The sequence below is a fragment of the Polaromonas sp. genome (assembly GCF_016185115.1).
Classification (GTDB): domain Bacteria; phylum Pseudomonadota; class Gammaproteobacteria; order Burkholderiales; family Burkholderiaceae_C; genus Polaromonas.
In genome coordinates, this window is sequence record NZ_JACPOF010000008.1 from 1 (window position 1) to 56716 (window position 56716).

A 56716-nucleotide genomic window follows, 5' to 3' on the forward strand; every position below is an offset into this window, starting at 1 on the left:
GCGGGCACGGTGGGCGCCAGCAGCGCGCTGGGCGCCCTGACGGTGGCGGGCAACGACATCAGTGTGGCGGCCATAGGCGCTGCCTCCGCCGGTGCTGCGGCCACCTCCCTGACCGCCACCACTGCCGGCGCAGATACCGGCGACATTGCGCTTAACGGCGCCATCAACGTCACCGGGCTGACGCTGGTTGCCGGCTCGTCCATTTCCCCGGCCGACACGATCAAGGCCTCCACGCTGGCAGCCACACTGACGGGCGCCAGCAGTGCGCTCAACCTGGGCGCTGCGGCCAACGAGATCACGACGCTCAATGCCATCACCACACCGGGCGGTTTCACGCTCAACAACGGCAACAACAGCCTGACGGTGGCGGCCAATATAACGGCCACCAACAACGCGGTGTCCATCGACACGGGCACCGGCACCTACACCCAGTCGAACAATGTTGACGTGATTGCCGGCACTGGCGCGATCACCGTGGTGGCCGATGTCGTCACGATCGGAACGACCAACGCCGGCAACAACGCCTTCAGCACATCCGGGACGCTGACACTCAAACCCAAGACTGCCGGTCAGGCGATGTCGCTGGCGGGCGCTTCTGCCTTTGACATCTCTGCGCTTGAGATGGCACGGTTTGCCACGGGCGCTACCGGCCCGCTGGTGATCGGCGATACGGGCAGCACCGGGGTGCTGACCATAGGTGCAGCACTCAACATGGCGGGCAAGACGCTGGTGCTGAACGGCGGTTCCATAACGGATGGCGCGGGCGTCAAGACCATTACTGCGCAGGACGTCACGCTCAATGCCAATGGTCAGATCGGCACCAGCACCAGCGAAGGCATAGACATAGCGGCCACCAACCTCAGCGTCAACACCACTGGCGACGCCAGTGCCTTTGTGCGCACGGGGGCCATCAACCTGGGTGTCGGCACTGCAGCCGGTGCGAATGTGGGCGCTGGCACGCTGGACCTCGCCGCCACCGGCGCCGTGACGCAAACGGCCGCTACCGGCAACATCACCGCCGGCACGCTCAACGTCAGGACCCTGAACAATGCCGGCGCCGCCATCACGCTGGCCAACAGCGGCAATGATGCCGGTACGGTCGACCTGCAGGTACGCAACGCCGCCGGCACCGCCAATGCGCCGGCTGCCATCCAGTACGCCGATGCAAACGCCTTCGCCATTTCAGGCATCAACACGGGGACTGGCGCGGCTGGTGCGGTGACCCTCGCTGCAGGGGGCACGGTATCGCAGACCGGTGTTGTGAACGCTTCGACGCTGGCAGCCAGCCTGAGCGGCGCCGGCAGTGCACTTAATCTCGGTACGCAAAGCAACAACATCGTCCAGCTCAATGCCATCACGTCGCCAGGCGGCTTTGCGCTGAACAACGGCAACAACGCCGTGCTGCTCAACGCCGCAGTTGCGACCACAGACGGCGCCGTCGCCATCACGACGGGCAGCGCCGCCACCACCTTTGCGGCCGGCGGCTCCATCGCCAGCGGCGGCGGCAACGTGACGCTGACCAACAGCAATGCGGTCAAGGTGCTGGGCAATATCGACACCACAGGCGGCAGTGGCGCAGGTGACCTGACGGTGACGGGCGCCGGCGTGGTCTCGCAACTCGCGGGCTCTTCACTCAAGGTCAAGGGCGCAACAGCCATAGGCGCAGGTGCGGGCAACAACGTGACCCTGGCCAATGCGGGCAACGACTTCACCGGCGCCGTTGCCATCGCCAGCGGCAACAACGTCAGCCTTGCCGATGACAACGCACTGGTGCTGGGCGCTTCGACCATATCCGGTACGCTGGGTGTTGCTGCATCTGGCGCAGTCACGCAGTCCGGTGCCGTGGCTGTGGCCGGGTTGACGACGCTGGCGGCAGGCGCGGCCAACAACATCACGCTGGGCGACACCGGCAACAATTTCTCGACGGTGGTCATCACCAGCGGCAACAACGTCAGCATCGCCGACAGCAACGCACTGGTGCTCGGTGCCTCCACAGTGTCTGGCAGCCTGGGCGTCAATACCGCAGGTGCGATCACCCAGTCCGGTGTCCTGAATGTCACGGGCGCCACCACACTGGCGGCAGGCGCGGCCAACAACATCACACTGAACAACGCCAGCAATAACTTCTCGACGGTGGCCATCACCAGCGGCAACAACGTCAGCATCACTGATGCGAATGCACTGGTGCTCGGTGCATCCACAGTCTCGGGAACCCTGGGCGTGAATACGGCAGGCGCCGTCACCCAGTCTGGCGCCGTGGCTGTGGCCGGGTTGACGACGCTGGCGGCAGGCGCGGCCAACAACATCACGCTGGGCGACACCGCCAACAATTTCTCGACGGTGGTCATCACCAGCGGCAACAACGTCAGCATCGCCGACAGCAATGCGCTGGTGCTGGGTGCATCCACGGTGTCAGGCAGCCTGGGCGTCAACACGGCAGGTGCGATCACCCAGTCGGGTGCGCTGTCTGTGGCGGGCGCTGCGAGCCTCGCAGCCGGCAGCGCCAACGACATCACCCTGACCAGCGCCGCCAATGATTTCTCAAGCGTCGCTGTCAGCAGCGGCAACAACGTCTCGCTGCGTGATGCGAACGCGTTGGTGCTGGGCGCTTCAACAGTCAACACCAGCCTTGATGTCGTGGCCGCCGGCGCCGTCACCCAGAGTGGCGCCATCGTTGCGCCCGCGCTCAGCGTCAAGACACTGGCCAATACCGGCGCCGCCATCACCCTGGCTAACGCGGGCAACAACGTCGGCACGCTCTCGCTGCGCTCGCGTGATGCGGCCGATGGCGCCAATGCCGCAGGCGCCCTGCAATTTACAGACAGCAACGGTTTTGATATCGCATCGCTCGCCACCACGGTCAACGCCACACTGGGGGCCGGTGGCGTCGTCACGCAATCGGGCGCCATCGCCGCTTCAGGCCTGGCGCTCACTGGCGCAGGCGGCGCGTACACGCTGGGCAACGCCGGCAATGCCGTCACGACGCTGGCTGCCAATACCGGCAGCATTGACTACAGGCAGGCCGGTGCGCTGGCTGTTGGCACTGTGGGCGTGGCGGGTGTCACCACCACCGGCGCGGCGAAAATCGAAACCACAGGCGCGGCCTCCAGCCTGACGCTGAACAACGCCGTCGCCTCGTCCGGTACGGGCGATGCCATCGTGCTCAAGGCGGCCAGCTCCAATGCGGCCGGGGTCAGCGGCGGTGGCCAGCTGATCAACAACGTCGGCGCCAATGGCATTGTGGCCAGCGCAGGCCGCTATCTGGTTTACAGCGGCGACCCTGCCGCCACCACTGAGGGCGTCGCCGGTTACAGCAAGCGCTACAACAGCGATGCCAGTTACGTTCCCGCCGGGGCGGCCAGCACCTTCCTCTACCGCATTGCCCCAACCCTGACGGCGAGTGCCGACAGCACCAGTCGTGGTTATGGCGACAGCAACCCCGTGTTTACCGGCACCTCCAGCGGCTATATCGACGGCGACACGGCAGCCAGTGTGGGCGTCTCGTTTGTCAGTGCGGCGACTCCCCGCACGGCAGTGGCTGCCGGCCCTGTGGCCATCACGCTGGCGGCAACCAATAACGAGAACTACACCCTGGCCTCCACCAATGGCGCGCTGACCATCACGAAGCGCGACCTGGCCGTCACGGCCACCGGCGTTGACCGCATGTATGACGCCACAACGGCTGCATCGGTAGTGCTGTCGGACAACCGTGTAGCCGGCGACACCCTGGCCCTGACCAGCGCAGCCGCCACCTTTACCGACGGCGCCATCGGCAGCGACAGAACCATCAATGTGAACGGCATCAGCCTGGGCGGCGCAGATGCGGGCAATTACCGGCTGGCCAACACCGAGGCAGTGACAAGGGCGAACATTCTCAGGCCGCCCACCGGCACGTTTGCAGATGCGAAACTCGTCCGGACCATGGCGGCGCCTATGCTGGAAGCCATCAAGGCCGGTTGTGGCGCTGGCGTGGCCGGTGGCGGAAGTGACGCGCAAGCCCAGGCTTCTTCGCGGCGGGACGCCCTGGCTGATGGGGGTGCGGGCGACTCTTCAGGCCGCGGTGCTGGCCGCGCAGGCGCTGGCGGCGGCGCCTGTTAACCGGTGCAGTTAATGCGTCAAAAATGGCGCATTAAATGGTTAATGCATTATTCATGATGCATTACTGGCCCCGAGAAGCCTGAACCCCCGCCGAAGCGGCGCAAAACGCCAAAAACAGCCGATTTGAGGCTTGTTTCAGGTGCCAAATCGGCCTTCAGGCCAATAAACACGTGCGTGAGCAGCTACTAATTCAATAGCATTCAGAGCGAAATCAGCTTTCCGCCAGGCGCTGCATCTGCCGGTCATGCCAGCGCGCCAGCAACACGACGGCAACGGTGGCACCGATCAGGGCAAAAAACATGTCCGACTGCGTGTCCCAAGGGTCGCCCTGGGTGCCCAGGAACTCTGTCGCACCGCCACCGGCAGCCAGGGCCGTCCACCACTCGATCAGTTCATACACGGCGCTGATGGCCATGGCCACGCAGGCCGACAAAAACGCCGCCATGGGCTTGCTGGCGAGGTAGGCGCGCCGCAGCAAAATCTCGCGTGCCAGCATGGCCGGCACAAGCCCCTGCATGAAGTGGCCGATCTTGTCGTAGGGGTTGCGGCTTAAATGCATCAGCTCCTGCAACCAGAAACCGAAAGGCACGCGTGCATAGGTCCAGGCACCGCCAAAGATCAGCACCAGTGCATGTACGGCAATCAGCACATACAGCAGCGTGGTCAGGGGAAAGCGCTTGCGTGTCAAAAACAGAATGGGCAGGGCGATGACGGCGGGCAGGACTTCAAGCACCCATGTGCCGCGGTCATAGGGCGCAATGCCCGACCAGGCCAGCGCCGCCACAACGAAGAGGCCCAGCGAAGCCAGCATGCGCGAATCAGCCATGTGCCGCCGCGATCACGGGCTCGCAGCGCACCTCGGTTTTCACCGAGTTGGCAATGAAGCATTCCTCGTGCGCCTCGTGGTGCAGGGCGACAATTTCGGCGCGCGTCGGCAACTTCGCGCCGTAAAACACGACTTCAGGGCGCAGCGTCACCACCGTCATGGCGAGTTTGCCTTCTGCATTCTTGGTCATCACGCCGCTGGCCCTGTCGGTGTAGCTGTCAATGCAGAACTTGCGCTTGCCTGCCAGCGACAGAAACCACAGCATGTGGCAGCTCGACAGCGACGCGACAAATGCTTCCTCGGGGTCTACCGCCGAGGCATCAGACCAGGGCAGGGGCACGACATGCGGCGACGATGAGCCCGGCACCTCAACGCCGCCGTCAAAACGCAGCAGGTGGCGACGGCTGTAGCGGCCTGCTGCAAAGTCGGCGTCGCCACGCGTCCAGACAACTTCAGCGGTGTAGACAGACATGTGACATGCGTTCGAGGGTCAACGGAAAAACCGTAGCAGCGCGTCGGCTGTTGCCTGCGGCTGCTCTTCCGGGATGAAATGGCCAGATGCCATCGCGTGACCTAGCACCACGCCGCTGCACTGCGCCTGCCAGAGCGCCATCGGGTCGAACAGGCGGTTGACCACGCCGCGCTCGCCCCACAGCACCAGCATGCCGCAGCGCACCTTCTCGCCGCGTGCGCGGCTCTCGCGGTCATGGTCAAGGTCAATGCTGGCCGCAGCGCGGTAGTCTTCGCAGGCCGCGTGCAATGCCTCCGGGTTGCAGAAGCAGCGCTCGTATTCAGTCAATGCCTCGGCTTCGATATAACCCAGGCCCTCGCTGCCCCAACCGCCCAGTTTCGCGTGCAGGTAGGCCTTTGCGGTTTCGGGGTGGTTGGCGCCCATCATGATCTCGGGCAGCGGAGAGGGCTGCAGCATGTGAAACCAGTGGTAGTAGGCGCGCGCAAACTGCATGTAGGGTGCGGTCATGCTGGTGCCGTCATACATGTCGAGTGTGGGCGCGATGTCCAGCACGCAGAGTTTTTTCACACGCGCCGGGTGGTCCAGCGCCAGCCGGTGCGCCACACGGCCGCCGCGGTCATGGCCGCACAAAAAGAAAGTGCCCACGCCCAGCGCATCCATCAGCGCTGTCATGTCGTGCGCCATGTTGCGTTTGCTGTAGTTGCTGTGGTCGGGCAGGCCGGCGGTCTTGGACGAGTCGCCATAACCGCGCAGGTCTGGCATGACCAGAAAGAAGTGCGGCGCCAGCAGCTTCGCCACGCGGTGCCACATCACATGCGACTCGGGAAACCCGTGAAGCAGAAGCAGCGCCGGACGCAGGGGGTCGCCGGGAATGACTTTTGAAAAACGCGCAGCAATCGATGCGCCGTTGACCTCAAAGCTGCGTGTCTCGAACCCTTCAAACCAGCTCATATGGTCAACTCCTTGTGCGTGATGTTCAGGCGGGGCGGGAGGCCAGATACTTTTTCAGGTTGCCGGCAGCGGTGGCCTTGACCTTGTTGTGCAGATAGGGCGTCCAGCCCAGCAGCAGGCCTGGTGCGCCCAGTGCCTGGCGCGACCAGGTCCAGAAATCAAAGCTGTCGCGGTGCCGCGTGATCAGCCCCTGCTCATTGAAGGTGAACACGCCGTCAATCACGTTGTGCACCATGCGGCCGGTGGCGCTGAAGCGGTAGTCCGCCTCCCAGTGCGCCTTGCCGCTGGTGGCATCGGCTTCGATGCCACTGAATTTCAGCTTCCACACATCTGCGCCTTTGGCCCTGGTGGCGTCGGCCAGCATGCGCCACATGCCGGTCACCTCGCGGTGGCCCTTCAGTGAAAACACGGCATCCTCAAACACCGCATCAGGCGCGTAGCATGCGGCCATGGTGTCGGCATCCAGGCGCGCGAAGGCGGTGTAGAAATTATTCAGTGTGGTCGCGTTGGCGTGCATGCGGGTGTCTCCCTGGGGCCAAAACCCACACTCTACACCGCGCGGATGATTGCGCTGCTGGTTTAAATGGCTCAGGTCAGCAGTGCGATCAGCCGATTCAGCGCGTGCTTCACTGTGGCGGCGCGCACCGCAGCGCGGTCGCCGGCAAACAGCATGCACTCTGCGCTGGTCTGGCCATTGACCGACCAGCCAAACCAGACGGTGCCGACCGGCCTGCTGCGGCTGCCGCCCGTGGGGCCGGCCACGCCGGTCACGGCGACCGCCACCTGCGCTTTGGAGTGCGCGATGGCGCCTTCGACCATGGCGCGCGCGGTTTCTTCGCTGACCGCGCCGTGTTGGCTGATCACGCCGGCATCGACACCCAGCAATTCAATCTTGGCGTCGTTGGAATAGGTGACGAAGCCGCGCTCAAACCACGCGCTAGAACCCGCGAGCTCCGTGCAGGCGGCAGAGATCAGGCCGCCTGTGCAGCTTTCAGCGGTAGCGACAAACAGTTTTTTCTGCAGCAGCAGGTCGGCAAGCTGCACGACCTGTGAAGCAACGGAGTCATTGGGGTGTGTCATGTCGCTGCCTGTCTTTTTAAACGAAGTTCCAGATGGCGATCACCAGCAGCGTGCAGAAGGCGGCCACCAGGTCGTCAAACATGATGCCGAAGCCGCCGCGCGCGCCTGTGCCCTTGAAGGCCTTGTCAGCCCAGGCCACCGGGCCGGGTTTGACGGCATCAAAAAAGCGGAAGAGCACAAAGGCGGCGAGCTGCGCGTAAAACCCTGCAGGCATCACCAGCCAGAGAATCAGCCAGAAGGCGACGACTTCGTCCCAGACAATGCTGCCCGGGTCGGCCACGCGCATGTGGGTCGCCGCCACCGTGCAGGCCCACCAGCCGACCACCAGCGAGGCCGCAATCAGCCAGCCCATGCCTGCTGGCGAGAGCCAGTTTTCCAGTACGAGCCAGGCCAGCCAGGCCCAGAGTGTGCCGGCGGTGCCGGGCGCAACCGGGCTCAGGCCGGAGCCAAAACCCAGGGCGATGAAGTGGGCGGGGTGCGAGAGCAGGAATTTCGAATCCGGCTTGCGGGGCGACAGTTGGGGGGCCGCGGCCCTGGACTGGATCGCGGCTTCATCTGTCACAGCATCTGGCAGCAGGTCGGGAAGAGCGTCAGGAAGGGGTGGGGTCATGCTTGCGGGGGGTGTGGAGGTCTTGATTCTGTCATTTCTCCTAATTTAACGTGTACGGCAAAAAATTGAAACTTGCGTTAAATTTTTGTCGTATACGTTAAAACGTGTTGAAGAGGTGTCTGGAGATGCTGGCCGAGGCTTCAAAAAGCGTCCTCAAAGCCCTTTTTGGGGCATCAAATCGGCCTTCAGACCAATAAATACGCACGTGAGCAGCTATCAAAAACAGAGCAATTTTGCCGCTAGTCGCTGTTCTTGAGCTTGAGCGCCGCCTCGTACAGGTCGTTGCGCGGCGCGCCGGTGATGTCGGCGGCCAGCTTGACGGCGGTTTTCAGCGGCAGTTGCGCCAGCAGCAGGCCCAGCACGCGCTGGCCATCGTCCTGCGGCAAGGCCTGCGGCGCAGGGTGCAGCACCAGCGCAAACTCGCCGCGCGTACGCTGCGGGCTGCCGGCCAGCCAGGCGGCGAACTGGTCTGCAGCCACGGTGGCAATCTCTTCAAACTGTTTGGTGAGCTCGCGGCCCACGGTCAGCAACCGCGCGCCCAGCGGCGCCATGGCCTGCGCCAGCGCCTCGATGCGGTGCGGCGCTTCAAGAATCACCACGGCGCGGGCTTCGGATTGCAGCTGCACGACAGCCTGGTCGCGCTCGCCGGCCTTGCTCGGCAAAAAGCCGGCAAACACAAAACCCGAACCGCCTGCAATGCCAGCCGCACTCAGCGCCGTAGTCACGCTGCTGGCGCCGGGCAGGGGCATCACGCCGAGGCCGGCGGCGCGCACCGCAGCCACCAGCCGCGCGCCGGGGTCGCTCACGGCGGGTGTGCCGGCATCGCTGACATAGGCCACACGTTCGCCGCGCTGCAGGCGCTCGATGATGCCGACGGCGGCTTCAGACTCGTTGTGTTCGTGCACCGCCAGAAGGGTCTTTTCAATGCCGAACTGGCGCAGCAGGCCCTGTGTGTGGCGGGTGTCTTCACAGGCAATGACGCTGGCCAGCTGCAGCACATGCAGGGCGCGCAGGCTGATGTCGGCCAGGTTGCCTATGGGCGTCGCCACCACATACAGCATGCCTTCCGGATAATGCTGTATGCCCGCAGCGGCTTTAGCTGCGCCCAGAGCCAGGTCGAAAGAAGCGTTCAATGTGGTTTTCCAGGAAGCAGATGGTGAAGTCTTCAGGCGACAAGCCCGCAGAGCCAGGCCAGATTACCACCAAGCGCCTCGGCGACGAGGCCGAGAGTGCTGCACAGGCGTATCTGGCAAAAGCAGGCCTCAAGCTGGTGGAGCGCAATTATCGGACACCGGGCCGCGGCGGCGGCGAGATAGACCTCATCATGCACGACGCCGACGGCACGCTGGTGTTTGTCGAGGTCAGGCGGCGCGCCGGCCCCTCGCACGGCGGTGCGGCTGCCAGCATAGGCAGCGTCAAGCAGCAGCGCATCATCTTCGCGGCGCGCAGCTACCTCACGCGCTTTGCCAGCCCGCCGCCCTGCCGCTTTGATGTGGTGCTGGTCGAAGGCGCGGCCATCGAATGGCTGCGTGCGGCGTTTGATGCGTCATGAATTTGTCGCGATTTGCCCCGGCAACCTTGTAACCAGACGTGATGCCCGCAGCTGGGTGGGACCATCTTCAACAGCTATCATTGTCGCATGCTCGAACAACGTATTGAACAGCACTTCATCGACAGTGCCGACCTGAAATACCAGGCGGCGCAGGTCTTGTCCAAGCCCATCGTGGCGGCCGTGCAGGCCATACTCGCCAGTGTGACCAGCGGCGGCAAGGTACTGGCCTGCGGCAATGGCGGCTCAGCTGCTGATGCGCAGCACTTCGCTGCAGAATTTGTCGGCCGCTATGAACGTGAGCGGCCCGAACTGGCCGCGATTGCGCTGACGGTGGACACCTCCATCATCACGGCGATTGCCAACGACTACAACTTCGACCTTATTTTTTCCAAACAGGTCCGTGCGCTTGGCGGTGCTGGCGATGTGCTGCTCGCCCTGAGCACCAGCGGCAATTCTGCCAACGTGCTGGCGGCGATTGAAGCCGCTCACGAACGCGAGATGACGGTGGTGGCCCTGACCGGCCGCAGCGGCGGAAAAATCGCCAGCGTGCTGCGCGAGACCGATGTGCACATCTGTGTGCCGCACGAGCGCACAGCCCGCATCCAGGAGGTTCACCTTCTGGTGCTGCACTGCATCTGCGACGGTGTGGACGCGCAGCTGCTGGGCGATCCGGATTCTTCAGCCTGAACATGAACATCAAACAGGGAATACATATGAAAAAACTGGTTTTGGCGACAGCGACAGCTGCCCTGCTCACAGGTGCATTGACCGCCTGCGTGCCACTGGTCATAGGCGGCGCGGCAGCGGGGGGGTCGCTGGTTGCGACCGACCGCCGCACCTCGGGCGCACAACTTGAAGACGAGGGCATAGAGCTGCGCGCATCCAGCCGCCTGCGCACCGCGCTGGGCGAACGTGCCCACGTGAACCTGACCAGCTACAACCGCCAGGTGCTGCTGACCGGCGAAGTGCCCACCGCGCAGGACAAACAGCTGGTAGAGCAAATTGTGACGCGCGTCGAGAACGTTTCGTCCGTGGTCAATGAGCTGGCCGTGATGGGTAACACCTCACTGACCAACCGCTCGTCCGACGTGCTGGTCACCGGCCGCATCAAGGCCATGCTGATTGATGCGCGCGACCTGTTTGCCAATTCATTCAAGGTCGTGACCGAGCGCGGCACCACCTATCTGATGGGCCGCGTGACCCAGCGCGAAGCAGACCGCGCTACGGCCATCGTCCGTTCAACGCCGGGTGTGCAGAAGGTCGTTCGCGTTCTCGACATCATCAGTGAAGAAGAACTGGCACGTCTCCTGCCGGCCCCCACAAAACCACCACCACCCGGCGCCAAGCCGCAGTCGAACTAAGCTGCCGTAAAAGAGACTGACTAAACGGAGAGATCTGTGCAAGCAGGGTCCGCGGAACCGGCTTTGCCGGGCCGCAGGAGCAACGCCCCCTCGGGGGGCAGCGCAGTACACGAAGTGACAAGCGTGGGGGCCTATGTTTCAAGCAGGGTCCGCGGAACCGGCTTTGCCGGGCCGCAGGAGCAACGCCCCCTCGGGGGGCAGCGCAGTACGCGAAGCGACAAGCGTGGGGCTACACCAGTCTCTTGATGAGGCTCGACGTATCCCAGCGCTGGCCGCCCATGGCCTGGACATCGGCATAGAACTGGTCCACCAGCGCCGTCACCGGCAGGCGCGCACCGTTGCGTTTGGCTTCGTCAAGCACCAGCCCCAGGTCCTTGCGCATCCAGTCCACCGCAAAACCGAAATCGAACTTGCCTTCAACCATGGTCTTGCCGCGGTTGTCGAGCTGCCAGCTTTGCGCCGCGCCCTTGCCGATCACGTCCAGCACCTGGTTCATGTCCAGCCCGGCTTTCTGGCCGAAGGCCACGGCCTCGCTCAGGCCCTGCACCAGCCCGGCAATGCAGATCTGGTTGACCATCTTGGTGAGCTGGCCGGCGCCGCTCTCGCCCATGAGCGTGAAGGCTTTTGAAAACGCCATGCCGACTGGTTTGACGACATCAAAGGCGGCCGCATCGCCACCACACATCACGGTCAGCGCGCCGTTCTGCGCACCGGCCTGGCCGCCGGACACGGGCGCATCCACAAACTGCAGGCCGGCCTTTTTGGCAGCGGCATAAAGCTCGCGCGCCACATCTGCCGAAGCCGTGGTGTGGTCAACAAGGATCGCAGCCGGCTTCATGCCGGCCAGCGCGCCGTCTGCACCGAGCACCACGCTGCGCAGGTCATCATCGTTGCCGACGCAGCAGAAAACAATGTCTGCATCAGCCACAGCGGCTTTGGGTGTGAGGCCGTGGGTGGAACCCTTGAACTCTTCACGGAATGCGACGGATTTTGCGGCAGTGCGGTTATAGACGCTGACCGTATGGCCGGCGAGTGACAGGTGGCCGGCCATCGGGTAGCCCATCACGCCAAGCCCGAGGAAGGCTACTTGGCGTGAAGGGGCAGGCTCGTAGGTTTTTGCGTTGGTGCTGGGCATGGTGTGTGTCCTGTTCTCTGGATGAATATGAAGCTCTCAATGGAAAACGGGCAGCTCTCGCCGCCCGCTGCTGCGCGTGCCGTGGTGGTCAGACGATGGCAAAACCTTCGGTGCCGGCGGCCAGGTCAAGCGACTTGGCGCGCTGCGAGTTGAGCTTGATCTGCAGGCGCAGGTCATTGACCGAGTCGGCGTTGCGCAGGGCGTCTTCGTAAGTGATCATGTTGGTTTCAAACGCGTCGAACAGCGCCTGGTCGAAGGTCTGCATGCCGAGGTTGCGGCTCTTTTTCATGATCTCCTTGATCTCGGACACTTCGCCCTTGAAGATCAGGTCGGAAATCAGCGGTGTGTTGAGCATGACCTCGACCATGGCCGCACGGCCCTTGCCGTCCTGCTTGGGCACCAGCCGTTGCGAGATCATGGCCTTGAGATTGAGCGACAGGTCCATCAGCAGCTGGGTGCGGCGCTCCTCAGGAAAGAAGTTGATGACGCGGTCGAGTGCCTGGTTGGCGCTGTTGGCGTGCAGCGTACACAGGCAGAGGTGGCCGGTTTCGGCGAACGCGATGGCGTGTTCCATGGTCTCGCGGTCACGCACCTCACCCATCAGGATGACATCGGGCGCCTGGCGCAATGTGTTTTTCAGGGCGGCTTCCCAGCTGTCTGTATCCAGGCCGACTTCGCGTTGCGTGACGACACAGTTTTTATGCATGTGCACAAATTCAACCGGGTCTTCAATCGTGATGATGTGGCCGTAGGACTGCTCGTTGCGCCAGTCGACCATGGCCGCCAGGGTGGTGGATTTGCCGGAGCCCGTCGCGCCCACCAGGATGGTCAGGCCCCGTTTGGCCATGACCACTTCCTTGAGCACCTGCGGCACACCGAGACCATCGATGGTCGGCAGGGTGGCGGGAATGACCCGCATGACCATGCCGACCTTGCCCTGCTGGATAAAGGCGTTGACGCGAAAGCGCCCCACGCCGGGCGGCGAGATGGCGAAATTGCATTCCTTGGTGCGCTCGAATTCCGAGGCCTGCTTGTCGTTCATGATGGCCCGGGCCAACGCCAGCGTGTGACCGGCATTGAGCGGCTGGGGCGACACCTTGGTGACCTTGCCATCGACCTTCATGGCCGGCGGAAAGTCGCCCGTGATGAACAAGTCACTGCCATTGCGGCTGATCATCAGCTTCAGAAGGTCGTTAATGAATTTACTGGCCTGGTCGCGTTCCATTTGCGACTCCCTTTCAAACAGCTAGCCGGTAAAGGCGGGTATTAATTAAAGATGTTCCGGTGCCAGAAGGGCAAAAGCGAAGGCGCAAGGCAGCCGGCCGCAGCGCAGGGCCGCCCCAAGCAAGGCCAGCCCCCTCGGGGGGCAGCGCAGTACACGAAGTGACAAGCGTGGGGGCCATATCTAGCCAGGGAAGTTCTCGGGGATCTTCGCCTTGCCGCGTGCTTCGGCCGCGGAGATGACGTTGCGCTTGACCAGGTCGGTGAGGTTCTGGTCCAGCGTCTGCATGCCGACGCTGTTGCCGGTCTGGATGGAGGAATACATCTGCGCGACCTTGGCTTCGCGGATCAGGTTGCGGATGGCGCTTGTGCCGAGCATGATTTCATGGGCTGCCACGCGGCCCGCGCCATCCTTGGTTTTGCAGAGCGTCTGCGAGATCACCGCCTGAAGTGATTCCGACAGCATGGCGCGGATCATTTCCTTTTCTTCCGCAGGGAAGACGTCAATGATCCGGTCCACCGTCTTGGCTGCGCTGGAGGTGTGCAGCGTGCCAAACACCAGGTGACCGGTTTCAGCGGCCGACATGGCCAGGCGGATGGTTTCGAGGTCGCGCATTTCGCCGACCAGGATGGCGTCCGGGTCTTCACGCAATGCAGATTTCAGGGCGGCGTTGAAGCTCAGTGTGTGCGGGCCGACTTCACGCTGGTTGATCAGGCACTTTTTGGATTCGTGCACGAACTCGATGGGGTCTTCCACCGTCAGGATATGGCCGTATTCGGTTTCGTTCAAAAAGTTGACCATGGCGGCTAGCGTGGTCGACTTGCCCGAGCCCGTGGGGCCTGTGACCAGCACCATGCCGCGCGGCTTGAGCGCCAGCTCGCCGAAAATTTTCGGCGCGTTGAGCTGCTCCAGCGTCAGGATCTTGGAGGGAATGGTCCGCAACACGGCGCCGGCGCCGCGGTTGTGATTGAAGGCATTGACACGGAAACGCGCCAGACCGTCAATCTCGAAGGAGAAATCGACCTCCAGGAACTCTTCGTAATTCTTGCGCTGGGTGTCGTTCATGATGTCGTACACCATGGAGTGGACCTGTTTGTGGTCCAGCGGGTCGACATTGATGCGGCGAACGTCACCGTGCACGCGGATCATCGGGGGCAGCCCTGCGGACAGGTGCAGGTCAGAGGCCTTGTTCTTGACGCTGAAGGCCAGAAGCTGGGTAATGTCCATCCCGGGAAATCCTTAAAAACAGTGCTGAAACCGGATGCCGCGTGATGGGCCGGGTTTACATGAGTTTACAGTTGGATTATGACCATGATTGTGCGCAACCTCCAGCAGGTCCGTGACCGGATTACCACGGCATGCATGGCCGCGGGCCGCCTTCCCGACAGCGTCCGGCTGCTCGCGGTGTCCAAAACCTTTGGGGCCGCTGCGGTCGCTGAAGCGGCCAGCGATGGGCAGCAGGCTTTCGGGGAAAACTATATCGCTGAAGGCGTTGAAAAAATACGCGCCCTGCGCGATCTGCAAGCGTCGCGGCAGGGCGTGCCCGTCGGCGCGCTGCAATGGCACTGCATAGGCCCGGTGCAGAGCAACAAGACCCGGCTGGTGGCCGAACACTTCGACTGGGTGCAGTCTGTAGACCGGCTGAAAATTGCGCAGCGCCTGAGCGAGCAGCGACCCGCGGGATTGCCGCCGCTGCAGATCTGCATACAGGTCAATACCGACGGCGGGGGCAACAAGTCGGGTGTGGCGCCGGAAGAGGCGCATGCACTTGCCCGCGACGTCGCGCAACTGCCGGGGCTCACCCTGCGGGGCATCATGTCCATCCCCGAACCTGCTGATGACTTTGTGAGCGCCTGTGCAGTTCATGCCCGGGCCAAAGCGCTGTTTGACGAAATCAATGCGAGGGGCGACCTGCCTGCACTGCTTGATACGCTGTCCATGGGTATGACGGCCGACCTCGAAGCCGCAATTCATTCAGGCAGCACCATGGTCCGCGTCGGAACCGCCATCTTCGGCAAGAGATAGGACCTCACGGGTTGCTCCTTCTTCAAGGGGCTGTGCTGGCAGCCAACGAAGCAGGGCTTTAGCAAGCAGGGTCCGCGGAACTGGCTTTGCCAGGCCGCAGGAGCAGCGGCCCCCTCGGGGGGCAGGGCGCTACACGCAGTGAGCAACCGTGGGGGCCCGGCCGCAGCGCAGGGCCGCCCCAAGCAAGGCCAGCCCCCTCGGGGGGCAGCGCAGTACACGAAGTGACAAGCGTGGGGGCTTTATTTACCGGCCCCCTCGGGGGGCAGCGCAGTACACGAAGTGACAAGCGTGGGGGCCCGGCCGCAGCGCAGGGCCGCCCCAAGCAAGGCCAGCCCCCTCGGGGGGCAGCGCAGTACACGAAGTGACAAGCGTGGGGGCTTTATTTAGGCATCACCATCGGCTTGATGGCGCCGCAGTCCCCGCCCAGCCATTTTGCGTTAGTGTCTATGGTCGTGGTCCTGGGGGCGCCCTGTGCGGTGCTGTTGACCTTCATTTTCATGGTGTAGGCCGTATCGCCTGCGAAAGTGAACTGCCCCTCACCTTTGGATGGCGGGTTGGTGCAGGTGAAGTTGATCTTCATGCCAGTGCGGCTTTTTTCCGAGGTCGTGGTGATGCAACTGCCCTGCTGCTGAACCGGAAGCTGGTTGCGCTCAACCATCTCTTTGGTGATGCACATCTTCAGCACCATGCCATTGGCGTTAGCGCTTCCCATGCCCACGCCCTGTTTGGCCAGCATGTCTTCCATGGCCTTGCGCTGTGCGGGCGGCATGGCTGCCATCTGCTGCTGCATCCGCGCCATGGCCTGTTCGTTTTCAGGGCTGCCGCCTATTTTGTTGGTAGCTTCCCAGAGGCCGGGCTTCATGGTTTGAGCGCAAGCCGACAGGCCGAGGGTGGTGATCACCGCCGCTGCTGCGGTCTGGCAAAAAATGCGGATGCTCATCGTGACTCCTCATCTGTGTGAATACTGGGGTGAATTATTGACCGTGATCCTGACGCACGCAATTTTTGAAAAGTGACAGCCTGTGGGTTACGTCCCCAGCGCCAGATGTGTGGTGTTCTTGACTTCTTCCATCACCGCATAGGTACGCGTTTCGCGCACACCGGGCAGTTGCCAGAGCACGGTGCCGGCAAAGGCGCGGTAGGCTGCCATGTCGTTCATGCGTGTTTTAAGCAGGTAGTCAAAACCGCCGGCCACCATGTGGCATTCCATGATTTCAGGGCAGACCTGTACCGCAGCCTTGAATGCCTCAAATACGTTTGGAGTGGTGCGGTCCAGCAGAACCTCGACAAACACCATCATGCCGGCGCCCAGTTTGAGCGGGTTCAGCCGGGCCTCGTAGCCCAGGATGTAGCCATCACGGCTCAGGCGTTGAACACGCGCCAGCACAGCAGTAGGCGACAGGGCCACACCCTCCGCCAGCCTGAGATTGGAGATGCGTCCGTCCTGCTGGAGCAATGTGAGTATTTTCAGATCAAGGCGATCCAGATTGTTCATGGCCTCTCATCGTGCTAGTGAATTATTTTGAATATCGCTGAAATTTAGCGGGAAATTCATCATTCTTCAAGTCAATATGGTGTAACTCACATACGCCGGATTCCTCATGAAAACACAGCTGACTGACAGGCCTGAAGCGCGGCACCAGCGTCTGCCTTCTCCCTATCGTTCTGAAGAAGACATCACTACCGCGCTGTTGTCCGGTCTTCAGGGCGCACTTGACTGGCCGGCCGTCATCCAGGCCGCCAAGCCCTGGGTGCTGGCGGTTCGCAGCAATCCCCCGCCCTTCTGGGCCATGGAAAGTTTGCTCAAGGAATACCCGATTGCCAGCAGCGAGGGCATGGCGCTGATGCGGCTCGCAGAAGCGCTGCTGCGTGTACCGGATGTTGAGACCGCGATTGCCCTGACCGCTGACCAGCTGGGCAGGGCTGATTTCGCAGGTGAGGCAGACAAGGCCATGGCGCGCCTGTCGTCGAGTGCGATCGCCCTGTCAAAAAACTTTCTGCCGCACTCTGGGCCCACAGGCACTGCGGAGTCAGGCCTTCTTGGCAGGCTGGGCGCACGCACAGTCGTGGCGGCCACAGTACGCGCCGTCCAGCTGCTGGGACGTCAATTCGTGCTGGGTCAGACGATTGCCGAGGCCATGGACGAGGCGCGGGCCGCCCGGCAAAAAACAGCCGGGCTGCGCTTCAGTTACGACATGCTCGGTGAGGGTGCGCGCACGCAGGCAGATGCCATGAAATACCTGGCGAGCTACCAGCATGCCATGGTGTCCATCGCAGCATCTGCAAACCCGAGTGGTGTCACTGAAAGCAACGACGGCATTTCCATCAAGCTCAGCGCACTTCACCCGCGTTATGAAGATGCACAGCATGAGCGCGTGATGGCCGAACTGGTGCCCCGCGTCTGGGGCCTGTGTGAGGTGGCTGCGTCCGCCAACATCAGCCTGACGATTGATGCGGAAGAGGTGGACCGCCTCGAACTCTCGCTTGATGTGTTTGAGGCGCTCGCCGCTCTGGTGGCACGGCACCATCCAGAGTGGCGGGGTTTTGGCATGGCGCTACAGGCCTACCAGACCCGTTCGCTGGACCTTGTACATCACGTCATTGCCATTGCACGCAAATACCACCTGCGCCTGATGTGCCGCCTGGTCAAGGGCGCCTACTGGGATTCTGAAATCAAGCGGGCGCAGGAGATGGGGCTGCCGCATTACCCGGTTTTCACCCACAAGCACCACACCGATGTCTCATACCTGGCTTGCGCCAAAGCCCTGCTCGATGCGCCCGATGCCATCTACCCGCAGTTTGCCGGCCACAACGCCGGCACGATTGCCGCCATTGTTCAACTGGCCGGCAACACTGGCGGTGCGTTTGAACTGCAGCGACTGCACGGCATGGGGGAAGGTGTTTTTCGCGAAGTGCTCAGCAACCCCAACCTCCGTTGCCGTGTTTACGCACCGGTCGGATCGCACCGTGAGCTGCTGGCCTACCTGGTGCGGCGCCTGCTTGAAAACGGTGCCAACTCCTCGTTTGTGCACCAGCTCGCCGACGAGTCGGTAGGCATGGATGATCTGCTGGTCTCACCGCTGAGGCTTGACCTGGCGCGGCCATTTCCCCTGCCGCCTGAGCTGTACGGTATCGGCAGAAAAAACAGCAGGGGTCTGGACCTGACGGTCGGCAGTATGCGTTCACCGCTGCTTGATGCTTTTGCGCATGTTGAGGTGCCCCATGTGCCTGTCTTCGATGTCAGCCTGGTTGCAGAAGCGCTGAAAGCCGCGGCAGATGCGCAACGCGCATGGGCCAGGGTACCGACAGGCGAGCGTGCAGGCACATTGAGAAAAGCCGCTGACGCACTGGAAGAGCAGATGCCGCGGTTCTGTGCGCTGCTGGTCAGCGAGGCATTTAAAACCTGGGGTGACGCGGTTTCCGAAGTGCGCGAGGCGGTGGATTTCTTGCGCTATTACGCGAGTGAGGCCGAGCGCATCATGCAGCCGCTTGCCATGCCGGGGCCTACCGGCGAAACCAACGAATTGCGCTTTAGGCCGCGCGGCGTGTGGGCGTGCATCAGCCCCTGGAATTTCCCGCTGGCGATTTTTACCGGGCAGGCCGCGGCGGCGCTGGTCACAGGTAACTCTGTACTGGCCAAACCCGCCGAGCAGACGCCGGGTGTGGCATTTGAGGCAGTGAAGCTGCTGCACCAGGCAGGCATTCCTGCAAGCGTCCTTCAACTGCTGCACGGGCCCGGCGAAACAGTGGGTGCGGCGCTGGTGGCCTCGGCCGGCGTTGCGGGCGTCGTGTTTACCGGCTCGACGAACGTGGCACAGATCATCAACCGCGCGCTTGCAGCAAAAGACGGCCCCATCACCCCGCTGATCGCAGAGACCGGCGGCATCAATGCCATGCTGGTCGATTCAAGCGCCTTGCCCGAGCAGGTTGTTGACGCCGTGCTTCAAAGCGCTTTTCGTTCCGCAGGCCAGCGCTGCTCGGCGCTGCGCCTGCTGTGTGTTCATGACAGCATGGCAGACCGCATCGTGAAGATGATCAGGGGTGCTGTGTGCGAGCTTGTGTCGGGTGAGCCGGCCAATCTGAAAACTGATGTGGGCCCGCTGATCGATCGCGAGGCTTATGAAGGCGTCATCAGGCATGTGCGAGACCTGGGTTCGCAGGTCGATGCGGTCACCACTGAATCTGGCACTCTGAATCTGCTCGCACCCTGCGTTCTCGAAGTTGCGAAGCTCTCGGGCGTGAAGCAGGAAATTTTTGGCCCCGTATTGCAGATTGTGCGCTGGGGCAGCGGTGAACTGAAAACCGCAGAGGCCACTATCGATGCCATCAATGCGCTGGGCTACGGCCTGACCCTGGGCCTGCAGACCCGCATCGACTCGCGTGCGTACGCGCTGGTACGCAGGGCCCATGTCGGCAACGTCTATATCAACCGCAACATGACGGGCGCTGTTGTGGGTGTCCAGCCCTTTGGCGGTGAAGGGTTGAGCGGCACCGGCCCCAAGGCTGGCGGGCCGCATTACCTGTACCGCTTTTGCAGCGAACAGACAGTAACAGTCAACACCGCTGCCGCGGGCGGCAATGTCCAGCTTATGGCATGAAACGGCAGCGAAGCGACCGGGTCATGCAGACAATGCGTGCATGAATGTTTCCAGTTCATCAATGGGCAGTGCCGGACAGAAGAGATGGCCCTGGTAATTCTCGCAGCCAAACCACTCCAGCCAGGCACGCTGCGCTTCCGTCTCCACGCCTTCGGCCACCACATTGAGCCCCAGGCTCTGGGCCAGGCCGATGATGGTGCGGGCAATGGCGGCATCGTTGGGGTCGGTTAGCACATCCTTGACAAAGGTGCGGTCAATTTTCAGCTGGTCCAGCGGCAGGTACTTGAGATACGACAGGGCTGAATAGCCCATGCCAAAGTCATCAATCGACAAGGTCAGGCCTGCCTTTTTGAGGTCAACCATTTTGGCTACGGTGACCCCGACGTCGCTGGCCAGCAGGCTTTCTGTCAACTCCAGTTTCAGCCGGCTTGCCTGAATGCCGGTGTGGCTGATCAGGGACATGACCTCATCGACAAAATCCGGATGACGGAACTGGCGGGCGCTGACGTTAACCGCAATGCTCAGTTCTGCGGTGGCCGGCGACAGTGCCCAGCGTGCCAGTTGTGCACAGGCGGTTTCCAGTACCCATTTCCCCAGCGGCATGATCAATCCGTTTTCCTCGGCCTGGGGGATGAAGGCATCAGGAAAAACGAGGCCGCGCCGGGGGTGTTTCCAGCGCACCAGTGCCTCCACGCCGAACATGCCCTTATGGCCCACCTGTGGCTGGTAGTGCAGTACAAAATCCTGCTGCCGCAGGCTTTGTCTGAGCTCCGCGGCAAGCGTGGCGTTTGCGGTGGCTGCTGCCTGCATTTCGGGGTCAAAGAAGCACAGGCCGTTGCGTCCCGCCGCCTTGGCCTGATACATCGCGAGGTCGGCCTGCTTGAGCAGGTCGCCAATGCTTTGCTCGTGTTTGCTGAAAAGCGTGATGCCAATGCTGCAGGTGCTGTGGTGCTGGTGACCGGCCAGTTCATAGGGCTCGCTCAACGCCGCAAGAATTTTTTCTCCGACGTTGCGGGTTTGCGCCAGTGCCGAAGCCATGCTGTCACCAAGATCCTCCAGCATCACCACAAATTCGTCGCCGCCCAGCCGCGCGACAGTGTCTTCGGGGCGTGAGCATGCGGTCAGCCGCAACCCGGCCTGGATCAGCAACAGGTCACCCCTGGAATGCCCCAGGGTGTCGTTGAGACCCTTGAAGTTGTCGAGGTCGATGAACATCAGGGCGCCAACCGTGTTGCTGTCTTCGCACTGCGACAGGGTTTTTTTCAGGCGGTCCATCAGCAGCTGGCGATTGGGCAGCTGGGTCAGTGCGTCGAAAAAAGCCAGGTGCTCGATCTTGTCTTCTGCGGCCTTGCGCTCGGTGATGTCCCGCGCAATCGACACCCAGTGCGTCAACCCGCGATTGAAATAATCCACGGGCGCAATTTCAAGTTCCATCCAGAAAAGCTCGCCGTTCTTGCGATAGTTGATGAGTTCCGCACGCACCGGTTGGGAATATTTCATTGCTGTGCGTATGCGGTTGAGTTGCGTACGTTGCGTTGCAGGGCCCTGCAGCAGGCGCGGCGTTTTGCCCAGTGCCTCTTCGCGGCTGTAGCCGGTGTGGCGCTCAAAGGCATCATTGACAAACACAATGCGCGGGCCTGGTTCGCTGGCAGGCCCGGCCTCGGTGATGATGACGATATCGTTCAGGCGCGAGATGCTGGTTTCCAGCAGCAGCAACTGTTCCTGTGAGCGGCGCGAACTGCTGACATCACGAAAATACACTGCCACGCCCTCTTCAAATGCGTAGGTACGCAGCGCCAGCCATTTGTCTATTGATACGCAGTAGTGTTCAAACTCCCTGCCTGAACCTTCTGCCACCATTGCATTGAACTCCTGACTGAGCAGGCCGGTGTCCTGCGCATCCAGCTCGTTCCAGAGCGTCCGGCCCAGCAACTCGTCGCTTCGCCGTTTGAAGAGGTTTTCACTTTCACGGTTTACATAAGTGAATCGGCCGTGCGGGTCAACCGTGACAAAAGCTTCCCGGATGCTCGCCAGTGTTGTGCTCAGTCGCACGGTGATGCCCATGGCCTCGTTTTGTGCGCGTTTTTCTCCTGTAATGTCTCGCAGCACTCCGTGCATGCCAGCAATGCCGCCGGTGTTGTCGGGCAGGGACTGTCCGACCGCGCGCACCCACAGGCGCTTGCCTGAGGTGGTGTCGAGCTGAAACTCTTCGTCGAAGGCCTGGCCGGTAGTCATGCAGGTGTCCACGCGGGCTGCCATCAACGTCCGCGAATCATCCGCGAAGAAGTCCAGCATGTCGCACAGGCGCATCTGATGGGTAGCGCCGTCTTCAACGGGAGTGTCCATGCCGAGCAGCTCTGCAAGCGTGGCGCTGGCTGTCACATGTGCGGCGCCCGCTTCAAGTGTCCACACACCGGAGCTGCTGGTGCGCTCAAGAAGACGTTGCAGTGCGGGGGGGAATGGCTCTTTTGCCGATGGACTTGCCATATTGCGAAATGCTGGACGTGGAAGATGGCGACGCCCCTGGTCTGGTTTCCAGCCATATGGGACTCCGCAGCCTGGGATTGAGCTTAAGCGGGCGCCATCGCATGAATCCGCATGTTCGGCCATGTCCTACATGACACATGGCAATTGGCCCCGGAGTTGGAAGTTTTTCCTAACGCTAAATCTGTCATCAACCCTGAGCCAGACAGTCGAGATGCGAAAAGCACGAGCTGGCGAGATGGATAACCGACCCACCCCAAGCTATGTGAGGATGCATGAACAAACTACTTGAAACCCTTGAGGGATGCGATGACATTGACACACTGCATCCGGCCCTGCACTCGCTATGTTCACGTTTCGGCTCGATTGCGCGTCTTGACATATTGCCCGCCAGCCATCTGGGCAAGCGCCAGGCACTGTGTTTTCTCCGGATGGATACCGAGGAACAGGAAGAAAAAATAGTTCAGGAACTGGGTGTCGGGCGTTTCGGCGGTGACCTGATTCTTGTTGTTGATCTCCTGCCGCTTGAAGCAGCCAATGCAGAGCAGATGTTTTCAGGAAGTTCAACATCCCGCTGGGGCGACGAGCGCCGGCGAACAGCAATGTAGTTTTTTGCTTGACCCCGGAAAACCGGGGCAAGGTTGATTTCCGGTCATCCAATGACTCTTTCACGACGTCTGTCGTGCGGCTTCCCTATCACCCCCACTCATGAACAACATACTCCTTGTGTCCGGCACCCGGCCGGAAATCATCAAACTGGCCCCTGTCTATCACGCTCTCAAAACGGCTGGCTGGGCAGATGTCCAGTGGCTTCACACCGGCCAGCACGACGACATGGCAACGCAGATCCTGGACTGCTTTGACATCTCTCCGGACATCACGCTGGAGCGCGGCGGCAGCAGCCTGCTGGATTTCAGTACGGCTTGCCGGCAACAGCTGGACGCCGTGATGACTTCGCGGAAATGGTCGCTGGTGCTGGTGCAGGGTGATACGGAAAGCGCATTTCAGGGCGCGCTGGCTGCGTTCTATCATCGCGTGCCCTTGGCGCACGTCGAGGCAGGGCTTCGCACCGGTAATCTTGACCGGCCTTTTCCAGAGGAAGGGCTGAGGCAAATGATCAGCCGGATCACGCGATTCCATTTCCCGCCCACGGAACGGGCCCGGGTCGCATTGCAAACGGAAGGCATTGCGGATGAACACATTTACCTGACCGGCAACACCGTCATTGATGCCCAGCACTGGACCTGTGAGCGCCTGGGTGTCAAGCGCCGGATTGACGGTCAGGGCCATCTTCTGGTCACCGTCCACCGGCGCGAAAACTGGGGCCGTGACGTGGATGAAATCTGTCATGCGATTGCAGACATTGCACGGAAGCAACCCACGCTTCAAATTCTTTTTCCGGTCCACCTGAATCCCGTGGTTCAGGGGCCTGTACATGCCGTGCTTGGCAACATCGCCAACGTTCGCCTGACGGCGCCGCTTGACTACACACAGATGCAACAGGCGCTGGCTGATGCCTGGCTGGTACTGACAGACTCTGGTGGACTGCAGGAAGAGGCGCCTACCTTCGGCGTGCCGGTACTGGTTCTGCGTGAAGAAACCGAGCGCCCGGAAGCCGTCGAAGCCGGGTGTGCCCTGCTGATAGGCGCAACACGCTCCGCCATCGTCAATGAGGTCGGGCGACTTACAAATGATCACGCCGCCTGGGAAAAGATGTCCCGGGCCGGCAATCCTTTCGGTGATGGCAAGGCATCGCAGCGCATCGTTGGTGTGCTGGCCGGCTATCTTGGCATCACCCGTGAAGCAGAGCCGGCCCTCGCGGTACCGGTCTGACGTCGGCAACCAGAAGGCGGGACGCATGAAATTCGATCTGCAAACACGACAACAGGGGCAGGATCCATCCTGCACCCGGCTATTGCCCCGCAGGGCGGCAGCCCGGCTCATGGCGCAACTGGGAAGCATCGCATCCCTGCCGATGATGCTGGCATTCTGGGCGGCAAGCGCCTTGCCGGCACTGGCCCAGCCTGCCCGCATCGGTGATCCGAACGATCCGCTTGCGCCTGTCATGCCGGTCTCTCTGGTGCCCACCTTCAAGGACTATCCGGTTGCGGCGGTAATGGCCTCCCTGCTTTGCCTGGTGGTGGTCATCATGGCCTTGTACGGCATCAGGCATTTCATGTTCACCATGAATCGCCTGACCGGGGTCCAGCGCCACCCCTATATCGATATTTCCGTCGCCAGCTGGCCCATGATTACAGTGTTCATCGCGGCGCATAACGAGGAAAAGGTTGTTGCAGGCTGTATTGAAGCTTTATTGAATACAGACTATCCGGCGGACCGCCTGAAGATCATCCCCGTCAATGACCGTTCGACAGACCGTACGGCACAGATCATCGATGGCTATGTGAGCAGATTTCCTTCGCGTATCTCGCCTTTTCACCGAAAGGACGGCAAGGCTGGAAAATCTGCAGCGCTCAAGGATGCCCTGCAATTTGCCGAGGGCGACATCGCCATCATCTTTGATGCCGACTACGTTCCGGGTCGCGGCCTGCTCAAGCAATTGGTCGCTCCGTTTTTTGACCCCGAAGTGGGCTCCGTCATGGGCCGGGTTGTACCTGTCAACAGCGGCGCCAATCTGCTCACACGCATGCTTGATCTTGAACGTTCTGCGGGTTACCAGGTTGACCAGCAGGCGCGCATGAACATGAACCTCATGCCGCAGTACGGCGGCACGGTCGGCGGTGTGCGCCTGTCCGCTGTTGAGGCCGTGGGCGGCTGGCATGACGATACGCTGGCCGAAGACACCGACATCACCTTCAGGCTCATGTTCAATGGCTGGAAAACGGTCTATACCAACCGTTCCGAGTGCTATGAGGAGGTGCCCGAAGAATGGAGCGTGCGCATCAAGCAGGTGACGCGCTGGGCCAAGGGGCATAACCAGGTGATGGCGCGTTACCTCTGGAAGTTCGCGACCAGCCCATACCTCACGCTCGGTCAGCGGGTTGACGGATTGCTGCTGCTGTTTGTTTTTGTGATTCCGCTTGTCATGCTGCTCGGATGGGGCCTGGCCCTGGGGCTTTATTTCCTGAACGCGGGTTCTCTGTTGTCGCAGGTCATCCCTATTTTTGCATTGATGGTTTATGGCACGCTGGGCAACTTCGCCGCCTTTTTCGAGATTGTGGTGGCCGTGCTGATTGACGGAAACCGCAAGCGCCTGCGTCTGCTGCCGTTCAACCTTTTGGGCTTTTTTGTCAGCCTGTTCGCCATTTCCGGTGCGGTCTGGAGCCTTGTGCTTGACGGCCTTCTCAAGCGCGAGATGGTCTGGGACAAGACGATTCGTTATCGCGAAGGAGAAGTCAAATGATGACGCCCGGCTACCTCACATATTTTACTTTTGCCCTGATCTGCCTGCTGTTGCTGACGCTGCCTTTTGTGCCGGCGTTCAAGGAGTGGCTGTACCCGACCGACTCTGGCGCACTCCCGATCTCCGCCGCGTACACCAGTGACATTGACCACTTTGCCCGCCGCCTCGACGCCGATGCGCGGGCCAGGCTGGGCACCGGATCGCCGACCGGCTTCGAGGACTTTGAACTGATGGCTCACCCGGCCGGCGTCGCGGACCTTCGTGACGCGCGCAAACGCATGATTTCTCCGGACATTCAGAGTGTGGAAGCCCTTCATTCTGCGCAGCCGCTGTATGTGAACGGAAGCATTCATGCCGGAGCGGGCTCTGTCTTTTCGGCCCTCTATGCCACCGGCAGTGTTGCACTTGGCGCGCAGAGCGAGATCAGGGATTGGGGACACGCTGACGGCGTGCTTGTTCTCAACAACAACAGCGTGGCCATGCGGCGCATTTCGGCGGGGATGGCGGTCGAGCTGGGTAATGAAACATGGTTTGAACGTGTGCAGGCGCCCGTCGTGCATTTCGGATCAGGCAGGAGTCCTGCTGCTTCGTACAGTCAGGAAGAACTTGAAGAATCCGGGTATGGCGATCTGCCCGATGCGGTGATGCAGACACCGCTGCTTTACATCGTCCGGGGAAATTGCTCTTTGCCGCCCACGCGGATTTACAGAGGCTCTCTGGTGGTGACCGGCTTTCTCATCATCGGGCCGGGCACGACGGTGATTGGCGATGTCAAGGCGCGCGAAGGTATCAGCATTGCGAGGGGTGCCCAGGTGCTGGGTGCCGTGACGTGTGAAAAGCGTGTGTACATGTTCAACGACTCCTCGGTGTCCGGCCCCCTTGTGTCGGAAACCGACATTCTCATCGGCGCCAACGCGGTGATTGGCCGCCCCGATGCGCCCACCACCATCAGCGCGCGAAACATCATTGTGGAAGATGGTGTTGTGGCGCATGGTGCGGTCTGGGCGCACGAGATCGGAATGGTCAAGGCCGCATGAAGCGTTTTTACATCTCCCTCGCGTTCGTCATGGGTCTGCTTGCGGCTGCGGGTTCCGCCATGGCTGCGCCCAAGCTGGATCTTTCTTCCTATTCGGATGCCGATGGCGCCATCACCGTGCTTTATCGTGGTGAATCTGCGGACCCGTACTTCGCAATGCAGGCACTGCTGCTTGCACATGAAAACGGGCTGGACATTTCTGCGCCGGCGCAAAAATTTGCCCAGTGGCTGGCGCCCAGGCAAAAACCGGACGGCACTTTCGACAGGTTCTGCCGGACAGGCAATGCGCCGTGGGTATCGTGCAAAACAGCCGATGCTGATGACTCATTGCTGGCCATCTGGATGAAGCTCCTGGAAACCATGCCGGCCTACGTCAAGACAAACCCGGCACTGGCCAGAAGTTACGCCATCAGCAAGAACGCGCTGGAGCACCTGTTCCAGCCGTCGCGCGGCATTTACATGGTGTCCCCGGTTTATCTGCATGGCCTGTTCATGGACAACCTGGAGGTCTGGTCACTGAAGAGTCATCTGAAGCAGCCCGGTGAGAGGGCTGAAGCCGACAGGCTGGCGGGGGCGATCAAGGCCACTTTCTGGGAGCCGGTCAACAAGCGGTTTCTGGTGTCAACCCAGCTTGAGCAGCGTTCTGAAAAGGCGGCGTTTTACCCGGACCATGTGGCGCAAATCTTTCCAATGCTGGTTGACTTTCCGCTGTTGCCGCAGGACGCAGCTGCCTACTACGGTAACTGGATGCGACAGCACCGCGCCGAGTGGCTTGCCCAAGGCAAGACAGATTACCCGTGGGGTCTGCTCGCTGTGCTCGCGCTGCGTCAGGGCGATAAGGCAAGCGCCGGTTGCTGGCTGCGTGAATCAAAGTCACTGCGGCACTCCGCACGATGGGCTGTGACGGATGAAACAGCCTATCAAATTCTGATGGCCCGGGGTATCACGCCAGCTGCGCCTGCGGCTGGGTGCCTGTGAGCGCTACCGCACCTACTGACTTCCTGGAAAGGTTTAAAAACAATATGAAATTACATGCTCGGGGGATTTCAATGCATAAAAAGATTGCGGTGCTGGCTTTAATCACCCTGTCAGGCGCCGGATCAGCGCTGGCGCAAGATTCCAGTACAGGGCAGGACGTGACGGTCGCTGCACAGGCCCAACAAACAACCGACGCCGCCAGGCGCAGCCTGGAGCTCAGTTCCAGCGCCCAAAATCTCAGCGCCGGTTATGGCAACTGGCGGGACGTGACATTGCGGGGAACCTACGGGACAGGGCCCCATGTATTGCAGGGCGAGTTGTCGGCGCAGCACCGCTTCAACAAAGACGGTGCTTTTGTGGGCATTAGTGACACCTACACCTTTGACGAGGACTGGTACGGCTCGCTGGCGGTGGGTGCGGGTGACGGTGCGTTCTATTTGCCGCGTTACCGCGTGGATGCCACGCTGTACCGGAAACTATTAGCTGATCGCCGCCTTGTAGGCTCTGTGGGCGTGGGTTACTACAGCGCCCCGGACGGACATACCGACCGCAGCGTATCGCTGGGCCTGGCGTATTACTTTGACTCGCCATGGATTGCAGAAGGCGGTGTGCGTGTGAACAGCAGTGACCCTGGTGGCATACGGACCCAGCAGCAGTTCGTGGCGCTGACATACTCGCGCAGCAAGCAGGATCAGGTGAGCGCCCGTTATGGCTGGGGTGGTGAGGGCTATCTTTCAGTCGCGGCGAATACGCAGCTCGTCAATTTCAGGAGCAACGAAGCCAGCCTTACCTGGCGACACTGGGTCAACCCCAGCTCGGGCGTCCTGGTCGGTGTAAATCGCTATTCAAACCCGCTGTATCGCCGCACCGGCATCACGGTTGGCCTGTTTCACGATTTTTGATCGCCCACCATGAGCTTTAAAAAATTATCAGTGTCGCAAGAAGCCCGTGACCATGACCGCAGTTTTCATGCGGCGTTTTCTGCGGTCCGTGAGGCACGCGCCAAGCATGTGCGCGTCAGACCGCACCGGGCCATCACCCCGCTGAAGGTCACACCTTGGCTGCTGGCCCAGGCCATTGTCCTGCCGATACTGCTCTGCGGCTTGTTGGTATGGGCCCGGCCGTTCTTGCTGGATTTCTGGCGCAATTGCATTTTGTTCTGGTCGGGCGCACTGGATGTGCCGTTCTTTCGTTCGACGCAGCTCAATGAAGCCGGTGAATATGCCCTGCTGTTGTCCGGTGCGGGAGAGGCTACGCCACTTCCCACACCCACCATCATGCTGGTGACTGCCGCCGTGACGGTGGTCGCCTTTGTGCTTTCGCTGCGCATGAAGAAAGAGACGCTTCCGCTTAAATATCCCGTGCGGATTGTGTGTGCCGTCCAGTTTGTGGCGCTGCTTTATTTCTGGCTGACACCTGGAGTTTTCCCGTACACCATTGCGCGCCACAGCGAAGAGCTCCTGACCATCGGTTATGTGGTGATACTCGCCACCCCCGTGATGCTTGCCATGGGCTACTACATCCTCAACCAGAGTCTGCTGGCCAAGCTGGGCTACACGCTGCTCATCCTGGGCTTTCTCGTCATCATGGTCCCCCACCAGGTGCTGGTGCAGGCATTGATCATGCAGCACCTTTCAGTGCTCTTCATGCCCGTTCTCTACATCTGTTTTGGAGCAGTCTTTGATGCGCTGGTGTTCGTGGCGCTTTATTCCTGGGCGGCCAGTAATGCGCCCGCTGACGCAACGCTCTGAGGGACGGCCCTGTGCGGGTGTCAGTACCGCACGCTGCAGACTTCCAGCGCATTCAGGCCAAGGTCAGTGATAGTGAAGCCGCCTTCTGCCTGTGCCTGCAGAAAACCGTGCTTCGACAACGACGCAACGGTTTTCAGCCCATGCGCCCGGGTTTTATGAGGCTGCGGCAAATCCCGCTCTGTCGGTGGTAAGCCGACGACGCGAAATCCGTAGCGCGCGTCTTCCAGGCATTCATACTGTTTGTAGGTCAGGGTCTTGACCGGCAAGGCGCCCGTGCTGTTGCCACTCCATTCAAACTCGGGTGGTGCGTAACTGACCTGGTACTCCGGGTCATCGGGGGTCCGGGCTGCCGGGCTGGGCACGGCAGCCTTGGTGAAGACCCCGGGGGGTGTCACGACTGCCTTGCGGCGGGAAAACAGGAATATACCCAGGACGCCCAGACCCAAAATACCCATGCCCATCGACAAATAAACGAATAATTCCACCTGCAAAATCCTGTCCCTTTGGCTTGTTGGGACAATTATCCGGAAAATGCTGGTTTTTCCCTTACCCCAAATGGACTACCTGTGCCCGGGGGTGACCATTTAGCAACGGTTTCATGTGGTATGACGCGGTAAACCTTCCGGGTTTTCGTCGTGTGGCGATATTTCGAACTCTGCATCCCCCATGTAGCGGTCTGCCCCAAATGCAGATTGCGTTGCGGCCAGTTCTGCGGCCTCCCATTGATCGGCCAGCAATTGTTCCTCGGGGCTCAGGGGCCAGGGGCGTTGATGGTCTCCGTAAATCCGCAGAAGCCGGAGATAGGCCTGGTAGACAGGCCACACCAGAGCGCTGTCTCCCAGCGTGATTTCAAGCGCGGTACGAAAGCGGTGTTCTGCCCCTGCCCGTTCTGCAGCACTGACGTCGTCGGCGGTAAAAATTTTCAGCGTGTAGGCCATCAGACCGGACTATATCGACAAGTAGTTTTGACCCGACTGAAAGCCGCGATGTAAGAATTAATTTCGTTACCTTTCTTGCATTGCTCGGACGTTTTGATCGGCGCGCAGACGTACCATGCGCTCTCTTTTTTAAGGAAGTCACATGGCAACACCCTTTTTCGGCAAACGCGATAACGAACCTCTGGGCGGACCCGGTACACTACGCCAGCATGGCAGCACCCCCAATGGTTACAACGTCAATGGCAACGCTGCCAACATCAATGGGTCTGCTTCAAGTGCCAAGGGTGCCACCACCCTGCCGGAGAACCCTGTAACGCAGTCTGTCGCAGCCCCGTCCAGCCCGGCAGAAGGCGGCAGCAAGCTGACGGTAGGCCCCAACATCAAGCTCAAGGGCGTTGAAATTACGGATTGCGATACCCTGGTGGTCGAGGGCACCGTTGAAGCCACCATGGATTCGCGCGTGATCCAGATTTCAGAGCAGGGTGCCTTCAAGGGTTCCGCTGAAATCGATGTGGCCGAAATACGCGGGGAATTCAACGGCAACCTCACGGTTCGGCAAAAGCTGGTGATTTACTCCACCGGCAAGGTGACGGGCACGATACGTTATGGCAAGCTGGTTATCGAAGAAGGCGGGCAACTGGCCGGGGAGATCCTGTTCGGTGCCATCGCCAAGGTGCCAGCCATAACAAAAGCCGTCCAGCCGGTTTAAAACAAGCGGAAAACCAGCGGCATCGGCAGCGACGCCCGCACGACCTGCAGGCCTGGTGCCAGCCCGGCGCAGGCGCCGGTGCTGTCGGTCGGAATCCGCAGGGCAGCAAGCAGGTATTTGCCTGGAAGCGCTCCCACAATCTCCGTGATCATGGGCAACTGCGGTCACAAGTGCCGGTATGCCGCCTGTCTTTTCGGCAATGCCCATGGCCACAGATGCGGTGAAGGGCCAGGGCGCAGTGACAACGTAACGTCTGGCGGCAGTCCCGCCGAGCAAGGCCGCCTGCAGCAAACGGTTCCAGCGCCTGCCTAACTCTTCATCTTCACGCCGCTGCCACAGCTGTCAGCGAGTGCCATGACTGCTGGGCCTGGCAGAAAATGTATGAACTGCGCCCCCGCAAAATAGCCGGGGTAAGGCGCGCCTGTGGTCAGCAAACCGCGGTGTAACTGAAACATGCACCCAGAACTGCATGACGTCCGACATTCAGTGGTCGCCTTCAGGTCGTTTGAACCATTTGCAGGCTCAAACAGTGAAGGTCAAACCGGCCAGTGTGGACAACACAATCACGACAGGAGTACGCGAACCGTACTGGCCGACCAGTGCCAGATGACCATGACACCTGCGCCGACCGGCACAAAGAGTAACGAAAGGTGCGAGACCATGAAGTCTGCGCACACATTCACGGGCTCGCGCACCCGCTGCCAGCGAAGTGCGGGCAACAGCAAATCATGCCGATGACCGCGCCCGAAAATAACAGATCAAACCCCGGGCGAGCGGCTCGCCTGCTGATTGAAATGCCCTAAAACCGGGGCAGATCGGGGTGCGCAATTTTCCCGGCGCGCACCAGCATTTTTCCGTACTCTGCACAGCGGTTAAGGGTGGGTATCACCTTGCCGGGGTTCAGCAATCCTCTGGCATCAAACGCGCGTTTGACGCCAAACATCTGCTCGTTCTCCTCAGCAGAAAACTGCACACACATCGAGTTGAGTTTTTCTACCCCGACGCCGTGTTCACCAGTCACGGTGCCGCCCATGGCGACACTGGTTTCCAGGATGTCCGCGCCAAAGAGTTCGCAGCGCTGCAGCTGGTCTGCATCGTTTGCATCAAACAGGATCAAGGGGTGGAGATTGCCGTCGCCGGCATGAAAAACATTCGCGCAGCGCAGCTGGTATTTTTTCTCCATTTCTGCAATCGCCAGCAGGATGTCTGCGAGGCGCTTGCGTGGAATGGTGGAGTCCATGCACATGTAGTCGGGGCTGATGCGGCCCGACGCGGGGAATGCATTCTTGCGGCCGCTCCAGAAACGCAGGCGCTCGGTTTCGTTCTGGCTGACGGCAATCGCCGTCGCACCGCAGCGTGTCAGCACCTCGCTCATGCGGCCAATTTCCTCCTCGACTTCTTCGGCTGTGCCATCGCTCTCGCACAGCAGAATGGCTTCGGCGCTCAGGTCATAACCTGCATGCACAAAGTCCTCGACCGCGATGGTCATGGGTTTGTCCATCATCTCCAGGCCGGCCGGGATGATGCCGGCCGCAATCACCGATGCCACTGCGTCACCGGCCTTGCGCAGGTCGTCAAAGCTCGCCATGATGCAGCGCGCCAGCTGGGGCCTGGGTATCAGCCTGACAGTGACTTCGGTGGTGACGGCCAGCATGCCTTCACTGCCGACGATGATGCTCATCAGGTCGTAGCCTGCTGCGTCCAGCGCATCGCCGCCGAATTCAACTTCGTCGCCTTCAATCGTGAAGCCGCGCACCTTGAGCACGTTGTGTACGGTGAGCCCATACTTCAGGCAGTGCACACCGCCCGAGTTTTCAGCCACATTGCCACCTATCGTGCAGGCAATCTGGCTGGAAGGGTCGGGCGCGTAATAAAGCCCGTGGGGCGCTGCAGCTTCCGAGATGGCAAGGTTGCGTACGCCGCCCTGCACGACAGCTGTGCGGCTCACCGGGTCCAGTTTCAGGATTTTGTTGAACTTGGCCAGAGACAGCGTCACGCCCAGCCTGTGCGGCATCGCACCACCGCTCAAGCCCGTGCCTGCGCCACGCGCGACGACGGGAATGTCCATCGCATGGCAAGTCTTGAGCACGGCCTGTATTTCTTGATAGGTTTCAGGCAATGCAACAACCAGCGGCCGCTCGCGATAGGCGGTCAACCCATCACACTCATACGGCGTGGTGTCTTCGTTGTTCCAGAGCAGTGCATGCGCCGGCAAAACCTTCTGCAGCGCCTGCACGGCCTGCAACTGCCGCTGGGCTCGTTGAGGAATGTCGCCTTGCAGGGTGGAGGTGGGTGCGTTCAAGTCGTTCTCCTGTGCTGACTTGAACTATAGGGCGGGTTTGTTGCTTTCGGGTTGAAGAAAATTAAACGCCGCCATGAAAAGGTGTGCCACCCTGTGTCGTGTGGCACGGCACGCCGCACCAATTCACAGTGAGAACGGCAGCGAGGTGGTCTTGATGCGAAGCGGGACCGGGGTGTGCTGGTATGGCGTGGCGGCATCGCCGACCATGTGCGCAGCCATAGCTTTGGCCTGACGGCCTATCGGTTCTATAAACCGGCTCACCTGGCCATTGACGGAAATGCAGTCACCCAATGCGTAGATGTGGGCCTGGCTGGTGGCCAGAGTGCCGGCATCCACTGCTATGCCGTTGTTCCAGACCAGTCCTGCGCCACTGGCCAGACGGTTGGGTGTTTGCAGCCCGGCCGCCACCACGATGTGGTCCACCGTGAAGATCTGGCCGCATTGTGTGATCAGCTGTTTGCTGCCTGCATCGTCCGCCGATCTGATCGCCCTGACCTGAACGCCGCCGATAAAAACAATAGGCAGCGGTGCCCACGCTTCAAGCAGTTGCCGTGATTGCGCTTCGCTCAGGCTGGCTGCCAGCGGCCTTGTGGCAATGTCGATCAAGGTCACGGCGTGCCCCGCCAGCGCCAGGTCATTGGCCAGTTCGCAGCCAATCAGACCTGCACCCACCACAGCGATACGCTGTGGCGTGTTGCCGAGCAGGCTGCGGAATTTTGTATATGCCTGCAGGTGATTGATACGCCAGCACAGCGAGGGTGGAAACTGCTGCGGCAACCGTGATTCCGCACCATGCGCCAGCACCAGCTGCCTATAGCGAAGCGTTCCGCGTGTGGTTCGCAGCTGGCGGTTTGCCGGGGTAATGCGCACGGCCTGTGTATTTTCAAGCAGCCTGACATTGAGCCGGCTTGCCGCTGCCGATCCGGTTTCGCGCGCCAGCTTTCCGGGTGTCACGCCTCTGGCCATCGCGACTGACAGCATGGGTTTGTCGTAGACATCGCCGTTGCATGAAGTGACCATGGTGATCGGCATGCTGGCATCCCGCGCACGCAGGGCCTCTGCCATTTGCCAGCCCGCACGGCCGGCACCCACAATCACCGTGCCTGCGTCACGGCGACCTGCTGCCTTGCGCACCTGACCGTTGCGGCCACTGCTGCGCGCCGACGCTTCCATGACGTAAGGCTCAAAGTCAGACTTGGTCACGCCGCAAAGCGGGCAGGCCCAGTCATCGGGAATATCTGCAAAGCGGGTACCAGCTGCCAGCCCGCTGTCTGCATCGCCTTTGCGCTCGTCGTAGATCAGGCCACAGGCGCGGCAGATATACAACTCCCATGGCGACTGGCCAGGGTCCGAAGCGTCCGGCATCTCCAGCCGCGAGGCCGGCTTTGCCGGATCGCAGGCGACGGCCCCCGCGGGGGGCAGTGCAGCACACGCAGTGGCAAGCGTGGGGGCGACATTCAGCCGCGAGGCCGGCTTTGCCGGATCGCAGGCGACGGCCCCCGCGGGGGGCAGCGCAGCACACGTAGTGGCAAGCGTGGGGGCTCCAGTCATGCAGGTTGCTCCGTTGCGCTGAGTCGTGCGATTTCTTTGCGCAGGTGTTTGATGGCGGGCGTCACGATCGCCACGAAATGCGATTCGCGCACGCGCCGCTGCACGTCAGACGTCATCAAGTAACCTCGCGCGCCCTGGTGCAGCAGGGCCGATTGCGCGGCGCGCAAGGCCAGCTCTGACGCATGGGCCCGGGCATCCAGCACGTCGATCAGGAACTCCTTCTCCTGGCTGAATGGTGTCCGGGCCAGCACCATGATGCGTGCGGTCAATTCGTCCAGTTCGGCCTGCAACTCGTCGGGCCTGTCTTCGAGGAACTCATTCACATGGCCGAGCTGGCGCTCGACCTTCCACATCGAATCGATGGCACCTTGCACAACACCCAGCCCCATGCCTGTCTGCAGCAGGATGAACGCAGCGCGTATCCGGCCAATAAATGGGCGCACTGGGTGGGCAATCAGGTCCTTTGCGCCAACAAAATAATCTGTCAGCCTTACAGCCCAGGTATTGGTGCCTTCCATCGCAGAAAAAGAAGGGCAGTTGCGCAACTCGACGCCAGGCGCATCGCAATGCACGATGAACATGACCTCCGATTTTGGAGCACCATCTGCGGCGCCATCCTCCACATCGGCGACCGCGCCAAAGTAGTGGTCAGGCCCCAGGTTGCTGACCCAGGGCAGGGTACCGTTCACCAGCCAGCCGCCTTGCACCTCGCGTGCATGCAGCAAAAAGGTTTCTATGCCTGCAAATGTTTTCATGGGGTTGGACATGCCGGTGGCGCCCAGGGTCAGTCCGCTGTTGTGTGCGGACAGCCTGTCGCCCTGCAGGGCGGCGTTGCCTGACTGTTCCATGTAGGTGCCGCAGACTTCATGGCACCAGACCATGAAGCCGGTGGCGCCGCAGACGCGTGACACCTCAGTCATGACCCTGATTGCAAGTCCGTAGTCAGCAGGCTTGTTGGCCTGGGCGATATGGGCACTGAGCGCACCCAGCTCACCCAGCCGTTGCAGGATGGACTTCGGATAAATGCCGCGGCGATCTATATCGTCGGCCAGCTCTGCCAGCGGGCCATCGGCCAGAGCGCGTACCGCCTGCAGCAGCGCAGCCCCATGGCTCTCGCCGAAAGGTGTTTGGGTAGCGCGTTCTAGGACTTCCATAAATATTCCGGTATGGTTCGTGAGCCAGACATAAACCAGGGAGATGATCCCTTCAAGCAGGGGCCGCGGGACTGGCTTTGCCAGACCGCAGGTGCAGCGGCCCCCTCGGGGGGCAGGGCGCTACACGAAGTGAGCAACCGTGGGGGCACATCAAGCCAGGGCGATTTCAAAAGGAATCGGGTTGCGCATGCTGTTGGCAACCGGCGAATAGAAGTTGGCATGCTGAACGATCTCGTCCAGCACCTCGCGGCTGGCGTCGCCTTCAATCACCACCTTCACACGAATGGCCTGAAAGCCCATGTCTTTGGCTTCTTTCAGTGCCCCACCTGCGCCCCAGGCGGCGGGGTTGCCGATATCGCCTTCCATGAAGATCTCCAGCTTGCTTAAGCGGACCTGTTTCCATGTTGCCACTGCAGTGATGCCCACGGCCAGGCAACCGCCCAGTCCCGACAGCACGATTTCGCCAGGCGCCGGTGCCGTGTTCTCGCCGAACAGGTGCAGGGGCTCATCGACGACCACGGGCTGGTGATCGCCGACATAACTGAGCGAGCGGTACATGCCCTGCATCACGGTGTGGACCTTGTTGGTCCCGCGTGAAGCCGGGTTGGCCTTGCCCTTGGCCGCAAACGCCGACAGGCCTTCGGCGTCAATGGGTTTGAGGTAAGCCTTCACCGTGGTCGGTTCGGCTGCGATCGGGGTGTCAACGGACATGAAGAGGTTCCTTGTGTAGAAAGTGGGTATCCGTATCAGGCTGCGAGAGCCAGTGCAGGCGGTCTGGATTTCATGATGGGTGCGTCGCTTTCAATCGGCAGCGAGTCGTCGCGCGACCATTCGTTCCATGAGCCGAAGTACATGCGAACGTCGCTGAACCCGGCCTGCTTGAGTGCCAGGAAAGTGTTGGATGCGCGCGCGCCCTTGAAGCAGTACAGGTACACGGTGTCGTCGGTGGCTATGCCTGCGGTGGCGCACTCGGCCTGCACTTCCAGCGGCGACTTGAAAACCGGGCCCTGTGGAGAAGGCTTCATGAACCGGTACCACTCTATCCATTTGGCGCCAGGCAGCCGGCCCTTGCGCGGGGCAAAGTCCTTGCCATAAGGGGACGAGCTTTCGCCGGTCCATTCGTCGATGTCGCGTACATCGAGAAGCGCCACATCGCTGCCCAGCGCTGCGACCATGTCGTCCTTGGTCAGCATGACATCAGCTGTTGCAAGAGTGCTCGGGAAGCTGGTTGCTTTTGGCGCTACGGATTCGGTGCTGACCGGCAGGCCCAGCGCCTTCCATGCAGAGAAGCCGCCGTTGAGTACCTTGACCTTGGGGTAGCCCAGCCAGGTCAGCAGGTAATAGCCGCGGCAGGACTGGCCGTAGCCGCTGTTCAACGCGTCTTCATAGAACACGGCGGTCTCCAGACCGGACAGGCCGGCCATGCCAAAGTGCTCTGCAAATGTTGATTTGAGGGCGGTGAGGCCTTCAGCGGTCGAGGTGGCGAGAAAGGTGAATATCTCGCGCATGTTCACGGCACCGGGCAGGTGGCCGGCAGCATAGGTGTCGGCGTCGCGGGTGTCGATGATGACCACCGGTTCGGTGCCCATCATGCTTGAAAGTTGTTCGGGGGAAACAAGAACGCTGGTCGTCATGGCAATCTCCACTGAGGTCACGGCACATGCCGTTCCTGCCTTGATTGCAACGCTTGTGCCAAGCAGCATGGTCGTGGCGACTTGTTTTAAAAAATGCCGAAAACGCCCAATGTAAGACGCCTTGTTGCTATGAATTAAATAGCAATTATGCTATCCTGGCCACAGGTGGGGCTGACACAATGTCTACAAATTGTCGGCATTGTGTTGGCCGAGTTTTTTCAATCGATAGCCAAATTGCCGCACTGTCAAACCCAGGGCCTGCGCAGCACGTGACTGGTTGCCGCCATGGGCCGCCAGCGACTCCTGCAGTTGTGCTGCCGAGTGCGATTGCGCCGCCTGGTAGTCGCGTACCAGTGGCGCTGGTGTCACGGTGGTCGCAGGCGCTATGGCCGGTTTGAGGGCGGGCTTTGCGCCGCTCTCCTGGGGCAAAAAGCGCTCCAGTTCACGGCTTGAGACCATGGTGCTGTCCGTCAGAAGCACCAGCCGCTCTATCACGTTGCCGAGTTCACGGATATTGCCGGGCCATGGGTGCTGTTCCAGTCGCGCCAGCGCATCAGACGACAGGCTGACATTACGCTGGTTGTCCTGGTTCACACGGCTCAGGAAGTGAATCGCCAGCGCGCGTATATCCTGCTGGCGTTCCCTCAGGGATGGCAGGCGGATGGGAATGACATTGAGGCGGTAGAACAGGTCGCGCCGGAAGCTGCCCGCCTGCACGTCTGTTTCCAGGTTGCGGTTGGTGGCCGCCACTACACGCACGGACACCTTGACCTCACGTTTGCCACCCAGACGCACAATGGTGCCTTCCTGAAGTGTGCGCAGCAGTTTGGTCTGCATGGCCAGGGGCATCTCGCCAATCTCGTCCAGAAATATGGTGCCCCGGTCAGCCTGCTCAAACCATCCGGCGCGCGCTGTTTGCGCCCCCGTGAAAGCGCCCCGCTCGTAGCCGAACAGTTCCGATTCAAACAGCGTATCGGGAATCGCCGCGCAATTGACCTTGATGAAGGGCTGATCGCGGCGCTGGCTTGAGAGATGTACCGCGCGCGCAAACAGCTCCTTGCCGGTGCCTGATTCGCCCAGAAGCAGCACACTGGCGGTGGCTTCCGAGACGCGCTCAAGCTCGCCCAGCGCCTGCAGCAGTGCAGGGGAGGTGCCGATGATGCCGTAGCGGACAGCAGCGGTTTCAAGCGCGCGCTCGAGCAACAGGTTTTTCGCCTGCAGGGCCCGCGTTTTTTCGGCCACCAGCGCCTGCAGTTGCAGCAACTGCCCGGCCAATGTGGCCAGGATCTTCAGCACCGCCACATCGTCATTCAATTGCCGGTCCCGGCTGCGTATGCGGTGGCAGGCCAGCACGCCTATGACTTCGCGGTTGACTTCAATCGGCAAGGCGATAAAGGCCACCACCTCCTGCGGCAGCTGGGCGCGTTTAACGGATCGCGCCAGGAACTGCGACTCGGCATCAATGTCCTGCACGATGATGGGTTGCGCCGTTGCCAGCACCCGTCCGGTGATGCCCTCGCCCGGCCCGTAGCGGCCGCGTGCCATTTCTGTTTTGGTGAGGCCGTAGGCGTAGCGGATGCTTGAAGCGGTGCCTGCATGACCGGGCGAGCGCGCCCCGGGCTTGCGATCTGCAAGGCCTTCAAGGGCGATGTCTCCCACAAAGTCGGCCAGCACAATGCGGCCGCGGTTGAGCCCCAGCAGTTCAGAAATGAGGTGCAGCATTTCCCTGAGCACAACTTCCGGCGCCAGGCTCTTGCCGACCAGGCGCATCACCTCGCTCATCAGCAGGAGTTCCTGGGCGCGCCATTGCGGATTGGGCGCAGGATGGGTCGTAGCTGTGCGGGCGGCTGTAGCGAAAGGCATGCAGCAGACTAGCAATAAACCGGCCTGAAACGCGTTGGTCGCGTTTCAGGCCGGTTTATGCGTGTGACGGAACTGGCCGGATGCGCCAGAAGCCGGCGCGCCGGCCTGCGGGGTTCTAGCCGCCGAGAAGGCCCTGAATGATGTCCACGATGATGTTGTTCTGCTGCTGGACCAGCACGACATCACCGCCCAGGCGTGCGTAGCGATAACCATAGGGTGCTGGGGGCAGCATGCGGACAACTGGCGGGGCCACTGTATACAAGGTGACGCCGCGCGGGACGGGCTGGCCTACCACCCAGTTCCGGGCCTGACCTGGGGGCAGGCAGCCGTTGTTCTTCTTTGCCAGGCCGGGAGGGCAGCGTTTTGCGCCACCGTAATTCGTGGTGTAGTACTCCCGTGCGTAGGTCCGCTGCTGCTCATTGAAGTAGGCGCCCTGCTTGATTTCTTCACGCTGGCGTTTGTCCGCGTGCTTTTGTTCCTTGTCGGCGCGCTTGTCTTCCTTGTTTTCGTGCTTCTGGCCGTGCTTGCCTTTGCCGTTGCCATGATCATCGCCATGGTCTTTGGCAAGAACCGGACCTGCGATGAACAGCGAGGTGATCGCGATGGCGACCAGGCGGCGGGATGTGAGTGAGAGTGTCATGGCAGGTTTGTCCTTGTGGTTGTGGGGGTTACACAAGCTCAACGTGCGGCTTCGCGTCGCTGTTGACCCCGCCGCGTAGGACAGCGCCGCGACCCTCGCCCCGGCCCAGGGTAATCCAGAACGTTTTACCCGCGCATCAAGGCTTCAATCTCATCCCCATCCACAGGCACCCCACGGGTCATCAGTTCGCACCCGTCTTTTGTCACCAGCGCATCATCCTCAATGCGTATGCCTATATTCCAGAACTCTTTCGGCACGCCCCTGGCCGGCCGCACATAAATGCCCGGCTCTATCGTGAGCACCATGCCGGGCCGCAAAATGCGTGAGGGCTTTTTCATCACCAGCTGGCCGAGCATGTCTTTTTCTTCACGGGGCTTGCTGCCGGGCTCGGTGTAATCGCCGCAGTCATGCACGTCCATGCCCATCCAGTGGCTGGTGCGGTGCATGTAGAACTGGCGGTAAGCGCCCGAGGCCAGCACGTCATCAACCTTGCCGTGTTTCTTCTTGTCAAGCAGGCCGGTGTCCAGCATGCCCTGGGCCAGCACGCGGGTGGCGGCGTCATGCGGGTCGTTGAAGCGCTTGCCGGGGCGGGTGACTTTCACGGCGGCATATTGCGCTTCAAGCACGATGTCATAAAGCGTGCGCTGTGCGGGCGTGAATTTGCCATCGGCCGGGAAGGTGCGCGTGATGTCGCTGGCGTAACCGTCAAGTTCGCAGCCGGCGTCAATCAGGCACAACTCGCCTGGCTTGAGCTCGGCCGTGTCGGCGCGGTAATGCAATATGCAGGCGTTGGCGCCGGCGGCCACGATGCTGGTGTAGGCCGGAAACTGCGAGCCATGACGGCGGAACTCATGCAGCAGTTCCGCTTCAAGGTGGTACTCGCGTGCGCCGCCCTTGATGGGCTGGCGCAGCATGGCGGCTGAAGTCTTCATGGCGCGCACATGCGCTGCAGCCGAGATTTTTCCGGCCTGGCGCAGGATGGCGATTTCATGCGCATCTTTCGTCAGGCGCATCTCGTCCAGCACGCTGCACAAATCATGCTGGCTCTGCGGGCATTCCGCGCCCATGCGTGCACGCGCGCGCACGCTGTTCAGCCAGCCGTCCACCTGCGTCTCCAGCCCCTTGTGCGTTGCAAACGGAAACCATACTGCCTTCTGGTTGGTGAGCAATGCGGGCATGTTCCCGGCCAGTGCTTCAACGCTGAAGGCCGCGTCAACACCCAGTGCCGCAGGTGCCGCCTTCGGGCCCAGACGAATGCCATCCCAGATTTCGCGTTCCAGGTCCTTGGGTCGGCAAAACAGGGTGGTCTTGCCGCTCGCCTCAATCACCAGCCAGCTGCCAGGCTCGGTAAAACCCGTGAGGTAATAAAAGTAGCTGTCGTGCCGGTACGGGAAGTCGCTGTCGCGGTTGCGTGGCAATTCCGGGGCTGTGGGCAGCAATGCCACGCCGCCGCCTGCGGCCTTGAGGGCGCGTGCAACGGCAGCGCGCCTTTTTTCGTAAACCTTGGTGCTCATCATGATGTCTGGCTCGCAGTAGCGAGTGTTGGGTTATTCAGTTCCTGCAGGCGCGCTGGTGTGCCGACGTCGGTCCAGGCTTTTTCATACAGCTCGGCGCTCACCTGCTGATTGTCCATGGCCTGCCGCAGCAGGGGTGCGAGTGGGGCCTTGATGCCATCGGGGTTGCCATAGGGCAGTGCATCAAACAGCGCCTTGCGGTAAAGCCCAATTGTGCTGAAGGTGAAACGCGGCCCGGGTGCGCCGGCGGGCAGGTTCAGTGCCAGACCGTCTTTGCCCAGGCCGAAATCGCCCTTGGTGTTGTGCGGCGGGTTGGGCACCAGCCATAGGTGGGCCAGTTTGCCGCTGGCCATAAACCGGTCAACTGCGGCCTGCGTGAATTCAAAGTCCGGCACAAACACATCACCGGCCAGTACCCAGAACACATCACCCAGCAGGGGCAGCGCTCGGGCAATGCCGCCTGCAGTTTCGAGTGCACCGCCAAAATCAGCGCCCTCATGTGACCAGGCGAGCGACAGCGCACTGCCTTCAAAATGCGCCGGAATCTGCTCGCCCAGCCACGCGGTATTGATCACCAGTTGCCTGAACCCGCCCTTGGCGAGCGCATCTGTATGCCATTCAATCAGAGGTTTGCCCTGAACCTGCAGCAGCGGCTTGGGCGTGCTGTCTGTCAGCGGTCGCATGCGTTCGCCACGCCCGGCGGCCAGAATCATGGCTGTGGCGCCGCTGCTCAAGACTCGTCCCCGCGGTCGAGTGAGCGCTGTTCCGTCCATTCGGGGGCAAATCGGTCTACCAGCGTCTGCATCAAGGGTTGTGCCAGGGCTGTATGCTGGCCAGAGATAAACACATCGATCGTGGCCGTTTTCCCGACTGGCCAGGCGTGTATGCAGACATGCGAGCCGGCAAGCAGCAGGGTGACGGTGATGCCGTCGCCGGTGGCGGGGGCTGAAAAGCTGTCAAAAAGCTGCTTGCGCGCTTGCAGGCCCATCGTCTCCACGGCGTTCAGGCACCAGGCCCCCAGTTTCCCGGCATCCAGCAGCCATTCCCGCTCGCAGCGGCAGTTGTGGAGGTCGGCAGTCAGGTGTAGCCCATGCATGCCCCCACTTTAGACCATGCCGCTGCAACATTGGCCTGCCCGCCCCGCCAGAACGCCCTAAACCCGACCAAAAGGGCCGCCACGCCCGGCCCGTTAAAATAATGGGCTTTCCCCCGATTCCCCGATCTTTTCCCTCTGGAGCAGCCTGCATGGCAAACACGCAATTGATGGCGAGCGCGATACGCGCCCTCGCGATGGACGCCGTACAACAAGCCAACTCCGGACACCCCGGCGCCCCCATGGGCATGGCCGACATGGCCGTCGCCCTCTGGGGCAGCCACCTCAAGCACAGCCCGCACAACCCCAACTGGTTTGACCGCGACCGATTTGTGCTGTCCAACGGCCACGGCTCCATGCTCATCTATGCCGTGCTGCATCTGACGGGGTATGCACTGCCGATAAAGGAGTTGAAGAACTTCCGCCAGCTGCACAGCAAGACCCCCGGCCACCCTGAATACGGCTACACCCCCGGCGTTGAAACCACCACCGGCCCCCTCGGCCAGGGCCTGACCAACGCGGTCGGCATGGCGCTGGCTGAAAAGCTGATGGCCAAGGAGTTCAACCGCGACGGACACAAGGTGGTGGATCACAACACCTATGTCTTCATGGGCGACGGCTGCCTGATGGAAGGCATCAGCCACGAAGCCGCTGCACTGGCAGGCGCCTGGAAGCTGAACAAGCTGATCGCGCTGTACGACGACAACGGCATTTCGATTGACGGCCAGGTCGCGCCCTGGTTCATAGACAACACTGCCGTGCGCTTTGCCGCCTACGGCTGGAACGTGATCGGCCCGGTTGACGGCCACGACGCCGCGCTGGTCGCCACGTCCATTGCCGATGCGAAGAAGTCCGCCGACAAGCCCACGCTCATCATCTGCAAGACCCACATCGGCAAAGGCTCGCCCAACCGCGCCAATACCTCCAAAGCCCACGGCGAGCCGCTGGGTGCTGATGAAATCAAGCTGACCCGTGACGCCATCAACTGGCCGCATGCCCCGTTTGAAATCCCGAAAGAAGTGCACGACGACTGGGATGCCAAGGCCAAGGGTCTGGCGCTTGAGGCCGACTGGGACGCGAAATTCGCCGCCTATAAAACCGCACACCCCGATCTGGCTGCCGAATTCACACGCCGCATGAAGGGCGACCTGCCCAAGGGCTTCTCGCAGCTGGCTGTCGATACCGTCATCGGTTCGCACACCAAGGCCGAAACCGTGGCCTCGCGCAAGGCCTCGCAGCTCGCACTCGAATCCTTCACCGCAGGCCTGCCTGAACTGCTGGGCGGCTCTGCCGATCTGACCGGCTCCAACCTGACCAACACCAAGGCCACACCGGCCCTGCGTTTTGACCTGAACGGCGATGTCGTGCAGACCGAGGGCGCAAATGGTGCGAAGGTCGGCGGCCGTCACATCAACTACGGCGTGCGTGAATTCGGCATGGCTGCCATCATGAACGGCATTGCGCTGCATGGCGGCTTCATCCCCTACGGCGGCACCTTCCTGACTTTCAGCGACTACTCACGCAACGCCATCCGCATGGCCGCGCTGATGAAGATTCGTGTCATTCACGTCTTCACGCACGACTCTATAGGCCTGGGTGAAGACGGCCCAACCCACCAGTCCATCGAGCACGCCGCCAGCCTGCGCCTGATCCCCAACCTCGACGTCTGGCGTCCGGGCGATACCGCTGAAACGGCGGTGGCCTGGGCCGTTGCGCTCGAGAACAAAAACAAGCCGACGGCCTTGCTGCTCAGCCGCCAGAACCTGCCTTACGCTCCGAAGAACGACCTCGGTGAAATCAGCAAGGGCGCTTACGTGCTGGCCGAGCCGGCAGAAGTCGGCCTGAACAAGAAGGCCCAGGCCGTCATCATCGCCACCGGCTCCGAAGTGCAACTGGCACTGAAGGCTCAGGAACTGCTGGCCTTTCATAAGATCGCCGTGCGCGTGGTCTCCATGCCCAGCAACACGACCTTCGACAAACAGAAGACCGCCTACAAATCCGAAGTGCTGCCTGAGGGCATTCCCCGCATCGCGGTCGAGATGGGTGTGACCGACGGCTGGTGGAAATACGGCTGCGCAGCAGTGGTCGGCATCGACAGCTACGGCGAGTCCGCACCCGCACCGGTGCTGTTCAAACACTTTGGCTTCACGCCTGAAAACGTGGCTGATACGGTTCGCAAGGTTTTGAAGAAATAAGTACCGCCGTCATCCCGGGCTTGACCCGGGATCCATGCCCCCGAATCATGGATTGCGGATCATGTCCGCAATGACAACCCCAGAAATCTCAACTTCCAGGAGCAACAAGAAAATGGCTATCAAACTAGGTATCAACGGCTTCGGCCGCATCGGCCGCAACGTTTTCCGTTCGGCGATCAAGAGCTTTAACGACATCGAAATCGTCGGCATCAACGACCTGCTTGAGCCTGATTACCTGGCTTACATGCTCAAGTACGACTCGGTGCACGGCCGCTTTGACGGCGAGGTGTCCGTAGACGGCAACACCCTGATCGTCAACGGCAAGAAGATCCGCCTGACCCAGGAGCGCGACCCCGCCAACCTCAAGTGGGGCGACATCGGCGCCGACGTGGTGCTGGAATCCACCGGCCTCTTCCTCGACAAGGCCTCCGGTGAAAAACACCTGGCTGCCGGCGCAAAGAAGGTCATCTTCTCGGCACCGTCGAAAGACGACACCCCGATGTTTGTCTTCGGCGTCAACGACAAGACGTACAAGGGCGAAGCCATCATCTCCAACGCCTCCTGCACCACCAACTGCCTGGCGCCTGTTGCCAAGGTGCTCAACGACAAGTGGGGCATCAAGCGCGGCCTGATGACGACTGTGCATGCAGCCACTGCCACGCAAAAAACCGTCGACGGCCCGAGCAACAAGGACTGGCGCGGCGGCCGCGGCATTCTTGAAAACATCATTCCATCGAGCACCGGCGCAGCCAAGGCTGTCGGTGTGGTCATCCCCGAGCTGAACAAGAAGCTCACCGGCATGTCTTTCCGCGTGCCGACCTCTGATGTGTCCGTGGTCGACCTGACCTGCGAACTCAACAAGGAAGCCACGCTGAAAGAGATCTGCGCCGAAATGAAGGCGCAGAGCGAAGGCGCGCTCAAGGGCATCCTCGGCTACACCGAAGACAAGGTCGTCGCCACCGACTTCCGCGGCGACACCCGCACCTCCATCTTCGACGCCGATGCGTCGATTGCCCTCGACGGCACCTTCATCAAGGTGGTCGCCTGGTACGACAACGAATGGGGCTACTCCAACAAGTGCCTTGAAATGGTTCGTGTTGTTTCGAAATAAGCGATTCAGCCAGCCCAAAAAAAGCGCCGTGAGGCGCTTTTTTTATGGGTCAGCCCACGGACATCAGCGCATCAGCAAAAGCGTCAGGCTGGCAATCGCGATGACCGCCACGACAACAGTCGCCGCAGCCAGCATGACCAGCCGTGCGCGGTTGACCTCTATGCGCTTGACCAGCTGGGTGTTCTGCTCGGCCAGCGTCCTGATGAGGTCGGCCGACGCCAGCATTTGTTCGTGCAGTTCGCTGGCGGCAGTTTCCATCGCCTGAAGGCGCTGCTCCAGCGCCGCCATGCCCGATGGGCGGTCGTCTACGGCCAGCGGTGCTACATCCTCCAGGGGCGGTTTTTTGCCCACCGTGCTCCAGAGTTTTTTGGCGCCCTCGGCAATCTTCGGTGCGTTGCTGATCACGTCAGACCAGGGAACCAGCTGCAGTACAGCCATCCAGCCAATCGCCATTGTCCTGTCCTTCTGTCGGTTAACCGGCGTGGCCGGGTTCGTCCTTGCGCAGTGACTCTGCGCACAGCCGCATCAGCTGGCGCAGGTGTGAGCGGTATGAAATCGCCTCATGCCACCTGTCTGTCTGGTAGACCTCGTGGTGCGGCGCATCCGGGCCGTCCAGCGAGCCAATCGCCACAAAGGTCAGGCCTGTTTCACGATCTGTGCGCGACGAGGCGTCAAGGCTGAGCAGCGGCACGTCAAAGGCGTGGCCCTCGGCGCTGCGGCGCATTGATGTGAACTCGATCGTGCAGCTGTCCTTCAGCGCCACCTTATGGCGCATCTCGCGCGGCACGGCCTGGGCGAAGGCATTGAGGCTGGCGATGTGCTCCGCAGCCGTCATGCGCTTGCCGTCAGTTGAGTCTTCTTCGGGGTAGCCCTTGCCCTGGTACATCGCGGCGGCCAGCGCCGCTGCGATCAGAAACATGGCAAGGAGATGCCGGCGGCCTGCGCCGCGCGGTTGGGAGGCAAAGGGCATTTTGGGGTGGTGGAGCTAAATGAGGAGGCTGGGGGTGGACCGCTTGTTGCGATCAACCCATGCGTGAGCGTGATGCTCTTGCCGGTTGCGGCTGATTCTAGAGCCGGGTCACTGCACGGCTGTATGGCTTTCCGACCTTGCAGCAGGGGCTTGTCCAGGCAGCAGCCACGCGCGCAGGGAGCGTGGCGCCAACCCACGCCAAAAGTTAACTTGTATATTAACAATCGAGGTAAAAGTTAATATGGGTATTAACATTTGGCCGTTTTTGGCAGCAAAAACGGGCAAAAACAGGTCAAAAACACCTGTTTTTAGGCATCAAATCGGCTGCAGGCCAATAAATACGCACGTGAGCAGCTACTAAATTGGTAGCAAATAACTTGCTCGCGATGTCAGCTTGCCCCGGCCATGACACTCGCCAGCCAGTCCACAAACACCCGCACTCTTGGCGACAGCTGGCGGTGGTGCGGGTAGAGCACAGACACCGGCAGCGGCGGCGGACGCCACTGGGGCAGCACTTCGCACAGGCTGCCGTCCTCCAGCCTGGGCGCGATGCTGTAGCGCGGCACCTGCACCAGGCCCAGCCCGGCTGCGCAGCAGGCGGCATAGGCGTCAGCGTGGCTGACCGTGACGGTTCCCTTGAGCTGTACGGTGCGCATCACGCCATCGACCAAAAACTCAAAAGGCAATATCTTGCCGCTGCGGTTGGAGATGAAGTTCACCGCGCGGTGCCTGCGCAGATCTTCAATGCTGATGGGCGTGCCGTTGGCCGCCAGGTACTCGCGGCTGGCGCAGGTCACCTGCTGCAGCTCGGCAATGCGTCGCGCCACCATGGTCGAGTCGCCGAGTTCGCCGGCGCGCATCACGCAGTCCACGCCCTCGCGCACCAGGTCTACATAGCGGTCGCCCATGCCGATTTCCAGCTCGATGCCGGGGTAGCGGCTGCAGAATTCGCCAATCACCGGCAATACGAAATGCCTGGCCTGTGTGCCCTGCAGGTCAACGCGCAGCTTGCCTTTGGGCTTGCTGCCGTCACCTGAAAAAACGGCCTCGGCTTCTTCAACATCGGCCAGCAGGCGCAGGCAGCGTTCGTAATAGGCTGCGCCATCCGGCGTGGGGCTGACGCTGCGGGTCGTGCGGTTCAGCAGGCGCGCGCCCAGGCGCTTTTCGAGCTGCTGCAGCGCATGGGTGACGGTGGCACGCGGCAGCTGCAGGTCGTCGGCCGCCTGGGTAAAGCTGCCCAGCTCGACGATGCGGGTGAACAGCCGCATGGCGTCAAACCTGTCCATGCTGGCGCTCCACAGGGACTTGTATTGTTTGCATTTGTTGAATAGTAATGTCCATTTAAGCCCATTTATCTTGAAACAAATAAACAGAACAATCAAGCCATTCCATTCAACACAAGGACTTTTCAATGACTTCCTCCCAAACCCCTCAAGTCGCCATCGTCACAGGCGCCTCTCGCGGCATAGGCGCGGCCATTGCGCAGCGGCTGGCCCAGGATGGCTATTCGGTTGTCGTCAACTATGCCGGCCGATCAGCGGAAGCGCAGACAGTCGTTAAAGCGATTGAAGCCGGTGGCGGCAAAGCCATTGCCGTGCAGGCCGATGTGGCAGATTCCGCTGCCGTCAAGAGCATGTTCGATGCAGCGGTCAAAGCATTTGGCCGCGTGGATGTGCTGGTGAACAACGCCGGCATCATGCCGTCCGGCCTGCCGCAACTGGGGGACACCGACGACGCCACCTTTGACCGCCTCTTTGCCGTCAACGTCAAGGGCACGTTCAACGCGCTGCGCGAGGCGGCGACCCGGCTCGAACACGGCGGCCGCATCGTCAACTTTTCAACCAGCGTGGTCGGCCTGGCCCTGCCGGGTTATGCCGTCTACGCGGCCACCAAGAGCGCGGTCGAAACCTTCACCAACATCATGGCCAAAGAGCTGCGCGGCAAAAATATCACCGTCAACGCCATCGCACCCGGCCCGACGGCCACGGCGCTCTTTCTTGATGGCAAAACGCCGGAGATGATTGAGCGCATGGCCAAAATGGCGCCGCTGGAGCGCCTGGGCACACCCGAAGACATCGCCAGCGCCGTCGCTTTCCTGGTGGGCAGGGACGCGGCCTGGGTCAACGGCCAGACCCTGCGCGCCAACGGCGGCCTGGTCTGAGGATCAGGCCTCTCAGGCCGTCTTGCGGCGCAGTTCGGCGAGGATGCTGATGACGATCAGCCCGCCGATGACGGTGATGTGCTCGAAGGCAAACATCTTTTCATGAAAGGCCTGCTCGCCGGTCATCTCCCAGAAGCGGTGCGCGATGAAGATGGTCAGTATGGTGAACACCGCCAGCGCGCCCGCGCCCAGCCAGGCCAGGCGGCTGCCCGAGATGATGAGCGCCGAGCCGCCCAGCTGCACGATGATGGTGGCAATCGCGTAGAGCGCAGGCGGGTTCAGGCCGAACATCGCCATCTCTTTTTGCGCATTGGCAAAGTCCGTCAGCTTGGCGATGCCGCTGCCCCAGAAGATGAAAGTGAGCAGCACGGCGCCCACGTAATAGAGCCAGCGCGTGTGCAGCAGGGACTCTATCGGTTTGCTGATGGATGTGAGCATGGTGATCCTCCGTATTGTTTTGAAGGCGGCAGTCTAAGCCCCGCGGCTACGGCAATCAAGGGCTGTCCCGCACGGGGGTTGCATTTTGGCGCACACCATTCGGGCAGGACAGGATTGCAAAACCTTCAGCAACCTTTTCAATCCTCTTCAAGCTGTCGCTGTACGGCGACAGGTTCTGCACCTTTGGAGGCGTCATTTAGCCAGCCAAAAGGCATAAGCAAATAAAGAAAGTGCACAGCCGCATCTAAATCGCAGCTTGTCTTCGAAACCTGGTGTGTTGCAGTCAACGATATGTGCAGTCCGGCGTTGAACACTGGTCACCCTGAATCAAGAGTGATTCATAACCAGTCAACATCCAAAGGATATTTCATGAACAAACTGCTTGCTACCCTGATCGCCACCCTGTTCGTCGGCGTTGTGTCCGCACAAACCCCAGCCCCGGCAGCAGCGCCTGCTGTTGCCGCTACCCCAGCAACTGCCAAGGCTGAAGTGAAGGCCGACAAGGCTGTTGCATCCGCTGTCAAGAGCGAAGCCAAGGTTGACGCCAAGGCCGACGCCAAGGTAGCAAAGGCTGAAAAAGCTGCTGCCGAAAAGAAGGCCAAGGCTGAAGCCAAAGCCGCCAAGGCCAAGGCAAAAGCTGATGCAAAAGCCGCCAAGGCTGACGCAGCTGACAAGGCCAAGGCAACTGCCAAGGCTGAAAAGACCGGCGCCAAGGCTGACGAAAAAGCAACCAAGACCGCAGTGAAAGCTGACGAAAAGGTTGGCGCAGCCAAGGTTGAAGCCACTGCCGACAAGGCAAAGGCCGCTGCTACCACCACTGCAGTCAAGGCAGAAGGCAAGGCTGACGTGAAGGCTGCTGGCTCCAAGTAAATCCAGCAGGGCTCACGCCCTCAAGCAAAAAGACAGGCCGCGGCCTGTCTTTTTTTATGCGCCTTTCAAAACTGGATGAACTGCGGGTTTGCACGCATAAGTGTTTTCACTGAGTGGCGGCAGGAAGGCCCCCATCTGGCCGCTAGAATTTCGGGTCGCCGTAAAAATGGCGATTCATATAGTCAGTCAATATCTCAAGGATTAAAAAAATGAACAAATTGCTCGCCTCCCTGATCGGCACCCTGTTTGTCGGCGCTTCTTTCGCACAAGCCCCAGCCGCCAAGGTTGAAGCCAAGGCCGATGCCAAGCCAGCTGCAGCAGCCGCCAAGCCAGCAGCATCCGCCGCAAAGGCCGACGCCAAGGTGGAAGCCAAGGCCGACGCCAAGCCAGCTGCAGCAGCCGCCAAGGTGGAAGCCAAGGCCGATGCCAAGCCAGTGGCAGCACCTGCCAAGGCCGCAAGCAAGTAATCACTGATCGGGCTGTGCATCAGCCCTTCAGCAAAAAAGACAGGCCATTGCCTGTCTTTTTTTATATCTGGAAGAAAACCTCCTCAACCTGTGCGGGTCAGGATGCCTGTGCGGGCTGCAGGGGTTGCGACAAAGGCTTGGGCGCAAAGCTGATGGCGATGCCCTGCGCCGTCACCGTGATCTTGTCAGGCTGCAGGCCCATGCCATCGGGCAGCGCGAGATCCGCCGGCTTGAGTTGATGCAGCACCACGTCCTGCAGCGATTGTTCGGCCAGTTGTGGGCCATAGGCAGAAAGCAGCGCGGCCACGCCGGGCGCCAGGTTGTCAAAGCGCAGTGCATTGACCTTCAATCGCGTCGCGCGTATGGACAGGTCTGATGGCTCAAACCGCAGGCCGAAATCAACGTCGAACATGCCCTTGTAGCTCTGGTTCAACGCCTGCCCGGCCAGGTCGACGGGGGTCTGCACACCCAGGCGGTTTTGCTCCGGCAGCATGCGCAGCTGCGGCGTTTGCAGTGTGATGTCAAACAGGTTGCGCGCCGGGTAATTGCGCGGAAACCGTTCGGCCACTGCCTGCTGGATTTTCTCTTTCGATATCTTGTACGCGGCCTGGGCGTGTGCGGGCAGGCATGCGTACGCTACTGCACCCAATGCCAGGCGGCTGGCTGAAACGATTAAAAGTCTGCGGTTCAAGGGGCACCTCCGGATGTCATGGCCATCTTTCCCAGATGGGGGCAAGCGCCGCTTTTGCAACAATGCTGCAGCAAGCCAGAGGCCGATGTACGTTCATAGTGTCGCTGAGACTTGATCAACCTTGATGCCCGATCAATGTCAGAACTGTTAACCTGCGCAAGTCTTGTAACAGGGGTATGACGATGGAGCCAGAGACAGACCGCGCTTATATGGGGGCCCCCGAGGCCCTGGCCTTTCTGGGTGTGCAGCACCAGACGCTATACGCGTATGTCAGCCGCGGCCTGGTGCGCAGCTTCAGGCAGCCCGGTAAAAAGAACAACCTTTACCTGCGTGAAGACGTCGAGCGCCTCAAGGCCAGGGCCGAGGTGCGCGCAGGCCAGGGTGCAATTGCTGCATCTGCCATGCAGTTCGGCGAGCCCATTGTGCCGACATCCATCACTGAAATCTCTCCCGAAGGCCCGCGCTATCGCGGCCTCATCGCGGTCGACCTCGCCGCGCGCCAGGTGTCGTTCGAATCCGTCGCCGAGCTGTTGTGGACGGGCCTCTCGCCCGACGAAGGCGTGCGCTGGGACGTGAAGCCGCTGCCTGCAGAAGTGCGCCGCCTGTGTGAATCGCTGGGCAAGGTCGGCACACGTGAGCAGTTCATGGAGGTCTTTGCGCTGATGGTGTTGACGCTGGGCATCTCGCGCGGCGGCGTGGCGCAGCGCCTGCGCAGCGGCAACACGCTGGATGCCGCCAAGCAGGTGTTGCAGGTGCTGGTCGGCTGCCTCGGCCTGCTGGCCGGCGAGCGCAGGTTCATGCCGCTGAAAGCTGGCGACAGCATGGTGCAGGGCGTGCTGCGCGCGCTGGGCGGCCACGTGAACGATGAAAACACGCGCGCCATCGAGGCCATTCTTGTGCTGCTGGCCGACCATGAACTGGCGCCTGCTTCATTCGCATCGCGGGTTGCTGCATCCAGCGGTTCGTCACTGCATGGCTGCCTCGTGTCTGCCATGTGTACGCACGCCGGTGTGAAGGTGGGGCACGTCTACGACCAGGCCGAGGTGTTTCTCGCCGGCGCACGCACGCGCGCCGCGCTGCTCAAGCGCGTGACAGAACTGCGCGACCAGGGCCGCAAGGTGCCCGGGTTTGCGCACCCGCTCTACCCCAAGGGTGACCCGCGTGCCGCATGCCTGTTGCGCATCGCTGCTGCGCGTTCGAAGCACAGCGTGCGCCTGCGTGAGTTCATGGCCTTTATAACCACCGCACGCACCGAACTCAATCTGCTGCCGCAGGTCGAACTGGTCGTCACAGCCCTGTGCAACGAGATGGGACTGCCGCGTGAAAGTGGCGGCGCACTGTTTGCCATTGCCCGCTCGGCCGGCTGGGTGGCGCACATTCTTGAGCAGCGCCTGTCGTCCATTTTGCTCAGGCCGCGTGCCAAGTTTGTGAACAGCTGACCAGGCGCGAGCTTCCGGGGCGGGGGCATGGATTGCGGATCAGGTCCGCAATGACAGCGGAGGGCGGTCGCATTGATTGCCCCAATCAATCATGACCTTCCCTAGTCCCGCCGGTACGACGGCCGGCGGGGCTTGGCCCTTTCTCCCCTGACAGTCCGGGCCGGGTTGCAGTTTTCCGGGTTCCACCGCGTTTCAGGTTGAGTATTCAATCAATCTTGATGAACCTTCGCCACACGCCTAGATTCACGCCATCGGCCAACGCGGCGCATCTCATTACCCACACTGATTACCCACACTGGCCGCCCAGACATACCAACAGGAGACAAATCTTGCCCTCACGCATTCATACCAAATCACCGCAATGCCCGCCGCGCCGTGCTTCATTGAAGATCACCGTCACCGCGCTGGCCCTTCTGGCGCTCACGTCATTTGCGCCTTCCGCAATGGCGCAGGCCTACCCCGCCAAGCCCGTGCGCATCGTGGTGCCGACAGGCGCGGGCGGGCCCGCCGACATCATGGCGCGAATCATTGCCGAGCGCCTCACCAAATCCTGGGGCCAGGCCGTCATCGTCGAGAACAAACCCGGTGCTTCGCAGATGCTGGGTGCCGATCTCGTCGCCAAGGCGGCGCCCGACGGCTACACCTTCATGCTGTCCAACGACGGTGCCATCGCCATCAACCAGTCGCTCTTCGCAAAGATGAGTTATGACCCGCTCAAGGACCTGCAACCCGTGGCCAAGCTGGTCACGTTGCCGCTGGTGCTGGTGGTACATCCCTCGGTTCAGGCCAAAAGCACGCAGGAGGTGATCGCGCTGGCAAAGACACAGCCAGGCAAGCTCAATTACGGCTCGGGCGGCAGCACCACACGCATGGCGGGTGAGCTCTTCAAGGGCATGACCAGTACCGACATCGTCCACGTGCCCTACAAGGGCAGCGGCCCCATGGTGATAGGCCTGCTCGGCAATGAGGTGCAACTGGCGTTCGACGGCATCACCACCTCGCTGCCGCAGATCAAGGGCGGCAAGCTGCGCGCCATCGCCGTCACCAGCCTGACGCGCGTGCCCACATTGCCTGACCTGCCCACTGTCGCCGAGTCCGGCGTGCCCGGCTTCGAGGCCGGCACCTGGCTGGCGCTGTTTGCCCCCGCTGGCGTGCCCAAGGAAGTGCAGGCCCGCGTCTATTCAGAGCTGACGCAGATCATGGCTCAGCCCGAACTGCGCACGCGCCTGCTCGACATGGGCCTCACGCCCGACCTTGCGCCGCCTGAAAAGTTTGCCACGCAGATCAGGGGCGATGTCGACAAATGGGCGCAGGTCATCAAGCGTGCGGGCATCACCGCAGACAACTGAAATTTGCCATTCCAATTCCAGAAAAGGACACCTACCAATGAACGCCCCCATCAAGAGCTCCGTCCTGCGCAAGGACTGCAGCGCGGCCGAATGGCAGGCCCGCATAGACCTCGCCGCATGCCACCGCCTCGTCACCTTCTACGGGTGGGACAACCTCATCTACAACCACATCGCCATGCGTGTGCCCGACCAGCCTGACTACTTCCTCTTCAAGCAGCACAAGGTGATGTTTGATGAAGTCACGGCCTCCAACCTGGTCAAGATACGCATCGACGGCGAGCAGCTCAATGAAGACCAGGGCGTCAACCCTGCTGGCTTTACCATCCACACCGCCGTGCTCAAGAACCGCCCTGACATCAACTGCACGCTGCATGTGCACAGCAAGGTCGGCATGGCCATGTCGGCGCACGCCAAAGGCATTCGCCCGATGACGCAGGGCGCCATGCGCTTTTACAACCGCATTGCGTACCACGATTACGAAGGCATTGCGACAGACATCAACGAAGCCGCACGCATCGCTGCCGACCTCGGCCCCAGGGCCAAGTCGATGATTCTTCGCAACCACGGCCTGCTGACCTCGGGCGACGACGCCAGCGAAGCCCTGACGCTGATGCGTTACCTGGTGGGTGCCTGCGAGACGCAGCTCATGCTCGAAGCCACAGGCGCAGAGATCATCGAACCGCCGCCAGAGGTGTGCGAGCACACCGCCGCGCAGTGGGAAAAGCATGACCGCAAGGGCGGCAAGGACGACTGGCCGGCCTACCTGCGCATTGCAGACCGCATCGACACCTCTTACCGCGACTAGGGCAGCAAGGCAGCCGATGAGCACAACGCTACGCGTGGGGATAGTCATCCCCGCATTCTTTTACGTACCTTATTGGGCGGCCGTCAAAAAAGGCTTTTATGCCGCGCGCGGGCTTGACGTGCAGATCAGCATGCTCAGCGGCATCGAGAACGTCACCGCGCAGCTGAAAGCCGGCGACATCGACATCGGCGTCGGCTCGCCCGAGCATGTGATTCACGACGTCGAGCGCGGCGGCGGCCTGTGCATCATTGGCGGCAACGTCAACCGCCTCACGCATTCGCTCATCGTGCAGCCCGGCATCAGCAAGCTCACAGACCTGCGCGGCAAAAAGCTGGGCGTGGCCACGGTCACCGCAGGCACCTCGTCACTCTTCATGGGCATTCTCGAAGAGCTGGGCCTGCATTACCCGGGTGACTTCGAGGTGGTCGAATGTGGCGCTGTGCCGCCGCGCCATGCGCTGCTGCTCAGCGGCGGCATAGACGCCGGCATGCAGACCGACCCGCACAACTACATGGCTGAAGACGCAGGCCTCACCAACCTCGGCCCGCTGTCGCAGTGGATTCCCGATTTCCAGTTCACCAGCATCAATGTGCGCAAGGCCTGGGCCGCTGGCCATGGGGCCGCGGTCACGCAGTTTCTTGAAGCCACGCTTGAAGGCTCGCGCTTTATGGTCGACCACAAAGACGAGGCAATCGACATTGCCGAAGAGCACATGAAGATCCCGCGCCGCTACCTTGAGCGCGCCTGGGCCGACCATGTCGGCGGTGCGGTCGCGCTTGACCTGCACCTCAACCGGGCAGGCCTTGCCACCGCCATCTCGCTGATACAGCGCGACCGCACCGGCAGCTTCACCATTGCCGATGATGCCGTGCCCGAGAAATATGTCGCCGGCAGCTATCTCAAAGATGCCCAGCGCGCGCAAGGCATTCCTGAAAACATTCTTTCCTGAACCACATGAAGAACACGTCCAGTCACTCGCCCAGGCACGCCCTTCATATAGGCCTGGTCTCAAAGACTTTTTATTACGCCCCGGTCTGGGCTGCGCTTGAGCAGGGTTACTTCGATGAAGAAGAACTGGGCGTCGACTTCTCATACACCGGCAGCGGTGTGCAGATCGAATCACTGCTGAACGGCAGCATGCACATCGCCATTGCGCCGCCGGAAGGCGTGCTGCAAAACGCCTATGCCGGCGGGCCGCTCCGCCTGATTGCCGGCAACTCGGGCAAGCTCAGCCACTGGCTCATGGCACGCCCCGAGATCAAGTCGATTGAAGACCTGC

General features: G+C 61.3%; 54 protein-coding genes and 2 pseudogenes (1 of these 56 cut by a window edge). 24 read left to right on the forward strand and 32 right to left on the reverse strand.

Annotation, left to right across the window (positions count from 1 at the left end):
* A partial coding sequence (locus tag HYX42_RS05030; protein ID WP_293400498.1) for a YDG domain-containing protein occupies positions 1-4098 on the forward strand: 4098 nt, incomplete at its 5' end.
* A gap of 211 nt (positions 4099-4309) precedes the next feature.
* On the opposite strand, the gene HYX42_RS05035 is transcribed toward HYX42_RS05030, so the two are convergent.
* The 7 genes from HYX42_RS05035 to rsmI all read right to left on the reverse strand — a co-directional run bounded on the left by HYX42_RS05035 (position 4310) and on the right by rsmI (position 9119).
* Positions 4310-4924, reverse strand: coding sequence for a DUF2238 domain-containing protein (locus HYX42_RS05035; protein WP_293400500.1), 615 nt, complete (start codon positions 4922-4924; stop codon positions 4310-4312).
* Positions 4917-5396, reverse strand: a complete 480-nt coding sequence (locus HYX42_RS05040; RefSeq protein ID WP_293400502.1) for an OsmC family protein — start codon at positions 5394-5396, stop codon at positions 4917-4919. Before HYX42_RS05040 ends, HYX42_RS05035 begins: the two co-directional genes overlap by 8 nt.
* Positions 5397-5414: 18 nt before the next feature.
* Positions 5415-6347, reverse strand: a complete 933-nt coding sequence (locus HYX42_RS05045) for an alpha/beta hydrolase (RefSeq protein ID WP_293400504.1) — start codon at positions 6345-6347, stop codon at positions 5415-5417.
* 25 nt (positions 6348-6372) lie between these two features.
* On the reverse strand, positions 6373-6864 hold the full coding sequence (locus HYX42_RS05050; protein ID WP_293400506.1) for a nuclear transport factor 2 family protein: 492 nt from the start codon (positions 6862-6864) through the stop codon (positions 6373-6375).
* A 71-nt stretch (positions 6865-6935) separates the two neighbouring features.
* On the reverse strand, positions 6936-7427 hold the full coding sequence (locus HYX42_RS05055; protein WP_293400508.1) for a CinA family protein: 492 nt from the start codon (positions 7425-7427) through the stop codon (positions 6936-6938).
* A gap of 16 nt (positions 7428-7443) precedes the next feature.
* On the reverse strand, positions 7444-8037 hold the full coding sequence (locus HYX42_RS05060) for a phosphatidylglycerophosphatase A (protein WP_293400510.1): 594 nt from the start codon (positions 8035-8037) through the stop codon (positions 7444-7446).
* Positions 8038-8276: 239 nt separating this feature from the next.
* The gene (gene rsmI / locus HYX42_RS05065; protein WP_293400896.1) at positions 8277-9119 is read right to left on the reverse strand and encodes a 16S rRNA (cytidine(1402)-2'-O)-methyltransferase; all 843 of its coding nucleotides are present in this window, start codon (positions 9117-9119) and stop codon (positions 8277-8279) included.
* A gap of 71 nt (positions 9120-9190) precedes the next feature.
* Here rsmI and HYX42_RS05070 point away from each other — a divergent pair, with 71 nt between their 5' ends.
* The 3 genes from HYX42_RS05070 to HYX42_RS05080 all read left to right on the forward strand — a co-directional run bounded on the left by HYX42_RS05070 (position 9191) and on the right by HYX42_RS05080 (position 10950).
* On the forward strand, positions 9191-9589 hold the full coding sequence (locus tag HYX42_RS05070; protein WP_293400898.1) for a YraN family protein: 399 nt from the start codon (positions 9191-9193) through the stop codon (positions 9587-9589).
* Between the two features lie 87 nt (positions 9590-9676).
* Complete coding sequence (locus HYX42_RS05075) at positions 9677-10276, forward strand: phosphoheptose isomerase (RefSeq protein ID WP_293400512.1); 600 nt, start codon at positions 9677-9679, stop codon at positions 10274-10276.
* Positions 10277-10302: 26 nt separating this feature from the next.
* Positions 10303-10950 carry a BON domain-containing protein gene (locus HYX42_RS05080; RefSeq protein ID WP_293400514.1) on the forward strand — a complete coding sequence of 216 codons (648 nt, stop codon included), beginning with the start codon at positions 10303-10305 and terminating at the stop codon, positions 10948-10950.
* Positions 10951-11179: 229 nt separating this feature from the next.
* On the opposite strand, the gene HYX42_RS05085 is transcribed toward HYX42_RS05080, so the two are convergent.
* The 3 genes from HYX42_RS05085 to HYX42_RS05095 form a co-directional block, all read right to left on the reverse strand.
* Complete coding sequence (locus HYX42_RS05085) at positions 11180-12085, reverse strand: NAD(P)-dependent oxidoreductase (protein WP_293400516.1); 906 nt, start codon at positions 12083-12085, stop codon at positions 11180-11182.
* An 88-nt stretch (positions 12086-12173) separates the two neighbouring features.
* Positions 12174-13310: a PilT/PilU family type 4a pilus ATPase gene (locus HYX42_RS05090; RefSeq protein WP_293400518.1), complete on the reverse strand. Its 1137-nt coding sequence runs from the start codon at positions 13308-13310 to the stop codon at positions 12174-12176.
* 180 nt (positions 13311-13490) lie between these two features.
* Positions 13491-14534, reverse strand: coding sequence for a type IV pilus twitching motility protein PilT (locus HYX42_RS05095; protein WP_293400520.1), 1044 nt, complete (start codon positions 14532-14534; stop codon positions 13491-13493).
* A 78-nt stretch (positions 14535-14612) separates the two neighbouring features.
* On the opposite strand from HYX42_RS05095, the gene HYX42_RS05100 reads away from it, so the two are divergent.
* Positions 14613-15332, forward strand: a complete 720-nt coding sequence (locus HYX42_RS05100; protein WP_293400522.1) for a YggS family pyridoxal phosphate-dependent enzyme — start codon at positions 14613-14615, stop codon at positions 15330-15332.
* Between the two features lie 379 nt (positions 15333-15711).
* Here the strand turns inward: HYX42_RS05100 and HYX42_RS05105 are convergent, their stop codons facing one another.
* Both HYX42_RS05105 and HYX42_RS05110 read right to left on the reverse strand, forming a co-directional pair.
* On the reverse strand, positions 15712-16272 hold the full coding sequence (locus HYX42_RS05105; RefSeq protein WP_293400524.1) for a DUF3617 domain-containing protein: 561 nt from the start codon (positions 16270-16272) through the stop codon (positions 15712-15714).
* A gap of 87 nt (positions 16273-16359) precedes the next feature.
* On the reverse strand, positions 16360-16827 hold the full coding sequence (locus tag HYX42_RS05110; protein ID WP_293400526.1) for an Lrp/AsnC ligand binding domain-containing protein: 468 nt from the start codon (positions 16825-16827) through the stop codon (positions 16360-16362).
* Between the two features lie 106 nt (positions 16828-16933).
* On the opposite strand from HYX42_RS05110, the gene HYX42_RS05115 reads away from it, so the two are divergent.
* Positions 16934-19930 carry an L-glutamate gamma-semialdehyde dehydrogenase gene (locus tag HYX42_RS05115; RefSeq protein ID WP_293400528.1) on the forward strand — a complete coding sequence of 999 codons (2997 nt, stop codon included), beginning with the start codon at positions 16934-16936 and terminating at the stop codon, positions 19928-19930.
* Positions 19931-19951: 21 nt separating this feature from the next.
* On the opposite strand, the gene HYX42_RS05120 is transcribed toward HYX42_RS05115, so the two are convergent.
* Entirely contained in the window at positions 19952-22417 is a 2466-nt protein-coding gene (locus HYX42_RS05120) for an EAL domain-containing protein (RefSeq protein WP_293400530.1), read from the reverse strand.
* Positions 22418-22689: 272 nt separating this feature from the next.
* Here HYX42_RS05120 and HYX42_RS05125 point away from each other — a divergent pair, with 272 nt between their 5' ends.
* The 7 genes from HYX42_RS05125 to HYX42_RS05155 all read left to right on the forward strand — a co-directional run bounded on the left by HYX42_RS05125 (position 22690) and on the right by HYX42_RS05155 (position 29543).
* A complete protein-coding gene (locus HYX42_RS05125) occupies positions 22690-23022 on the forward strand; it encodes an RNA-binding protein (protein WP_293400532.1) in 333 nt (110 codons plus the stop codon).
* 100 nt (positions 23023-23122) lie between these two features.
* Entirely contained in the window at positions 23123-24247 is a 1125-nt protein-coding gene (wecB, locus tag HYX42_RS05130) for a non-hydrolyzing UDP-N-acetylglucosamine 2-epimerase (RefSeq protein WP_293400534.1), read from the forward strand.
* Positions 24248-24272: 25 nt separating this feature from the next.
* Positions 24273-25778: a glycosyltransferase gene (locus HYX42_RS05135; RefSeq protein WP_293400536.1), complete on the forward strand. Its 1506-nt coding sequence runs from the start codon at positions 24273-24275 to the stop codon at positions 25776-25778.
* On the forward strand, positions 25775-26815 hold the full coding sequence (locus HYX42_RS05140; protein ID WP_293400538.1) for a polymer-forming cytoskeletal protein: 1041 nt from the start codon (positions 25775-25777) through the stop codon (positions 26813-26815). The genes HYX42_RS05135 and HYX42_RS05140 overlap by 4 nt, the downstream gene beginning before the upstream one ends.
* Entirely contained in the window at positions 26812-27792 is a 981-nt protein-coding gene (locus HYX42_RS05145) for a hypothetical protein (RefSeq protein WP_293400540.1), read from the forward strand. Before HYX42_RS05140 ends, HYX42_RS05145 begins: the two co-directional genes overlap by 4 nt.
* A 71-nt stretch (positions 27793-27863) precedes the next feature.
* Positions 27864-28694 (forward strand): YaiO family outer membrane beta-barrel protein, encoded by an 831-nt coding sequence (locus tag HYX42_RS05150; protein WP_293400542.1) that lies wholly within the window; start codon positions 27864-27866, stop codon positions 28692-28694.
* A 9-nt stretch (positions 28695-28703) separates the two neighbouring features.
* Positions 28704-29543 carry a hypothetical protein gene (locus tag HYX42_RS05155; RefSeq protein ID WP_293400544.1) on the forward strand — a complete coding sequence of 280 codons (840 nt, stop codon included), beginning with the start codon at positions 28704-28706 and terminating at the stop codon, positions 29541-29543.
* Positions 29544-29563: 20 nt separating this feature from the next.
* On the opposite strand, the gene HYX42_RS05160 is transcribed toward HYX42_RS05155, so the two are convergent.
* Entirely contained in the window at positions 29564-30028 is a 465-nt protein-coding gene (locus HYX42_RS05160; protein ID WP_293400546.1) for a hypothetical protein, read from the reverse strand.
* A gap of 111 nt (positions 30029-30139) precedes the next feature.
* Positions 30140-30481 carry a hypothetical protein gene (locus HYX42_RS05165; RefSeq protein ID WP_293400548.1) on the reverse strand — a complete coding sequence of 114 codons (342 nt, stop codon included), beginning with the start codon at positions 30479-30481 and terminating at the stop codon, positions 30140-30142.
* Between the two features lie 142 nt (positions 30482-30623).
* On the opposite strand from HYX42_RS05165, the gene HYX42_RS05170 reads away from it, so the two are divergent.
* The gene (locus HYX42_RS05170) at positions 30624-31190 is read left to right on the forward strand and encodes a polymer-forming cytoskeletal protein (RefSeq protein WP_293400550.1); all 567 of its coding nucleotides are present in this window, start codon (positions 30624-30626) and stop codon (positions 31188-31190) included.
* Here the strand turns inward: HYX42_RS05170 and HYX42_RS05175 are convergent.
* The 12 genes and pseudogenes from HYX42_RS05175 to HYX42_RS05230 all read right to left on the reverse strand — a co-directional run.
* Positions 31187-31627 (reverse strand): annotated as a pseudogene (locus tag HYX42_RS05175) (LrgB family protein); the annotation flags it as partial. The gene HYX42_RS05170 and the pseudogene HYX42_RS05175 sit on opposite strands and share 4 nt — an antisense overlap.
* 85 nt (positions 31628-31712) lie before the next feature.
* Positions 31713-32018: pseudogene (locus HYX42_RS23205) on the reverse strand (CidA/LrgA family protein).
* Positions 31990-33492, reverse strand: a complete 1503-nt coding sequence (locus HYX42_RS05185; protein WP_293400554.1) for an FAD-linked oxidase C-terminal domain-containing protein — start codon at positions 33490-33492, stop codon at positions 31990-31992. Before HYX42_RS05185 ends, HYX42_RS23205 begins: the two are co-directional and overlap by 29 nt.
* A gap of 123 nt (positions 33493-33615) precedes the next feature.
* Positions 33616-35043 (reverse strand): FAD-dependent oxidoreductase, encoded by a 1428-nt coding sequence (locus tag HYX42_RS05190; RefSeq protein ID WP_293400556.1) that lies wholly within the window; start codon positions 35041-35043, stop codon positions 33616-33618.
* Positions 35040-36197: an acyl-CoA dehydrogenase family protein gene (locus tag HYX42_RS05195; protein ID WP_293400558.1), complete on the reverse strand. Its 1158-nt coding sequence runs from the start codon at positions 36195-36197 to the stop codon at positions 35040-35042. Before HYX42_RS05195 ends, HYX42_RS05190 begins: the two co-directional genes overlap by 4 nt.
* 150 nt (positions 36198-36347) lie before the next feature.
* Positions 36348-36908, reverse strand: coding sequence for an OsmC family protein (locus tag HYX42_RS05200; protein WP_293400560.1), 561 nt, complete (start codon positions 36906-36908; stop codon positions 36348-36350).
* 35 nt (positions 36909-36943) lie between these two features.
* On the reverse strand, positions 36944-37831 hold the full coding sequence (locus tag HYX42_RS05205; RefSeq protein WP_293400562.1) for a sulfurtransferase: 888 nt from the start codon (positions 37829-37831) through the stop codon (positions 36944-36946).
* Between the two features lie 183 nt (positions 37832-38014).
* Positions 38015-39694: a sigma 54-interacting transcriptional regulator gene (locus HYX42_RS05210; protein WP_293400564.1), complete on the reverse strand. Its 1680-nt coding sequence runs from the start codon at positions 39692-39694 to the stop codon at positions 38015-38017.
* Between the two features lie 115 nt (positions 39695-39809).
* The gene (locus tag HYX42_RS05215; protein WP_293400565.1) at positions 39810-40334 is read right to left on the reverse strand and encodes an RcnB family protein; all 525 of its coding nucleotides are present in this window, start codon (positions 40332-40334) and stop codon (positions 39810-39812) included.
* A gap of 125 nt (positions 40335-40459) precedes the next feature.
* Positions 40460-41851 (reverse strand): aminopeptidase P N-terminal domain-containing protein, encoded by a 1392-nt coding sequence (locus tag HYX42_RS05220; protein ID WP_293400566.1) that lies wholly within the window; start codon positions 41849-41851, stop codon positions 40460-40462.
* Positions 41848-42561: a nucleotidyltransferase family protein gene (locus HYX42_RS05225; protein WP_293400900.1), complete on the reverse strand. Its 714-nt coding sequence runs from the start codon at positions 42559-42561 to the stop codon at positions 41848-41850. Before HYX42_RS05225 ends, HYX42_RS05220 begins: the two co-directional genes overlap by 4 nt.
* A gap of 17 nt (positions 42562-42578) precedes the next feature.
* Positions 42579-42944, reverse strand: coding sequence for an S-adenosylmethionine decarboxylase family protein (locus HYX42_RS05230; protein WP_293400568.1), 366 nt, complete (start codon positions 42942-42944; stop codon positions 42579-42581).
* Between the two features lie 149 nt (positions 42945-43093).
* On the opposite strand from HYX42_RS05230, the gene tkt reads away from it, so the two are divergent.
* Positions 43094-45136 (forward strand): transketolase, encoded by a 2043-nt coding sequence (gene tkt, locus HYX42_RS05235; RefSeq protein ID WP_293400570.1) that lies wholly within the window; start codon positions 43094-43096, stop codon positions 45134-45136.
* A 112-nt stretch (positions 45137-45248) separates the two neighbouring features.
* On the forward strand, positions 45249-46247 hold the full coding sequence (gene gap, locus HYX42_RS05240) for a type I glyceraldehyde-3-phosphate dehydrogenase (protein ID WP_293400572.1): 999 nt from the start codon (positions 45249-45251) through the stop codon (positions 46245-46247).
* A gap of 63 nt (positions 46248-46310) precedes the next feature.
* Here gap and HYX42_RS05245 read toward each other — a convergent pair whose 3' ends face one another.
* From HYX42_RS05245 to HYX42_RS05255, 3 genes are all read right to left on the reverse strand, one after another.
* On the reverse strand, positions 46311-46700 hold the full coding sequence (locus HYX42_RS05245; RefSeq protein WP_293400574.1) for a hypothetical protein: 390 nt from the start codon (positions 46698-46700) through the stop codon (positions 46311-46313).
* Between the two features lie 19 nt (positions 46701-46719).
* Entirely contained in the window at positions 46720-47166 is a 447-nt protein-coding gene (locus tag HYX42_RS05250; RefSeq protein ID WP_293400576.1) for a hypothetical protein, read from the reverse strand.
* Between the two features lie 440 nt (positions 47167-47606).
* Positions 47607-48503: a LysR family transcriptional regulator gene (locus HYX42_RS05255; protein WP_293400578.1), complete on the reverse strand. Its 897-nt coding sequence runs from the start codon at positions 48501-48503 to the stop codon at positions 47607-47609.
* A 125-nt stretch (positions 48504-48628) separates the two neighbouring features.
* On the opposite strand from HYX42_RS05255, the gene HYX42_RS05260 reads away from it, so the two are divergent.
* Positions 48629-49378, forward strand: coding sequence for an SDR family oxidoreductase (locus HYX42_RS05260; protein ID WP_293400580.1), 750 nt, complete (start codon positions 48629-48631; stop codon positions 49376-49378).
* A gap of 12 nt (positions 49379-49390) precedes the next feature.
* Here HYX42_RS05260 and HYX42_RS05265 read toward each other — a convergent pair whose 3' ends face one another.
* Positions 49391-49816, reverse strand: a complete 426-nt coding sequence (locus HYX42_RS05265; RefSeq protein ID WP_293400582.1) for a DoxX family protein — start codon at positions 49814-49816, stop codon at positions 49391-49393.
* Between the two features lie 369 nt (positions 49817-50185).
* Here HYX42_RS05265 and HYX42_RS05270 point away from each other — a divergent pair, with 369 nt between their 5' ends.
* Positions 50186-50686, forward strand: coding sequence for a hypothetical protein (locus HYX42_RS05270; RefSeq protein WP_293400584.1), 501 nt, complete (start codon positions 50186-50188; stop codon positions 50684-50686).
* 209 nt (positions 50687-50895) lie between these two features.
* Positions 50896-51153: a hypothetical protein gene (locus HYX42_RS05275; protein WP_293400586.1), complete on the forward strand. Its 258-nt coding sequence runs from the start codon at positions 50896-50898 to the stop codon at positions 51151-51153.
* A 97-nt stretch (positions 51154-51250) separates the two neighbouring features.
* On the opposite strand, the gene HYX42_RS05280 is transcribed toward HYX42_RS05275, so the two are convergent.
* The gene (locus HYX42_RS05280) at positions 51251-51844 is read right to left on the reverse strand and encodes a DUF1439 domain-containing protein (RefSeq protein ID WP_293400588.1); all 594 of its coding nucleotides are present in this window, start codon (positions 51842-51844) and stop codon (positions 51251-51253) included.
* 182 nt (positions 51845-52026) lie between these two features.
* Between HYX42_RS05280 and HYX42_RS05285 the strand changes: the two genes are divergently transcribed.
* From HYX42_RS05285 to HYX42_RS05305, 5 genes are all read left to right on the forward strand, one after another.
* Complete coding sequence (locus HYX42_RS05285) at positions 52027-53283, forward strand: citrate/2-methylcitrate synthase (RefSeq protein ID WP_293400590.1); 1257 nt, start codon at positions 52027-52029, stop codon at positions 53281-53283.
* A 329-nt stretch (positions 53284-53612) separates the two neighbouring features.
* Complete coding sequence (locus HYX42_RS05290; RefSeq protein WP_293400592.1) at positions 53613-54632, forward strand: tripartite tricarboxylate transporter substrate binding protein; 1020 nt, start codon at positions 53613-53615, stop codon at positions 54630-54632.
* A gap of 37 nt (positions 54633-54669) precedes the next feature.
* Positions 54670-55437 (forward strand): class II aldolase/adducin family protein, encoded by a 768-nt coding sequence (locus tag HYX42_RS05295; RefSeq protein ID WP_293400594.1) that lies wholly within the window; start codon positions 54670-54672, stop codon positions 55435-55437.
* Positions 55438-55453: 16 nt separating this feature from the next.
* A complete protein-coding gene (locus tag HYX42_RS05300) occupies positions 55454-56386 on the forward strand; it encodes an ABC transporter substrate-binding protein (protein ID WP_293400596.1) in 933 nt (310 codons plus the stop codon).
* Positions 56387-56391: 5 nt separating this feature from the next.
* Positions 56392-56716, forward strand: the 5' portion of a protein-coding gene (locus HYX42_RS05305; RefSeq protein WP_293400598.1) for an ABC transporter substrate-binding protein. The gene runs 605 nt beyond the window's last position; the window shows 325 of its 930 coding nt (coding positions 1-325); its start codon is at positions 56392-56394; its stop codon lies beyond the right edge, outside the window.

Bases quoted from the DNA above. Each gene is read 5' to 3' on its own strand.
- HYX42_RS05035 (WP_293400500.1), bottom strand. From the start codon at position 4,924: ATGGCTGATTCGCGCATGCTGGCTTCGCTGGGCCTCTTCGTTGTGGCG.
- HYX42_RS05040 (WP_293400502.1), bottom strand. From the start codon at position 5,396: ATGTCTGTCTACACCGCTGAAGTTGTCTGGACGCGTGGCGACGCCGAC.
- HYX42_RS05045 (WP_293400504.1), bottom strand. From the start codon at position 6,347: ATGAGCTGGTTTGAAGGGTTCGAGACACGCAGCTTTGAGGTCAACGGC.
- HYX42_RS05050 (WP_293400506.1), bottom strand. From the start codon at position 6,864: ATGCACGCCAACGCGACCACACTGAATAATTTCTACACCGCCTTCGCG.
- HYX42_RS05055 (WP_293400508.1), bottom strand. From the start codon at position 7,427: ATGACACACCCCAATGACTCCGTTGCTTCACAGGTCGTGCAGCTTGCC.
- HYX42_RS05060 (WP_293400510.1), bottom strand. From the start codon at position 8,037: ATGACCCCACCCCTTCCTGACGCTCTTCCCGACCTGCTGCCAGATGCT.
- HYX42_RS05070 (WP_293400898.1), top strand. From the start codon at position 9,191: ATGGTGAAGTCTTCAGGCGACAAGCCCGCAGAGCCAGGCCAGATTACC.
- HYX42_RS05075 (WP_293400512.1), top strand. From the start codon at position 9,677: ATGCTCGAACAACGTATTGAACAGCACTTCATCGACAGTGCCGACCTG.
- HYX42_RS05080 (WP_293400514.1), top strand. From the start codon at position 10,303: ATGAAAAAACTGGTTTTGGCGACAGCGACAGCTGCCCTGCTCACAGGT.
- HYX42_RS05085 (WP_293400516.1), bottom strand. From the start codon at position 12,085: ATGCCCAGCACCAACGCAAAAACCTACGAGCCTGCCCCTTCACGCCAA.
- HYX42_RS05090 (WP_293400518.1), bottom strand. From the start codon at position 13,310: ATGGAACGCGACCAGGCCAGTAAATTCATTAACGACCTTCTGAAGCTG.
- HYX42_RS05095 (WP_293400520.1), bottom strand. From the start codon at position 14,534: ATGGACATTACCCAGCTTCTGGCCTTCAGCGTCAAGAACAAGGCCTCT.
- HYX42_RS05100 (WP_293400522.1), top strand. From the start codon at position 14,613: ATGACCATGATTGTGCGCAACCTCCAGCAGGTCCGTGACCGGATTACC.
- HYX42_RS05105 (WP_293400524.1), bottom strand. From the start codon at position 16,272: ATGAGCATCCGCATTTTTTGCCAGACCGCAGCAGCGGCGGTGATCACC.
- HYX42_RS05110 (WP_293400526.1), bottom strand. From the start codon at position 16,827: ATGAACAATCTGGATCGCCTTGATCTGAAAATACTCACATTGCTCCAG.
- HYX42_RS05115 (WP_293400528.1), top strand. From the start codon at position 16,934: ATGAAAACACAGCTGACTGACAGGCCTGAAGCGCGGCACCAGCGTCTG.
- HYX42_RS05120 (WP_293400530.1), bottom strand. From the start codon at position 22,417: ATGGCAAGTCCATCGGCAAAAGAGCCATTCCCCCCCGCACTGCAACGT.
- HYX42_RS05125 (WP_293400532.1), top strand. From the start codon at position 22,690: ATGAACAAACTACTTGAAACCCTTGAGGGATGCGATGACATTGACACA.
- wecB (WP_293400534.1), top strand. From the start codon at position 23,123: ATGAACAACATACTCCTTGTGTCCGGCACCCGGCCGGAAATCATCAAA.
- HYX42_RS05135 (WP_293400536.1), top strand. From the start codon at position 24,273: ATGAAATTCGATCTGCAAACACGACAACAGGGGCAGGATCCATCCTGC.
- HYX42_RS05140 (WP_293400538.1), top strand. From the start codon at position 25,775: ATGATGACGCCCGGCTACCTCACATATTTTACTTTTGCCCTGATCTGC.
- HYX42_RS05145 (WP_293400540.1), top strand. From the start codon at position 26,812: ATGAAGCGTTTTTACATCTCCCTCGCGTTCGTCATGGGTCTGCTTGCG.
- HYX42_RS05150 (WP_293400542.1), top strand. From the start codon at position 27,864: ATGCATAAAAAGATTGCGGTGCTGGCTTTAATCACCCTGTCAGGCGCC.
- HYX42_RS05155 (WP_293400544.1), top strand. From the start codon at position 28,704: ATGAGCTTTAAAAAATTATCAGTGTCGCAAGAAGCCCGTGACCATGAC.
- HYX42_RS05165 (WP_293400548.1), bottom strand. From the start codon at position 30,481: ATGGCCTACACGCTGAAAATTTTTACCGCCGACGACGTCAGTGCTGCA.
- HYX42_RS05170 (WP_293400550.1), top strand. From the start codon at position 30,624: ATGGCAACACCCTTTTTCGGCAAACGCGATAACGAACCTCTGGGCGGA.
- HYX42_RS05190 (WP_293400556.1), bottom strand. From the start codon at position 35,043: ATGACTGGAGCCCCCACGCTTGCCACTACGTGTGCTGCGCTGCCCCCC.
- HYX42_RS05195 (WP_293400558.1), bottom strand. From the start codon at position 36,197: ATGGAAGTCCTAGAACGCGCTACCCAAACACCTTTCGGCGAGAGCCAT.
- HYX42_RS05200 (WP_293400560.1), bottom strand. From the start codon at position 36,908: ATGTCCGTTGACACCCCGATCGCAGCCGAACCGACCACGGTGAAGGCT.
- HYX42_RS05205 (WP_293400562.1), bottom strand. From the start codon at position 37,831: ATGACGACCAGCGTTCTTGTTTCCCCCGAACAACTTTCAAGCATGATG.
- HYX42_RS05210 (WP_293400564.1), bottom strand. From the start codon at position 39,694: ATGCCTTTCGCTACAGCCGCCCGCACAGCTACGACCCATCCTGCGCCC.
- HYX42_RS05215 (WP_293400565.1), bottom strand. From the start codon at position 40,334: ATGACACTCTCACTCACATCCCGCCGCCTGGTCGCCATCGCGATCACC.
- HYX42_RS05220 (WP_293400566.1), bottom strand. From the start codon at position 41,851: ATGATGAGCACCAAGGTTTACGAAAAAAGGCGCGCTGCCGTTGCACGC.
- HYX42_RS05225 (WP_293400900.1), bottom strand. From the start codon at position 42,561: ATGATTCTGGCCGCCGGGCGTGGCGAACGCATGCGACCGCTGACAGAC.
- HYX42_RS05230 (WP_293400568.1), bottom strand. From the start codon at position 42,944: ATGCATGGGCTACACCTGACTGCCGACCTCCACAACTGCCGCTGCGAG.
- tkt (WP_293400570.1), top strand. From the start codon at position 43,094: ATGGCAAACACGCAATTGATGGCGAGCGCGATACGCGCCCTCGCGATG.
- gap (WP_293400572.1), top strand. From the start codon at position 45,249: ATGGCTATCAAACTAGGTATCAACGGCTTCGGCCGCATCGGCCGCAAC.
- HYX42_RS05245 (WP_293400574.1), bottom strand. From the start codon at position 46,700: ATGGCGATTGGCTGGATGGCTGTACTGCAGCTGGTTCCCTGGTCTGAC.
- HYX42_RS05250 (WP_293400576.1), bottom strand. From the start codon at position 47,166: ATGTTTCTGATCGCAGCGGCGCTGGCCGCCGCGATGTACCAGGGCAAG.
- HYX42_RS05255 (WP_293400578.1), bottom strand. From the start codon at position 48,503: ATGGACAGGTTTGACGCCATGCGGCTGTTCACCCGCATCGTCGAGCTG.
- HYX42_RS05260 (WP_293400580.1), top strand. From the start codon at position 48,629: ATGACTTCCTCCCAAACCCCTCAAGTCGCCATCGTCACAGGCGCCTCT.
- HYX42_RS05265 (WP_293400582.1), bottom strand. From the start codon at position 49,816: ATGCTCACATCCATCAGCAAACCGATAGAGTCCCTGCTGCACACGCGC.
- HYX42_RS05270 (WP_293400584.1), top strand. From the start codon at position 50,186: ATGAACAAACTGCTTGCTACCCTGATCGCCACCCTGTTCGTCGGCGTT.
- HYX42_RS05275 (WP_293400586.1), top strand. From the start codon at position 50,896: ATGAACAAATTGCTCGCCTCCCTGATCGGCACCCTGTTTGTCGGCGCT.
- HYX42_RS05285 (WP_293400590.1), top strand. From the start codon at position 52,027: ATGGAGCCAGAGACAGACCGCGCTTATATGGGGGCCCCCGAGGCCCTG.
- HYX42_RS05295 (WP_293400594.1), top strand. From the start codon at position 54,670: ATGAACGCCCCCATCAAGAGCTCCGTCCTGCGCAAGGACTGCAGCGCG.
- HYX42_RS05300 (WP_293400596.1), top strand. From the start codon at position 55,454: ATGAGCACAACGCTACGCGTGGGGATAGTCATCCCCGCATTCTTTTAC.